The 54,966-nt window shown below is 71.4% G+C and carries 51 protein-coding genes and 6 pseudogenes (1 of these 57 running past the window's edge); 26 read left to right on the top strand and 31 right to left on the bottom strand.

Annotated elements, in window-relative coordinates:
• The 3 genes from ACH45E_RS00905 to ACH45E_RS00895 form a co-directional block, all read left to right on the top strand.
• Nucleotides 1-603, top strand: the end of a protein-coding gene (locus tag ACH45E_RS00905; protein WP_361436658.1) for a LuxR C-terminal-related transcriptional regulator. The gene continues 2,076 nt to the left of window position 1, outside the view; only the last 603 of its 2,679 coding nucleotides appear in the window; its start codon lies off the left edge, out of view; it ends in the stop codon at nt 601-603.
• A gap of 70 nt (nt 604-673) precedes the next feature.
• Nucleotides 674-1,105: a hypothetical protein gene (locus tag ACH45E_RS00900; protein ID WP_361436903.1), complete on the top strand. Its 432-nt coding sequence runs from the start codon at nt 674-676 to the stop codon at nt 1,103-1,105.
• 140 nt (nt 1,106-1,245) lie between these two features.
• The gene (locus ACH45E_RS00895) at nt 1,246-1,443 is read left to right on the top strand and encodes a hypothetical protein (RefSeq protein ID WP_361436661.1); all 198 of its coding nucleotides are present in this window, start codon (nt 1,246-1,248) and stop codon (nt 1,441-1,443) included.
• 30 nt (nt 1,444-1,473) lie between these two features.
• Here the strand turns inward: ACH45E_RS00895 and ACH45E_RS00890 are convergent, their stop codons facing one another.
• On the bottom strand, nt 1,474-2,883 hold the full coding sequence (locus tag ACH45E_RS00890; protein WP_361436664.1) for a DUF2252 domain-containing protein: 1,410 nt from the start codon (nt 2,881-2,883) through the stop codon (nt 1,474-1,476).
• A complete protein-coding gene (locus tag ACH45E_RS00885) occupies nt 2,880-3,512 on the bottom strand; it encodes a potassium channel family protein (protein WP_361436667.1) in 633 nt (210 codons plus the stop codon). The genes ACH45E_RS00890 and ACH45E_RS00885 overlap by 4 nt, the downstream gene beginning before the upstream one ends.
• Nucleotides 3,513-3,880: 368 nt before the next feature.
• On the opposite strand from ACH45E_RS00885, the gene ACH45E_RS00880 reads away from it, so the two are divergent.
• The 4 genes from ACH45E_RS00880 (at nt 3,881) to ACH45E_RS00865 (ending at nt 7,039) form a co-directional block, all read left to right on the top strand.
• Nucleotides 3,881-4,525 (top strand): DUF308 domain-containing protein, encoded by a 645-nt coding sequence (locus tag ACH45E_RS00880; protein WP_361436670.1) that lies wholly within the window; start codon nt 3,881-3,883, stop codon nt 4,523-4,525.
• A 76-nt stretch (nt 4,526-4,601) separates the two neighbouring features.
• Nucleotides 4,602-5,060, top strand: coding sequence for an SHOCT domain-containing protein (locus ACH45E_RS00875; protein WP_361436673.1), 459 nt, complete (start codon nt 4,602-4,604; stop codon nt 5,058-5,060).
• Nucleotides 5,061-5,096: 36 nt separating this feature from the next.
• The gene (locus tag ACH45E_RS00870) at nt 5,097-5,543 is read left to right on the top strand and encodes a hypothetical protein (protein WP_361436676.1); all 447 of its coding nucleotides are present in this window, start codon (nt 5,097-5,099) and stop codon (nt 5,541-5,543) included.
• A gap of 119 nt (nt 5,544-5,662) precedes the next feature.
• A complete protein-coding gene (locus tag ACH45E_RS00865; protein ID WP_361436679.1) occupies nt 5,663-7,039 on the top strand; it encodes a hypothetical protein in 1,377 nt (458 codons plus the stop codon).
• 10 nt (nt 7,040-7,049) lie between these two features.
• Here ACH45E_RS00865 and ACH45E_RS00860 read toward each other — a convergent pair whose 3' ends face one another.
• The gene (locus tag ACH45E_RS00860) at nt 7,050-7,433 is read right to left on the bottom strand and encodes a nuclear transport factor 2 family protein (RefSeq protein ID WP_361436682.1); all 384 of its coding nucleotides are present in this window, start codon (nt 7,431-7,433) and stop codon (nt 7,050-7,052) included.
• A 332-nt stretch (nt 7,434-7,765) separates the two neighbouring features.
• Here ACH45E_RS00860 and ACH45E_RS00855 point away from each other — a divergent pair, with 332 nt between their 5' ends.
• Nucleotides 7,766-8,176: a hypothetical protein gene (locus tag ACH45E_RS00855; protein ID WP_361436685.1), complete on the top strand. Its 411-nt coding sequence runs from the start codon at nt 7,766-7,768 to the stop codon at nt 8,174-8,176.
• A 16-nt stretch (nt 8,177-8,192) separates the two neighbouring features.
• Here the strand turns inward: ACH45E_RS00855 and ACH45E_RS00850 are convergent, their stop codons facing one another.
• Genes ACH45E_RS00850 through ACH45E_RS00840 form a run of 3 tightly spaced genes read right to left on the bottom strand, consistent with a single transcriptional unit; the run spans nt 8,193 to nt 9,390 of the window.
• The gene (locus tag ACH45E_RS00850; RefSeq protein WP_361436688.1) at nt 8,193-8,615 is read right to left on the bottom strand and encodes a PRC-barrel domain-containing protein; all 423 of its coding nucleotides are present in this window, start codon (nt 8,613-8,615) and stop codon (nt 8,193-8,195) included.
• Nucleotides 8,615-9,247: a PRC-barrel domain-containing protein gene (locus ACH45E_RS00845; protein WP_361436691.1), complete on the bottom strand. Its 633-nt coding sequence runs from the start codon at nt 9,245-9,247 to the stop codon at nt 8,615-8,617. The genes ACH45E_RS00850 and ACH45E_RS00845 overlap by 1 nt, the downstream gene beginning before the upstream one ends.
• Nucleotides 9,247-9,390 carry a hypothetical protein gene (locus ACH45E_RS00840; RefSeq protein WP_361436694.1) on the bottom strand — a complete coding sequence of 48 codons (144 nt, stop codon included), beginning with the start codon at nt 9,388-9,390 and terminating at the stop codon, nt 9,247-9,249. The genes ACH45E_RS00845 and ACH45E_RS00840 overlap by 1 nt, the downstream gene beginning before the upstream one ends.
• Nucleotides 9,391-9,578: 188 nt before the next feature.
• Between ACH45E_RS00840 and ACH45E_RS00835 the strand changes: the two genes are divergently transcribed.
• Nucleotides 9,579-10,052, top strand: coding sequence for an ATP-binding protein (locus ACH45E_RS00835; protein WP_361436697.1), 474 nt, complete (start codon nt 9,579-9,581; stop codon nt 10,050-10,052).
• Between the two features lie 7 nt (nt 10,053-10,059).
• Here the strand turns inward: ACH45E_RS00835 and ACH45E_RS00830 are convergent, their stop codons facing one another.
• Nucleotides 10,060-10,947: an RNA polymerase sigma factor SigF gene (locus tag ACH45E_RS00830; RefSeq protein WP_361436700.1), complete on the bottom strand. Its 888-nt coding sequence runs from the start codon at nt 10,945-10,947 to the stop codon at nt 10,060-10,062.
• A gap of 232 nt (nt 10,948-11,179) precedes the next feature.
• On the opposite strand from ACH45E_RS00830, the gene ACH45E_RS00825 reads away from it, so the two are divergent.
• The gene (locus ACH45E_RS00825; RefSeq protein ID WP_361436703.1) at nt 11,180-11,545 is read left to right on the top strand and encodes a helix-turn-helix transcriptional regulator; all 366 of its coding nucleotides are present in this window, start codon (nt 11,180-11,182) and stop codon (nt 11,543-11,545) included.
• A 21-nt stretch (nt 11,546-11,566) separates the two neighbouring features.
• On the opposite strand, the gene ACH45E_RS00820 is transcribed toward ACH45E_RS00825, so the two are convergent.
• Nucleotides 11,567-12,772, bottom strand: a complete 1,206-nt coding sequence (locus ACH45E_RS00820; protein WP_361436706.1) for an epoxide hydrolase family protein — start codon at nt 12,770-12,772, stop codon at nt 11,567-11,569.
• A 122-nt stretch (nt 12,773-12,894) separates the two neighbouring features.
• Here ACH45E_RS00820 and ACH45E_RS00815 point away from each other — a divergent pair, with 122 nt between their 5' ends.
• Nucleotides 12,895-13,383 (top strand): VOC family protein, encoded by a 489-nt coding sequence (locus tag ACH45E_RS00815; protein ID WP_361436709.1) that lies wholly within the window; start codon nt 12,895-12,897, stop codon nt 13,381-13,383.
• 66 nt (nt 13,384-13,449) lie between these two features.
• Here ACH45E_RS00815 and ACH45E_RS00810 read toward each other — a convergent pair whose 3' ends face one another.
• The 4 genes and pseudogenes from ACH45E_RS00810 to ACH45E_RS00795 form a co-directional block, all read right to left on the bottom strand.
• Nucleotides 13,450-14,328, bottom strand: a complete 879-nt coding sequence (locus ACH45E_RS00810; RefSeq protein ID WP_361436711.1) for a geranyl diphosphate 2-C-methyltransferase — start codon at nt 14,326-14,328, stop codon at nt 13,450-13,452.
• Nucleotides 14,329-14,370: 42 nt separating this feature from the next.
• Nucleotides 14,371-15,435, bottom strand: a pseudogene (locus ACH45E_RS00805) (family 2 encapsulin nanocompartment cargo protein terpene cyclase); the annotation flags it as partial.
• Nucleotides 15,428-16,870, bottom strand: coding sequence for a family 2B encapsulin nanocompartment shell protein (locus tag ACH45E_RS00800; protein ID WP_361436713.1), 1,443 nt, complete (start codon nt 16,868-16,870; stop codon nt 15,428-15,430). The gene ACH45E_RS00800 and the pseudogene ACH45E_RS00805, both read right to left, overlap by 8 nt.
• A gap of 427 nt (nt 16,871-17,297) precedes the next feature.
• Nucleotides 17,298-18,305 carry a zinc-binding alcohol dehydrogenase family protein gene (locus ACH45E_RS00795; RefSeq protein WP_361436905.1) on the bottom strand — a complete coding sequence of 336 codons (1,008 nt, stop codon included), beginning with the start codon at nt 18,303-18,305 and terminating at the stop codon, nt 17,298-17,300.
• 168 nt (nt 18,306-18,473) lie between these two features.
• Here ACH45E_RS00795 and ACH45E_RS00790 point away from each other — a divergent pair, with 168 nt between their 5' ends.
• Together ACH45E_RS00790 and ACH45E_RS00785 are read left to right on the top strand one after the other, a co-directional pair.
• Complete coding sequence (locus tag ACH45E_RS00790) at nt 18,474-19,271, top strand: VOC family protein (RefSeq protein WP_361436716.1); 798 nt, start codon at nt 18,474-18,476, stop codon at nt 19,269-19,271.
• A 30-nt stretch (nt 19,272-19,301) separates the two neighbouring features.
• Nucleotides 19,302-19,997, top strand: coding sequence for a ribonuclease H (locus ACH45E_RS00785; RefSeq protein WP_361436719.1), 696 nt, complete (start codon nt 19,302-19,304; stop codon nt 19,995-19,997).
• 31 nt (nt 19,998-20,028) lie between these two features.
• Here ACH45E_RS00785 and ACH45E_RS00780 read toward each other — a convergent pair whose 3' ends face one another.
• Complete coding sequence (locus ACH45E_RS00780) at nt 20,029-20,850, bottom strand: tyrosinase family protein (RefSeq protein ID WP_361436722.1); 822 nt, start codon at nt 20,848-20,850, stop codon at nt 20,029-20,031.
• Nucleotides 20,851-20,918: 68 nt separating this feature from the next.
• Nucleotides 20,919-21,289: pseudogene (locus ACH45E_RS00775) on the bottom strand (tyrosinase cofactor).
• 348 nt (nt 21,290-21,637) lie between these two features.
• Here ACH45E_RS00775 and ACH45E_RS00770 point away from each other — a divergent pair.
• The 5 genes from ACH45E_RS00770 to ACH45E_RS00750 all read left to right on the top strand — a co-directional run bounded on the left by ACH45E_RS00770 (nt 21,638) and on the right by ACH45E_RS00750 (nt 26,638).
• Nucleotides 21,638-22,846, top strand: coding sequence for an FAD-dependent monooxygenase (locus ACH45E_RS00770; RefSeq protein ID WP_361436725.1), 1,209 nt, complete (start codon nt 21,638-21,640; stop codon nt 22,844-22,846).
• Between the two features lie 87 nt (nt 22,847-22,933).
• Nucleotides 22,934-24,403: an MFS transporter gene (locus tag ACH45E_RS00765; RefSeq protein ID WP_361436728.1), complete on the top strand. Its 1,470-nt coding sequence runs from the start codon at nt 22,934-22,936 to the stop codon at nt 24,401-24,403.
• Nucleotides 24,400-25,002 (top strand): TetR family transcriptional regulator, encoded by a 603-nt coding sequence (locus tag ACH45E_RS00760; protein ID WP_361436731.1) that lies wholly within the window; start codon nt 24,400-24,402, stop codon nt 25,000-25,002. The genes ACH45E_RS00765 and ACH45E_RS00760 overlap by 4 nt, the downstream gene beginning before the upstream one ends.
• Before the next feature lie 69 nt (nt 25,003-25,071).
• The gene (locus tag ACH45E_RS00755) at nt 25,072-26,055 is read left to right on the top strand and encodes an aldo/keto reductase (RefSeq protein ID WP_361436734.1); all 984 of its coding nucleotides are present in this window, start codon (nt 25,072-25,074) and stop codon (nt 26,053-26,055) included.
• A 157-nt stretch (nt 26,056-26,212) separates the two neighbouring features.
• Nucleotides 26,213-26,638, top strand: coding sequence for a DUF6328 family protein (locus tag ACH45E_RS00750; protein WP_399039930.1), 426 nt, complete (start codon nt 26,213-26,215; stop codon nt 26,636-26,638).
• On the opposite strand, the gene ACH45E_RS00745 is transcribed toward ACH45E_RS00750, so the two are convergent.
• The 8 genes from ACH45E_RS00745 to ACH45E_RS00710 all read right to left on the bottom strand — a co-directional run bounded on the left by ACH45E_RS00745 (nt 26,623) and on the right by ACH45E_RS00710 (nt 34,994).
• On the bottom strand, nt 26,623-27,276 hold the full coding sequence (locus ACH45E_RS00745) for a DUF2238 domain-containing protein (protein WP_361436740.1): 654 nt from the start codon (nt 27,274-27,276) through the stop codon (nt 26,623-26,625). The two genes, ACH45E_RS00750 and ACH45E_RS00745, sit on opposite strands and share 16 nt — an antisense overlap.
• A gap of 103 nt (nt 27,277-27,379) precedes the next feature.
• The gene (locus tag ACH45E_RS00740; protein ID WP_361436743.1) at nt 27,380-27,808 is read right to left on the bottom strand and encodes an SsgA family sporulation/cell division regulator; all 429 of its coding nucleotides are present in this window, start codon (nt 27,806-27,808) and stop codon (nt 27,380-27,382) included.
• Nucleotides 27,809-27,935: 127 nt separating this feature from the next.
• Complete coding sequence (locus ACH45E_RS00735; protein ID WP_361436746.1) at nt 27,936-28,907, bottom strand: LLM class F420-dependent oxidoreductase; 972 nt, start codon at nt 28,905-28,907, stop codon at nt 27,936-27,938.
• A 57-nt stretch (nt 28,908-28,964) separates the two neighbouring features.
• Nucleotides 28,965-30,635, bottom strand: a complete 1,671-nt coding sequence (locus ACH45E_RS00730) for a serine/threonine-protein kinase (protein WP_361436749.1) — start codon at nt 30,633-30,635, stop codon at nt 28,965-28,967.
• Between the two features lie 189 nt (nt 30,636-30,824).
• Entirely contained in the window at nt 30,825-31,862 is a 1,038-nt protein-coding gene (locus ACH45E_RS00725) for a polyprenyl synthetase family protein (protein WP_361436752.1), read from the bottom strand.
• Nucleotides 31,859-32,899, bottom strand: a complete 1,041-nt coding sequence (locus ACH45E_RS00720) for a tetratricopeptide repeat protein (protein WP_361436755.1) — start codon at nt 32,897-32,899, stop codon at nt 31,859-31,861. The genes ACH45E_RS00725 and ACH45E_RS00720 overlap by 4 nt, the downstream gene beginning before the upstream one ends.
• A gap of 161 nt (nt 32,900-33,060) precedes the next feature.
• The gene (locus tag ACH45E_RS00715) at nt 33,061-33,738 is read right to left on the bottom strand and encodes an AIM24 family protein (RefSeq protein WP_361436758.1); all 678 of its coding nucleotides are present in this window, start codon (nt 33,736-33,738) and stop codon (nt 33,061-33,063) included.
• A 56-nt stretch (nt 33,739-33,794) separates the two neighbouring features.
• Nucleotides 33,795-34,994 carry a serine hydrolase domain-containing protein gene (locus ACH45E_RS00710; protein ID WP_361436761.1) on the bottom strand — a complete coding sequence of 400 codons (1,200 nt, stop codon included), beginning with the start codon at nt 34,992-34,994 and terminating at the stop codon, nt 33,795-33,797.
• 346 nt (nt 34,995-35,340) lie between these two features.
• On the opposite strand from ACH45E_RS00710, the gene ACH45E_RS00705 reads away from it, so the two are divergent.
• The 5 genes from ACH45E_RS00705 (at nt 35,341) to ACH45E_RS00685 (ending at nt 43,943) form a co-directional block, all read left to right on the top strand.
• Nucleotides 35,341-37,104, top strand: a complete 1,764-nt coding sequence (locus ACH45E_RS00705) for a M4 family metallopeptidase (RefSeq protein WP_361436764.1) — start codon at nt 35,341-35,343, stop codon at nt 37,102-37,104.
• A 153-nt stretch (nt 37,105-37,257) separates the two neighbouring features.
• Nucleotides 37,258-38,442 (top strand): ROK family transcriptional regulator, encoded by a 1,185-nt coding sequence (locus ACH45E_RS00700; RefSeq protein WP_361436767.1) that lies wholly within the window; start codon nt 37,258-37,260, stop codon nt 38,440-38,442.
• A 26-nt stretch (nt 38,443-38,468) separates the two neighbouring features.
• Nucleotides 38,469-40,286, top strand: coding sequence for a carbohydrate-binding protein (locus tag ACH45E_RS00695; RefSeq protein WP_361436770.1), 1,818 nt, complete (start codon nt 38,469-38,471; stop codon nt 40,284-40,286).
• 100 nt (nt 40,287-40,386) lie between these two features.
• Entirely contained in the window at nt 40,387-42,735 is a 2,349-nt protein-coding gene (locus ACH45E_RS00690) for a glycosyl hydrolase family 95 catalytic domain-containing protein (protein ID WP_361436773.1), read from the top strand.
• Nucleotides 42,732-43,943 (top strand): SGNH/GDSL hydrolase family protein, encoded by a 1,212-nt coding sequence (locus ACH45E_RS00685; RefSeq protein WP_361436776.1) that lies wholly within the window; start codon nt 42,732-42,734, stop codon nt 43,941-43,943. Before ACH45E_RS00690 ends, ACH45E_RS00685 begins: the two co-directional genes overlap by 4 nt.
• A gap of 4 nt (nt 43,944-43,947) precedes the next feature.
• Here the strand turns inward: ACH45E_RS00685 and ACH45E_RS00680 are convergent, their stop codons facing one another.
• The 5 genes and pseudogenes from ACH45E_RS00680 to ACH45E_RS00660 form a co-directional block, all read right to left on the bottom strand.
• Nucleotides 43,948-44,298, bottom strand: a complete 351-nt coding sequence (locus tag ACH45E_RS00680) for a UBP-type zinc finger domain-containing protein (protein WP_361436779.1) — start codon at nt 44,296-44,298, stop codon at nt 43,948-43,950.
• The gene (locus ACH45E_RS00675; RefSeq protein ID WP_361436782.1) at nt 44,295-45,743 is read right to left on the bottom strand and encodes an ATP-binding protein; all 1,449 of its coding nucleotides are present in this window, start codon (nt 45,741-45,743) and stop codon (nt 44,295-44,297) included. Before ACH45E_RS00675 ends, ACH45E_RS00680 begins: the two co-directional genes overlap by 4 nt.
• On the bottom strand, nt 45,740-47,413 hold the full coding sequence (locus tag ACH45E_RS00670) for an FAD-dependent oxidoreductase (RefSeq protein ID WP_361436785.1): 1,674 nt from the start codon (nt 47,411-47,413) through the stop codon (nt 45,740-45,742). The genes ACH45E_RS00675 and ACH45E_RS00670 overlap by 4 nt, the downstream gene beginning before the upstream one ends.
• Nucleotides 47,389-48,209 (bottom strand): annotated as a pseudogene (locus tag ACH45E_RS00665) (hypothetical protein); the annotation flags it as partial. The gene ACH45E_RS00670 and the pseudogene ACH45E_RS00665, both read right to left, overlap by 25 nt.
• 348 nt (nt 48,210-48,557) lie before the next feature.
• Nucleotides 48,558-48,671: pseudogene (locus ACH45E_RS00660) on the bottom strand (IS3 family transposase); the annotation flags it as partial.
• Between ACH45E_RS00660 and ACH45E_RS00655 the strand changes: the two are divergent.
• Both ACH45E_RS00655 and ACH45E_RS00650 read left to right on the top strand, forming a co-directional pair.
• Complete coding sequence (locus ACH45E_RS00655; protein ID WP_399039690.1) at nt 48,616-49,530, top strand: transposase; 915 nt, start codon at nt 48,616-48,618, stop codon at nt 49,528-49,530. The pseudogene ACH45E_RS00660 and the gene ACH45E_RS00655 sit on opposite strands and share 56 nt — an antisense overlap.
• Nucleotides 49,531-49,705: 175 nt before the next feature.
• A pseudogene (locus ACH45E_RS00650) lies at nt 49,706-49,954 on the top strand (transposase); the annotation flags it as partial.
• Here the strand turns inward: ACH45E_RS00650 and ACH45E_RS00645 are convergent.
• Complete coding sequence (locus tag ACH45E_RS00645; protein ID WP_361436788.1) at nt 49,935-50,771, bottom strand: SDR family NAD(P)-dependent oxidoreductase; 837 nt, start codon at nt 50,769-50,771, stop codon at nt 49,935-49,937. The pseudogene ACH45E_RS00650 and the gene ACH45E_RS00645 sit on opposite strands and share 20 nt — an antisense overlap.
• A gap of 101 nt (nt 50,772-50,872) precedes the next feature.
• Here ACH45E_RS00645 and ACH45E_RS00640 point away from each other — a divergent pair, with 101 nt between their 5' ends.
• Complete coding sequence (locus tag ACH45E_RS00640) at nt 50,873-51,685, top strand: helix-turn-helix transcriptional regulator (protein ID WP_361436791.1); 813 nt, start codon at nt 50,873-50,875, stop codon at nt 51,683-51,685.
• A gap of 75 nt (nt 51,686-51,760) precedes the next feature.
• Here ACH45E_RS00640 and ACH45E_RS00635 read toward each other — a convergent pair.
• The 3 genes and pseudogenes from ACH45E_RS00635 to ACH45E_RS00625 form a co-directional block, all read right to left on the bottom strand.
• Nucleotides 51,761-51,952: pseudogene (locus ACH45E_RS00635) on the bottom strand (IS982 family transposase); the annotation flags it as partial.
• A 219-nt stretch (nt 51,953-52,171) separates the two neighbouring features.
• The gene (locus tag ACH45E_RS00630) at nt 52,172-52,669 is read right to left on the bottom strand and encodes an FBP domain-containing protein (RefSeq protein ID WP_361436795.1); all 498 of its coding nucleotides are present in this window, start codon (nt 52,667-52,669) and stop codon (nt 52,172-52,174) included.
• Nucleotides 52,670-52,723: 54 nt separating this feature from the next.
• On the bottom strand, nt 52,724-54,280 hold the full coding sequence (locus ACH45E_RS00625) for an MFS transporter (protein WP_361436798.1): 1,557 nt from the start codon (nt 54,278-54,280) through the stop codon (nt 52,724-52,726).
• Nucleotides 54,281-54,966: the final 686 nt, after the last annotated feature.

Here is a 54,966-nt window from a genome sequence, read left to right as displayed (position 1 = left end):
AACGCCGCCGAGGTGCTGCGGAACGTGGCCGACGACCAGCCGGCCTGCGCCGTGGAGGCCGCTCGGATCCAGCTCGCCGCGGGTGATCCCCGGGCCGCGATCGACCTGCTCGACAGCGTGCGCGGCGACGGGCGGATCGGTCCCGCGGTCTCCGTGCGGGCCGCACTGGTCCGCGCTCAGGCCGCCCAGCGGGCGGGAGACACCGCCGCCGCCCGCAGGCTGCTCGCGCAGGCGCTCGTCGACGCCCGCCGGGAGCGGCTGCGCCGCCCCTTCCGCGATGCCGGGCCCTGGCTCCGGCCCCTCCTGGTCGTGCCACCGCTGCGGCAGCTGGCCGCGGGCTGGCTCGAGCACGGGCCGGCGGGACCGGGCGAGCCGCTCCGCCCCAAGGCCGAGCCTGCGCCGCTCTTCGTGGAGGACCTGAGCGGGCGCGAGCGCGATGTGCTGGAGCGGGCCGCCCGCATGATGTCCACCGAGGAGATCGCCGCCGACCTGCACGTGTCGGTGAACACGGTGAAGACCCACCTCAAGAGCGCCTACCGGAAGCTGGCGGTGAACCGGCGCAGCGACGCCGTGCGCCGCGCCCGCGACCTCCGGCTGCTGTGACGTCCAGGTGGTGAGGGAGCCGACGTCTTCCCGAGAGCACGCCGACTACACGGGCGGCGTGTACGGCTCCATGCTCGCGGCCTCCGTGGTGGCCGGCGCCGGCGCGCTCGGTTCGTTCCCGCGTGTCGAGCTCGTGCTCCTGTTGCTGCTCACGGGTGTGGTGTTCTGGGTGGCGCACGTGCATGCCCAGCTGTTCGGGGCGCACCTGGCGCAGCGGCGCCTGGACCGGCGGACCGTGGTGCACGTGTGCCGGGACGAGTGGCCGATCGTCAAGGCCGCCGTTCCGCCCGCCCTCGCGGTGGCCGCCAGCCCGCTGCTCGGCCTGGGCTCCCAGGGCGCCGTCTGGCTGGCCCTCTCGGTGGCGGTCGCCGGGCAGGTCGGCTGGTCCGTGGCCGCGGCGCGCCGGTCCGGTGCCTCCTGGCCCCTCGTGACGCTCACCGCTTCGGTCAACCTGCTGCTCGGCCTGGTGATCATCGTGTTCAAGCTCCTTCTGAAGCACTGATACCGGCCCTGACACCGGCCTTTCTCGCGCGGGCCGCCGGATCACCTGTGCCGGGTGAGGCCCGGCCGGGCGCCGAAGCGGAGGATCGCAGGTGAGGGTGCGGTCCGCCGGTGAGCGGATCGCCTGTGGGAGAACTGCCGATGCGCTATGAGATCCGCGTCGACGGCCATTTGTCGGAGACGCTGGCCAAAGCCTTCCCGGAGCTGGACCACGTGGTCATGTCCGGGCAGACCGTCCTGTTCGGCCCCGTCCTCGATGAGGCCCAGCTGTACGGGCTGCTCGCGCGCTGCCAGTCCCTGGGGCTGCGCGTGGTCGAGATGCGACAGCTCCCGGAGTGACCGGGAGCTGGGCGGGCGGGCGGGGGTGGCTCAGAGGCGCTCCGCGCGGAGCCGGCCGGAGCGGACGGCGGCCTCCAGCGCCTCGAAGTCCCGCTCGTTCTGGTCGGCGTAGGCCTGGGCGAAGTCGGTGAGGGCCTGGTCGAAGCGGTCGCTGCCGCCCAGGTAGGCGCCGATGGCGACGGGATCGCCGGAGCGGGCGTGCGCCCGGGCCAGACTGGCCCCGCACAGGCTGCCGAAGAGCGTGAGCAGCGACGGGTCCATGGTCTCGGGCTGCACGATGCCCTTCCAGTCGCGCAGCTGGCGCACGTAGAAGTCCCGGCCGTGCCCGTCGAGGCCCGTCACGTGCGTCCAGCCCAGGAAGATGTCACTGGTCGTCTGGATGAGGCGCTGCCCGGTCACCACCCGGCGGCCCTGGTTGTCGTAGCGCTCGCCGCCGGTGTGGGCGGCCAGCACCGACTCCTGTGCCTCCTTGGCCTGCAGCAGGAGCGGGTCGTCGTCGTCCCGGCCGAGCAGGAGCAGGATCCAGCACCGCGTCCCGACACTGCCGACGCCCACCACCTTCCGCGCGATGTCCACCAGGCGGTAGTGGTGCAGCAGATGGCGGCGTTCGGAGGGCAGGGTCCGCGCGTACGCCTCCAGCAGGTTCTGGAACTCCCTCTCCTGCCCCTCCCCGGCCTGCTCCGGCCGCAGCTCCCCGAGCGGAGTGATCAGCGGCGGGTCGGGTGTGATGCGCCTGCCCTCGGCCGTGCTCCGGGTGAGCTTCTCGAAGGCCTGCATCTGGGTGCGTGTGCGGGCCCGCGCCGTGGCCTCGGCGGTGCGCCGCCGGGCCGCCTTGTCCATCGAGGACGCCAGCAGCTTCCGCATGCCGTCGGCGTCGTCCTGGGCGTACCAGATGTCCAGGGTGCGCAGGCCGGCGAACTCCCGCATCCGCTCCCGGTAGGCCAGCACGCACGCCCGTACGGCACCGTCCTGCTCCCCGCGGGAGAAGCCGTTGGCCCGGCCCGCTATCGCGAAACTGGCCGCCAGTCGCTTGACGTCCCATTCGAACGGGCCGGGCAGGGTCTCGTCGAAGTCGTTGATGTCGAAGACCAGGCGGCGCTCGGGCGAGGCGAGCAGCCGGAAGTTCAGCAGATGGGCGTCACCGCACAGCTGCGCCCGCAGCCCGGTGTCGGGAGCGGTCCCCAGATCCGCCGCCATGATCGCCGCCGCGCCGCGGTAGAACCGGAACGGCGACTCGAGCATGCGGCCGTAGCGGATCGGCACCAGTTCCGGTACCCGGGTGGCCGACTGCCGTTCGATCACCTCGATCGGGTCGGGCCGCTTCGGCCCCGGGTCGAACCGGCCCTGCTCCGAGCGCGGCACGCGCGTCCGGGCCTGCCGGCCGTGGACCGCCCGTTCGGCGGCCGGCAGCCGGGTCGTGCAGGCGCTCGATGTGGTCATGGTCCGGCCTCCCGGTCCAGCGTCGTGGTGTCGTCGGTGTCCGGCTCGGCCGGCTTCTCACGCCGCCGCAGTCCCGCCTCGACGGCGCCGGCGAGTACCCGCGCGGCGCCGCCCACCAGCAGCAGTCCGCCGGTCATCTGCACCATCGTCAGCACGCGTCCCCCCTGGGAGCGGGCGGTGATGTCGCCGAAGCCCACGGTGGTGAACGTGGTGAGTGTGAAGTACAGGGCGTCCGTCCTGGTCAGCTGCTCGCTGAAGGAACCGGGAACGACCCGGTCCATCAGGTAGTAGGCGCCGGCGAAGAGCACCAGGAACAACGCCACCGTGGCGGCGAGTGCCTCGACGGCCTTCAGCCGGGGGTGGGGCGAACGCATGATGGCCCACACCTGCCACAGGAACACCAGCAGGACCGCCAGCAGGCCGCACGCCAGGAGGATCAGGGCCCCGGCCGTGTGGAGGTCGTCCAGGGGCAGCAGGTAGTAGGCGGTGACGAGCGCGGCGACGGTGAGCAGGGAGCGCAGGGCGGCCATGACGGCCGCCCGCCGGCCGGCATGGCGCCTGCGGCCCGGCGGGTGCGCGTCCTGCCCGGACCGGGAGTGCTCCGTCCGGGCGGCCATGGGATCGCTCATCTCGTGTCCCACTGCATCGCGTCGTGGACGGCCGGCGGATCACCCACCGCGGGTGGTACGCCGGCCGCTCACGAGCGGGGCGCGGGCCCGGGGTGGTCCCCCCACACCCCCCCGGCGGCGGTCCACCAGCGCCGCGATCGACCCCGCGGGGTGGGGCCCGCCCCCCCGGCCGGGGCGGGGGCCGGGCGGGGGGGCCCCCCCCCCCCCCGGGGGGGGCCCCCCCCCCCGGGGGGGGGGCGGGGGGGCGCCCCCCCCCCGGGGGGTCCCCCCCCGGCCGCTCACGAGCGGGACGCTGGCCCGGTGAGGTCCCCCCACACCGCCCCGTCGGCGGTCCACGAGCGCCGCGATCGACCGCGCGAGGAGGAGCCATGACCACATCGCGTGATCCGTCGGCGCCCAGTGGACCGGAAGGCATGCCCGGCGGGGCGGCTCCGCCCCCGGAGGGCGCCGAGGACGCCCTGGGCCGGCTGGGCCGTTCCTGGACCTGGATCCTCGCCTCGGCGGTCGCGACGATCGTGCCGGGCCTGCTGGTACTGGTCTGGCCGGACGAGACCCTGCACGTACTGGCGGTCCTCATCGGCCTGTACCTGCTGGTGCTCGGGGTGTTCCGGTTCGTGGCCGTGTTCGGCCGGGAGGGGGCCGGGGAACGGCTCCCGGTGCTGGTGGTGGCCGTGCTGTACGTCCTGGCCGGGGTGCTGTGCCTGCGCAACCCGCTGCAGACGATCGCCGCTCTCTCGGTGATCGTGGGGATCGTCTGGCTCGTCTCCGGCATCCTCACCCTCTACACGGCCCTGGCCGCCAAGGACCTGCCGCACCGCGGCGCCGTCCTGGCGGGCGCCGTCCTCGCCATCGTCGCGGGGATCGTGGTGCTCGCCCTGCCGGCCGAGTCGGCCCGTGCGCTGACCCGGCTGCTCGGCCTGTGGCTCGTACTGCTCGGTCTGGCCGAGGCGGGAGTCGCCTTCGCCTGGCGGTCGGCGCTGCGCAGGTCGGACAAGGTCACCCGCGCCGGGTGAGGCGATCGGTTATCGACGTGGGCACGCTGAGAACGGCATGGAACGGCTGGGCGAACGCCCGGGACGGAGGAGTGACATGAGCGCGCAGATGTACCTCGCGTACGACTATCCGCTGCTGAGTGCCTTCATGACGATGCTCTGGTTCTTCCTGTGGGTCTTGTGGTTCGTCCTGCTGTTCCGGGTCATCGTCGACATCTTCCGTGACGACGAGATGGGCGGCTGGGGCAAGGCCGGCTGGCTGCTGTTCGTCGTCTGCCTGCCCTTCCTGGGCGTGTTCGTCTACCTCATCGCGCGGGGCAAGGACATGGGCCGCAGGGAGATGGCGCAGGCGCGTGCGCAGCAGCAGGCCTTCGACTCCTACGTCCGGGAGACCGCGGGCGGGAGCGGTCGCAGCAGTGCCGACGAACTCGCCCGGCTGTCCGAGATCCGGGCCCGGGGCGACATCACGGACGACGAGTTCCGCCGAGCGAAGGAACTCGTCCTCAGTGGCCACGGGTCGGCACAGAAGCCGGGTACCACCGCGTCCCCCCGCTGACGGACACACCCAACGGCAACGAAACGAGGTAGTGGTATGACCGCGTCACACAGCGCGCCCGAGACGACGGCGAAGCAGCAATGGGCCGGTGGCCTCACGATCTTCGGCGCCGTCATGCTCATGATCGCCGGAGTGCTGGACATCTTCCGGGGCATCATGGGGATCGCCCAGGACGACGTCTTCGTCACCACGCGCAACTACGTGTTCCAGTTCGACCTCACCGGCTGGGGCTGGGTCCATCTGATCCTGGGCGCGGTCGCGGTGATCGTCAGCCTGGGGCTCTTCCAGGCCTCGCTGTGGGCCCGCATCGCCGGCGTGACCATCGCGGCGCTGATCATCATCGCCAACTTCCTCTCGCTGCCGTACTACCCGGTGTGGTCGGTCGTCATGATCGCGATGTCGGGGTTCGTCATCTGGGCCCTGTGCGTGGTCCAGCGCGAGGCCTCACCCGACATGTCCGGCCGCCAGCGCGGCGGGATGTGAGGCGACCGGGGGGCGCGGAGCCAAGGGCCCCCGACCGGACGACACCCGGTCGGGGGCCCTTGGCTGGCCCGCGTCCCGGCGGCCCTGTCTCCTGGTAGGGCCGAGGACGGGAGTGCTCCATGCCGCCACAGGACGCCGAGGACGAGCCGGGCAAGCCGGGTGAGAGCGAGCTGGACGAGCTGCGCCGGCGGGTGGCCCAGCTGGAGACCGGCGGGCCGCCGCCACACCGCCGGCATCCCCTGCGTACCACCGGATCGGTGCTGCTCATCATCCTGGCGTCGATCCTGTCGATCCTGGCCGTCACGGCCGTCTGGGCGCGGGACCAGATCACCGACACCGACCAGTTCGTCGCGACCATGGGGCCGCTCGCGAGCGACCCCGATGTGCAGCAGGCGGTCTCCCGCCGGGTCACCGACGTGGTGGTGCAGAAGATCGACGTGCCGGCTCTGGTCGACCAGCTGTCCAAGGCGGCGTCCCAGCCCGGCGTCCCGCCCCGGGTGTCCCAGCTGATCGGCCCGCTGACCGGGCCCATCGAGAACGGCGTGAAGAGCCTCATCGGCGCCGCCGCGGACCGGGTCGTGACGAGCCAGGCCTTCGCGAAGGCGTGGACCGACGCGATCACGCTGGCGCACAACGCGATGGTCAAGGCCCTGACCGGGGAGGGCGGCGGCGCGGTCCGGCTCTCCGGCGACCAGGTCACCATCGATCTGGCACCGGTCATCGAGCAGGTCAAGACACAGCTCGTGGACGCGGGCCTGGGAGTGGCCGCGAAGATCCCGACGGTGCACACGCAGTTCACGGTGTACTCCTCGCCGAAGCTGCAGTCGCTGCAGCTCTATCTGCGGCTGCTGCAGATCCTCGGCAACTGGCTCCCGGTGGTCACGGTGCTGGTCGCGGCCGGGGGCGTCTACGCCGCCTGGAACCGCAGACACGCGCTGATCGGCGCCGCGCTCGGGATCGCCGCGGCCATGCTGGTGCTCGGCATCGGGCTCACGGTCTTCCGCACGTACTTCCTCAACCAGTTGCCGTCGGGTGTCTCCCCGGGCGCGGCGGGCTCCGTCTACGACGCCCTGGTGTACTTCCTCAGGAAGGCCGCCCGCGCGGTGGGGGTGCTGGCCGTGCTGGTCGCCCTCGGCGCGTTCTTCGCCGGTCCCTCCCGGATCGCGACGACCACCCGTGCCGCGTGCACCACGGGGGTCGGCGGCGTCCGCCAGGTCGCCGAGCACGTGGGCTTCAGGGCCGGGCCGGTGGAGCCGTTCGTCCGGCGGTGGAAGCGGTGGATCGGGATCGTGATCCTCGTCGGCGCCTCGATCGTGTTCGTGTTCTGGGACCATCCGACCGGCATCGTGGTGTTCTGGTTCGCCGTCGTGGTACTGGCCCTGTTCGGCGTACGCGAGTTCCTCGCTCCGGGCCCCGGACTCGCCGGGCTCGAGCGGGGCAGGCCGGGCCCGCCCCGGCCCGGGCCCACCCCCCAGCCCGGAGCGACCGGTCGCTGACCCGCGGGGCTCACGCCCCGGCCGGCACCCGGTCCAGGAAGCCGAGCACCGAGCTGATGCGGCCCTCCGCGTCCAGCGTGACCACGTCGAAGCCCGCCACAGGCGCGGAGCCGTCGGCCTCGTTCACCAGCTCCCAGGCGAAGCGGGCGGTGTCGTGGTGCCCGTCCACGGCGCCCAGCGGACGGAAGACGAAGCCGGGGAACTGCCCGTGCACCCCGGCGATCAGGGCGGCGATCCCCTCGTGCCCGGTCACGTCGGCCAGCGGGTCGGTATAGGAGCCGTCGGCCGTCCACGCCGCGGCGACCGCCTTCGCCAGGGCCTCCGGCTCGGTGGCGTTCCAGGCCTCGAAGTAGCGGGCGGCGGCGGTCTGGTAACGGTCGGTGTTCACGGACATGGTGAATCAGCCTCCATCGAGGTCGTGAGCGCTGGTCGGGAACCGGATCCTCGGTGCGTCGAACCGGTGTGACCACCATGCCCGCGGGCGCCGGGGAGGGTCGATTACCCCACGGGTAATGACGGCGGCGGGGGCGGGAGAGCGGCGGCACGCGCCGCGGCGGATTCCGGCCAAGAACAGCGGCGAATATGCCAACAGACTGGCCGGAAAGTCATGGTGACAGTGTGTCAGTAGTGAAGATACTCGAACGTCAGGGGCACTTCACCGCACAGGAGCCGCACGGGAAGCGAGGGCCAGGCCGGCGGAAGAGCGACGCGACGGGGGAGTGGATCGTGCACGACGAATTCCTGTGCCATGTCACCGCGTACGGCTGGTGCGACGGACGGCGCATCGGCGTACCGCTCGGCACCTACCGGGCGCCCACCCTGGCGCTGGCCCTGTGGTGGCTGCGTGACCGGGCCCTGTGGATCGCCGAGCGGCTCGACCCGCAGCCGGACAGCCCCCACTACCCGCCCAACGCCCTCGCGCCGGTCCCGGACACCGTCACCGACGTGCCCGGCGTGCTGCGCGCCTGGTGCGCCGACGAGGACCGGCAGGAACTGGTCGCCGACGAACTGGCCGACGGCCGGCTGGTGCGGATCGCTGCGAACGACGAGACCACGGAGTACGAACTGCTCGCGGAGTCCGTCGACGCCCTGCGCATGCAGCGCACCATCCCTGCGCTCGTCGTACCCGTCGCCTGACACGTGACACCGTGACTCAGCCGGCGCGGACGACCAGCGCGTAGTCGCCCAGGCCCAGCAGGCGGTCGGCCGGGATCGTGCCGAGTGCCGTGCAGACCGTCTCCACGCGGCCGGTGGCCTGGTCGAACGCGAGGTCCTGAACGGTGCCGCGCTCGTCTCCGGCCTCCGTCAGGATCCGGTGGTGCAGGGCCTCGTGGTGCGGCGCCGGCGGCCCGGTGGTGTCCGCCGCCGGATCCGGGCGGACGAGTACGGCGTCGGGGCCGACCGCGTGCAGCGCCGCCCACGGCAGCACGGTGTCCCCCCGGCCGCGCCGCGCGCCGACCCGGACGTGTGTGACCGCCCTCGCCGCGACATCGACCGTCAGCGCCTTCACGACCCCGATCTCGGCCGCCTCCGCGAGGGTCACCACGGGCAGGCCCCGCACCTGCGAGTACAGCATCACGGCCGGCCCCCCTTCGGGCCGCGGGCGTGGAAGGCCCGCACCTGCCCGACGAAGCCCGGGAGGTCCTGAGCGACGTACAGCGTCGCGTCCGCGGGGACGACCAGCGCCTGGCCGGAGACCGCGAGGGTCTCGCCGCGCGGGACATACACCTTGGGCCGGCGGCGGCCCGAGCCGGACGCCCCGGACGCCAGCGACCTGCTCGCCGCGATACGGAAGCCGACGATCCGGCCGCTGGTGCCGCCCTCCACGACCACGTCGAGCACCCTGCCGACCTCCGCCCCCGCGTCGGTCAGCACCTTCGCGCCCAGCACCCGGCCCTTGAGCGCCTCCCGGCGGACGACCACGGCGGCCGCCTCGGTCAGCGCGCCCGGATCACGGATCATGACCGCGTGATGCCCCAGCGAGTGCACGCCCGACCAGGGCAGGCTCCGCTTGAGCGGGCCGGAGAGCAGACCCCGGCCGCTCAGGGTGAAGCCCGTGATACGGCCGGCCTGGGCGTCGAAGACGGTGTCCTTGATCTGCGCGACCGCGTCACCCGCGAGCGTGACCACCGGCAGCGTCGAAAGACTGCGCGCCGCCATCAGCTCCGAACCCACCCGCCCGGGCCCCGACAGCAGATGCCCGGCCATCACACGCTCCGTCCGCCGTACCGGCGCCCGCGCCGCACCGCGATCACCGTCCTCGACCGCCGGCCGGCCTGGACGCCCAGCGCCACCAGCGACGCGACGGCCACCGCGGCCACCACCAGGACCAGCCACACCCACCAGACCACCGTCGACCTCCGGCCCTCCGTCCCGGCCGCCTCCGGCCGGAGCCACCCTCTCCGGGTGCCCCGGACCGGCGCGCCGATGCCCGCTGTGCGCGCTGGGCGAACGGCCGACTGGACTGCGCGGCGTCTGGTGGGGTACGAGGACTGGTGCAGCAGTGACCGGCCGGGTCCGGAGTCCGAGAGAGAAGCGCATGACCGACCACGTGGACGGGGCAGTGATACCAAGTGGTTTCGACGTGCCCGTGGAACCGCTGCGACGGGCGGCGCACTACACCGGTGAACCCGGCTGCATCGCCGAGGCGCGGTCCTTCGCCGCACAGTTCCTCGACCAGCTGAGGACCGAGTGGTGCGCCCGCATCGACTCCCGCGCCGACGGTGAACTGCTCCTCGTGGTCAGCGAGTTGGTCACCAACGCCGACCGGCACAGCAACGGGCCGTACATCCTGGAGCTGGAGGGCACGGACACGGCCGTCTCCGTGTCCGTCTACGACAGCAGCGTCGCCCTGCCCCGGCGTTTTCCGCGCGACCCCCAGCGGGTGGGCCGCCACGGCCTGGAGATCGTGCACGCGCTGGCCGCGGAGGTCACCGCGGAGCGCGTACCCGTCGGCAAGAAGGTACGCGCCCTGATACAGCTTCCCGCGGTGCGGCTTCCCACCGGCCCGTGAGGGCCGGTCAGGCGCAGCCCAGCTCGCCCAGCATGCCCTTCCTCAGGCGGGTGATGATCCGCTTGATCAGGCGTGAGACGTGCATCTGGGAGCACCCGAGGTGTTCGCCGATCTCCGCCTGGGTGGCCTCCTCCACGAACCTCATGTGGATGATCTGCCGGTCCCGTTCGCTGAGCTCGGCCATCAGCGGGGCCAGGGACTGGAAGTCCTCCACCAGCCGCAGGCCCTCCTCCTCCACGCCGATGAAGTCCGCGAGCACCGCCTCGCCGTCCTCGGGCCCGTCGCCGGTGAGCGCCGCGTCCAGGGACGCGGAGTTGTACCCGTTGGCGGCCAGCTGCGCCTCGACGACCTGGTCCTCGGCGATGTTCATCAGGGTGGCGAGCTCGCCGACCGTCGGATCGCGGTCCAGCCGGCTGGAGAGTTCCTCGCGCGCCTTGGCCAGCTCGACCCGCAGCTCCTGGAGCCGCCGGGGCACGTGCACCGCCCAGGTGGTGTCCCGGAAGAACCGCTTGATCTCGCCCACGATGTACGGCAGCGCGAACGAGGTGAACTCCACCTCACGTGCCAGTTCGAACCGGTCGATGGCCTTGATCAGGCCGATCATCCCGGTCTGGACGATGTCCTCCATGTCGTCACCGCGGTTGCGGAACCGCCCCGCCGCGAACCGCACCAGCGACATGTTCATCTCGATGAGCGTGTTGCGGGCGTACTGGTACTCGTGTGTGCCCTCCTCCAGCTCGGTCAGACGCTGGAAGAACTGGCGGGACAGTTCGCGTGCGTCACGCGGAGCGATCGTGCGCGGGTCCTCGATCCCAGGCAGTGATCCCTCGCCCGTCCTGTCCTCGGCGGTCCTCTCGGCGACCACTGCTTCCGACCGGCTCCCGGCGGTATTCATTGCCTCTCCCACGAAAGTCACGGTTCGACGTCTGCCTCTTCGGCCAGGCGCTCCGGATGCCTGCCCCAGGACTGTGTGGTGCGCGGGTACCCGGAAAACGTTCATCCATGCGTCTCCCACGATGCGGGTACCCCGAGTGACGCAACGCATGCGGGCGGTGCGCCCAGGTGGCGGAAACCATGCTCTTCGGAAACTGTGCGCCCCCGAAGCCGGTGACGTCTAGGCTGACGGCGTGACCGATCGAGCGCCGCACCAGACCAAAGTCGCCCCACTGCAGCCCGCGGACCCGTCCCCGGCGCCCAGGGAACCCCTCTGGCGCGATCTGGTCGGCGACGTGCTCCGCCGGGAGCGCCTGGCGCAGGAGCGCACCCTCAAGGACGTCGCGGACGCCGCGCGGATCTCCATGCCGTACCTCTCGGAGGTCGAGCGCGGCCGCAAGGAGGCCTCCTCGGAGGTCCTCGCGGCCGCCGCCCACGCCCTCGGCCTGGGCCTCGGCGACCTGCTGTCGCTGACCCAGGGGGAGCTCACCAGGCAGCAGGCGAACCGGAGCCGTCAGCTGTCCCGCGCGCCGCACCGAGGGCTGTGCCTGGCCGCCTGACGCGCCGGAACCGGAACGGCCTCAGCCGGCGCCCTTCTCGCGCAGCTGCCGGAAGAACGCCCGCACGTCGTCGACGAGCAGGTCCGGCTCCTCCATGGCCGCGAAGTGCCCGCCCCGGTCGAACTCCGTCCAGCGCACGATGTTCTCGGTCCGGTCCGCCTTGTGTCTGAGCGGCAGCTGGGGCTCGGCAGGGAACAGCGCGAGCGCGGTCGGCACCGTCGACGGCTGAGCCGGGGCGGCGGCCCGGCCGGTGGCGTGCGCCCGCTCGTAGTAGATGCGGGCGGACGAACCCGCGGTGCCGGTCAGCCAGTAGAGCATCGCATTTGTCAGCAGCAGGTCCCGGTCGACGGCCTCCTCCGGCAGCTGCTCGGAATCCGTCCATTCCCGGAACTTCTCGACGATCCAGGCGAGTTGCCCGACGGGCGAGTCCGTCAGCGCGTACGCCAGGGTCTGCGGCCGGGTCGACTGCAACATCGCGTACCCCGTCCCCTCGCGCGACCACCGGGCCCACCGCCGCCACGAGGCGAGCGTGCGCTCCCGCTCCTCGGGGCCGAGCTCCGCCAGCTCCCCGTCCGTCGGCTCCTCGGCCGCCTGTGCGCCGGGCAGCAGGTTCAGGTGGACGCCGATGACCCGGTCGGGGTGCGCGCGGCCCAGCTCGCGGGAGATCGCCGCGCCCCAGTCGCCGCCCTGCGCCCCGAACCGTGCGTAGCCGAGCCGCCGCATCAGCTCCGCCCAGGCGTCGGCGACCCGGCCCGCCTCCCAGCCCGGCTCCGTGGTCGGCCCCGACAGCCCGAAACCGGGGATGCCCGGCACCACCACGTGGAAGGCGTCCGCCGGGTCCCCGCCGTGCGCGGCCGGATCGGTGAGCGGCCCGACGGCGTCCAGGAACTCGACGACGGAACCCGGCCAGCCGTGGGTGAGGATCAGCGGGGTGGCGTCCGGCTCCGGGGAGCGTACGTGCGCGAAGTGGACGTGCGCCCCGTCGATCGTGGTGGTGAACTGCGGCCACTCGTTCAGCCGCGCCTCGGCCGCTCGCCAGTCGTACTCGTGCCGCCAGTACCGCACGAGGTCCCGCAGGTAGTCGGCGGGGACTCCGTACGCCCAGCCCGTGCCCGGCAGCTGGTCCGGCCACCGGGTGCGGTCGAGCCGCTCGTACAGGTCGTCGAGGTCGCTCTGGGGGATCGCGAGACGGAAGGGGCGGACGCGGTCGGCAGGGGATGACGTCATGGCCGCGATGCTAGTTGCGGGCGCCGCTTGAGCCGTTTGGATTAATCGGCGTCCGGCCGATGAGTTTCGCGGCGCCGGCCGGTCGATACAGATGACAGCGTTCCACGCCCCTGGAGGTGCACATGACCACCGACGGATTCACGACGTGTCTCTGGTTCGACGGCCAGGCCGAGGAGGCCGCCCATTTCTACGTCTCCGTCTTCAAGAACTCCGGCATCGGGCGGATCACCCGGGGCAACGAGGCCGTTCCGGGCCCGGGCCCGGCCGGCTCCGTGCTGACCGTCGAGTTCACGGCCAACGGCCAGAAGTTCGTCGCCCTCAACGGCGGCCCCCAGTTCACCTTCGACGAGGCCATCTCCTTCCAGATCATGTGCTCGGACCAGGAGGAGATCGACCACTACTGGAACGCTCTCACCGAGAACGGCGGCGAGGGCGGCCCCTGCGGCTGGCTCAAGGACAGGTACGGCGTCTCCTGGCAGGTCGTCTACGACCGGCTGATCCACATGATCGGCGACCCCGACCAGGAGAGGGCGACCCGCACGACCCGGGCCATGATGTCCATGGGCAAGCTCGACGTCGCCGAACTGGACAGGGCTTACGCGGGGGAGTGACCGACGCGCCGGCCGACGGGCGTGCTGCCGAAGGGGTCTGACAGCACGCCCGCCCCACCGCCCGGCTCAGACCCGGTCGGCCGCGATCAGCAGGTACTGGAAGCTGCCGTTGCGGTAGGCCTTCAGGAACGTGTCCTCGATGCCCGTGACCAGGTGGTCGGCCTGCTTGCGCAGCTCCCAGTACGGGATCGCCGCCGCCGTCAGGTCCTGCACATGGACCGGCACCAGGCGGTTCTTCGCCAGGGCCCGGAAGTACGCCGACCGGGGATGGATGTCGCAGATGTAGTGCGCGTTGATCAGGGACACCTCGCGCGAGGCCTGCCCGTAGGTGTCGTTGTAGCAGCCGGTGATCACCACATAGCGTCCGCCGCGCCCGAGCAGCCGGGCGTGCTCGGCGAACAGCAGGTCCAGCTCCACGTACATGGTGGACTCGTTGTTCCAGGAAGCCGCGTACGCGCCGGAGGCGAAGCCGGTGTCGAGCATGTTGCGGTGGTGGTAGCGCACCTTGCCGTCGATGCCCCGCTTGCGGGCCTGCTCGTTCGCGAACCCGGCCTGCTTGGCGGAGATGGTGACGCCGTCGGCGTGGCAGCCGTACCGCAGGTTCGCCACCACGCTGCCCCCGCCCCGGCCGCACCCGGCGTCGAAGACCCGGTCGGTGGCCGAGAGCGGGCCGAGGTGGGAGGCGAGCAGCTCGGCCTGGGCGTGTTCCAGGCGGTGGAGTTCGGCGGTGGTCCGCTCCCGGCGCAGGGCGGCGTCGGGCTCGTCGAGCACCGACCAGTCGGCCTCACCGACGCCGTAGTGGTGGTGGTAGAGGTCGTCGATCTTCCCGAGTTCGAGATTGACCGGGTTCTCCTCGGCGTTCCAGTAGTCCGCGACGCGGTTCTGGTACGTGGACTGGGTCGGCACCGGGGCCGGCGTGGTGCCGGCGACGGGGGCGGTGGTCAACGGTGACTCCTCTGGTGTGTCTGACGCGTGGTCGGCGCGGGGTTACCAGTAGTTGGGCAGGTGGTAGCGGTGGCTGTTGGTGGCGTGCCATTCGTGGTTGCCGGACACCCAGGCGGCCAGGCCCTGGGCGTAGCGCTCGACGAGCGGCGAGGTGGCGGACAGCAGGGCGGACTCCTCCTCGAAGGCCGCCATGATCCGGTTGTGGATCTCGACGGACTTCAGGTAGGCGGCCTTCAGCCCGCACCGCTCGTTCGCGGCGACCACCTGGGGCAGGTTGAGGTGCGTGGGGTCGTTCGCCAGCTCCTTGGTGAAGGAGTACAGGTCGTTGACGATGGTGGTGGCGTTGCAGGCCAGGGCGGTGATCCGCTGGATCTCCGGGCGGGCGTAGACCTGTTCGGGCAGTTCGTAGCCGTCCACGGCGTCCACGATCGACAGACACGGACGGAAGTTGTTGAACTGCCGCATCACCAGGTACTCCCAGACCCGGGGCACGTACCGGGTCTCCGCCCAGGCGGCCTCACCGAGATAGCCCAGGTGCAGCCGGGCGATGTCGTGGGTGAAGCGGGTGGTCTGGCTGGGCGTGGCGAGGACGGCGAAGTCCTTGAGGGCGAAGTGGTACGAGCGCAGCGGACCGTCGGCCCGCATGCCGCGGTGCCACTCCTCCTGAAGTTCGGGGGTGCCGTGGTACGGGTCGATCGCCGACTGGGCCATGACCAGCCGGCCGCCGAGCCCGCGCGGGGAGCCGCCCCGGTCCTCGCAGTAGCAGTCGTCGACGATGTTCTCGGCGAGCAGCAGCTTGCCGGCGACGGTGAGGCGTTCCAGGTCGGCCGCGCCCGGGTGCTGGAGCACCACGGCCCGGCCGAACTGGAACCCGGCGAAGTCCCCCGTCCAGGACTCGGGGAACAGGTCGAGACTCCGGGCCCAGGCCTCCAGCCTGCGGTCGATCTCCGCCGCCTGCTCCGGGTCGGCGGGCGCGGCGGGCCGGTACAGCAGCCCGGGGATCGCTCCGGTGCGCCGGGTCCGCACGGACCGGGCGAGGTTGGGCGGGCCGGGCAGCGGCAGGGAGGTGGGAGGTGCGTTCATGAGGTGCTCCGGGCCGTCACTCGGCCGTCCGGCCGATCTGGACGTTCTCGAGGATCCCCGCGGCGTCGGGGACCAGGATGGCCATCGAGTAGTAGGCGGTGACGAGGTAGTTGATGATCGCGGCGGTGTCGATGCCCATGAAGCGGACGTTGAGGCCGGGCTGGTGCTCCTCGGGGATGCCGGTCTGATAGAGGCCGACGACTCCCTGGTCGGCCTCTCCGGTGCGCAGGGCGAGGATGCTGGTGGTGTGCTGCTCGGTGATGGGGATCTTGCCGCACGGGTAGATCGGCACCCCGCGCCAGGCGGGGACCTCGTGTCCGTCGACGGTCGCGGTGCCGGGTACCAGGCCGCGCCGGTTGCACTGCCGGAAGAAGGCCGCGATCGCCTTGGGGTGGGCGAGGAACAGCTTGGTCTTGCGCCGCATGGAGAGCAACTCGTCCATGTCGTCCGGGGTGGGCGGGCCGGTGAAGGTGCTGATGCGCTGGCCGTAGTCGATGTTGTGCAGCAGCCCGAACTCCCGGTTGTTGACCAGCTCCCACTCCTGGCGTTCGCGGATCTCCTCGATGGTGAGCCGGAGTTGCTGCTCGGTCTGGTTCATCGGGTCGTTGTAGAGGTCGGCGACCCGGGTGTGGACCCGCAGCACGGTCTGGGTGAGGGACAACTCGTATTCGCGGGGGCTGAGTTCGTAGTCGACGAACCCGCCCGGCAAGGTCGGCTCGCCCACGTGGCCGGCCTGCACCGGGACGTCCGCCTCGCCCTTGCGGTTCATCGGCCTGCGGTTCCGCTCGACGTACGCCTCGAGATGCGCGGCGAGGGAGGGCGCCCGCTCGGTGAGCTCGGTGACCACGGCCCACGGCAGCGCCAGCACCACGCCGGAGGTCTCCGCCCGCACCGAGGCCAGCCACAGGGGGTCGGACTGGCCGACGGCCTCGTCCCCCATCTGGGACCCGTCGGAGACCACCCCGAGGATCTCCTCGTCGCCGTACTTCCCGTTCGTGTAGCGGGTGAACCGGCCGTGGGCGACGAGGTACGTCTCGGTGACCGGCTGCCCGGCCTCGAACAGGACCTGGCCGGCCCGCACCTCCCGGGGCTGGAACCGGCCGGCGATCTCCCGCAGCACGTCGAGGTCCCCGTAGCCGCGCAGGACCGGCAGTTCGGTCAGCGTCTCGGGGATGACCCTGATGTCGTCGGCGCCGTTCTGCTCGAAGTGCACCCGGCCGCGGCCGGTGCTCACCTGCAGACGGCGGTTGACCCGGTAGGTGCCGCCCCTGACGTCCACCCACGGCAGCGATTTCAGCAGCCACCGCGAGGTGATGGCCTGCATCTGCGGCTCGGACTTGGTGGTGGTGGCGAGCTGGCGTGCCGCCCGGGTGCTCAGACTGGTGAACTGCCCGTCGGCCGCGGGGTCGGGGGCGGGTTCGTCGACGGCGGAGCCGGTGGCGCTGTCCGGTGTGGACACTTTCCCTCCCGGGAGTGAACAAGGGTGACCGGATCGGTCGGTGGTGAGCGAGGGGATGGTGAGCGAGGTGGTGGCGTGCGGGGACAAGCCAAACAGCAGTGGTGAGGTGCCGGGTACGGCGTGAAAGGGGCGGTTTCATTCCCTGGTGGTGCAAACCTGTCGTTCGGGGTGAATGATCCGGCGCGCTGTGATCACGCGCCGGGCACACGCGCCCGTGTCCGGGCGTGCGCGAGTGCGGCGATGGGCCGGGGCCCGGAGGCCGGCCGATCGGCGGGGGTGGGGCCGGAACCACGATGGTCCGGGGCACCGCCCCCGAACGCAGGGGCGCGTCGTCGTGGTTCCGGGGCGGTCATGCCCCTGCCGCGTGTTTCCGAGGCCGCCGTGCGGCCAGTGGTTCGGCGTGCGGCCGGGCGCGGGCCCGGTGGCTTCAGGAGAGGTCGTTCACCAGTACCGCCGCCCCGTCGAAGCGCCCGGCCTTGAGGTCCCTCAGGGCCTCGGGGGCCCGGGACAGGGGATAGGTGTGCGTCCGCGCCCGGACCCCGTGCAGCGCGGCCAGCCTCAGGAACTCGCGGGCGTCCGCGCGGGTGTTGGAGGTGACGCTGCGCAGCTCCTTCTCGTAGAACAACTCGGTCTCGTAGTGCAGCGGCGGCACATCGCTCAGATGGATCCCGGCCACCGCCAGGACCCCGCCCCGGTCGAGGGCGCGCAGCGCCACCGGGACCAGGTCGCCGGCCGGCGCGAACAGGATCGCGGCGTCCAGGGGCTCGGGCGGCGAGTCGTAGGCGTCGCGCGCCGAGGCTGCGCCGAGCTCGCGCGCCAGCCGCCGGGCGGCCTCGCCCCGGGTCAGGACGTGCACGGTGGCACCCTCCGCCAGCGCCACCTGCGCGCACAGGTGGGCGCTGCCCCCGAAGCCGTACAGCCCGAGCCGGCCCCCCGGCGGCAGCCCGGTGCGCCGCAGCGCGCGGTGACCGATGATCCCGGCGCACAGCAGTGGCGCCGCGGCCGCGTCGTCCAGACCGCCGGGCAGCCGGTGGGCGAAACCGGCCGGGACGGTCGTGTACTCGGCATAACCGCCGTCGGCGTCCCAGCCGGTGTACTCCGAGCCGGGGCACAGGTTCTCGGCTCCGCGCAGACAGTGGACGCAGGTACCGTCGGTCCGCCGCAGCCAGGCCACGCCCACCCGCTCGCCCACCGTGAAGTCCCGGACCGCCGCCCCGGTGCCCGCCACCACCCCGACCACTTCATGTCCCGGGGTCACGCCGGGCCGCCGCACCGGCAGATCGCCCTCGGTGACGTGCAGATCGGTGCGGCACACCCCGCACGCGAGCACCCGGACCAGCAGCTCGTCGTCCCCGGGCACCGGAACCGGCCGCTCCACGAGCCGGAGGGGATCGCCCTCGACCGGCCCCGGGCGGATCACCGCCCACGCCCGCATCGTCGCCGAACCCGCCCCCGTCGCGTCCGTCATCCCGTGCCCCGTCCTGCCGAAGGCCGCCGTCCCCTCCCAGTCTCCGGCGGCCGGGCGGGTTCGGCGCGCGGGCCGCCCCGAGGGTGACTAGCGTGAGGTTCCGGACAGTCCGCCGAACGGGAGAGGGTCAGGACCATGGCCGTACGACCTGAGGGAGCCCCCTGCTGGGCCGATGCGATGTTCGGTGACGTCGAGCGGGCCAAGAGCTTCTACGGAGACGTCCTCGGCTGGACCTTCGGCGAATCGTCGCCGGAGTACGGCAACTACACGCAGGCCTACGCGGACGGCAAGGCGGTGGCGGCCGTCGTGCCGCCGATGTCCGGACAGGAGGGGCACTCGCAGTGGTGCCTGTACCTTGCCTCGGCGGACGCCGCCGCGACCGCGGGGAAGATCCGCGAGAACGGCGGCGAGGTGCTGATGGAGCCGATGCAGGTCGGCGAGTTCGGCACGATGTGCCTGGCCCGCGAGCCCGCCGGCGCCGTGTTCGGGCTCTGGCAGGGCGGCACCCACGAGGGCTTCGAGGCGACGGCGGTGCCCGGTGCCTACTGCTGGGCCGAGTTCTTCACCCGGGACCCGGAGCGGACGGACGCCTTCCTGTCGGGGGTCTTCCCCTACGGCATGCAGCAGATCGACGACGCAGGCGTCGACTTCCGGCTGTTCAAGGTGGGCGACGACACCGTCCTGGGCCGGATGAGAATGGGGGAGGAGTTCCCGCCCGAGGTGCCCTCGTACGTCAACGTCTACTTCACGGTCGGCGACTGCGACGCCGCCGTCGCCCGCGCCACCGAGCTCGGCGGCGTCCTGCGGTTCGGCCCGATGGACAGCCCCTTCGGCCGCTTCGCGGCACTCAGCGATCCGCAGGGCGCGAACTTCTCGGTGATCGACATCACGACCACACAGGGCGAGATGCCGAAGACCACGGACGTCTCCTAGAGCGGTCCGGGCAGCCGGTGCGGGCGTGGCATGATCGGGGCCATGCGTGAACGAGTGGTGGCCGCGTGCGACGGGGCTTCTAAGGGAAACCCCGGTCCGGCGGGCTGGGCGTGGGTGGTCTCCGACGATGCCGAGAGCCCGGCCCGCTGGGAGGCCGGACCGCTGGGCACCGCCACCAACAACGTCGCCGAACTCACCGCGCTGGAACGCCTGCTGGCGGCCACCGACCCGGTTGTGCCGCTGGAGATCCGGATGGACTCCCAGTACGCGATGAAGGCCGTCACCACCTGGCTGCCCGGCTGGAAGCGCAAGGGCTGGAAGACGGCCGCCGGCAAGCCCGTCGCCAACCAGGAACTGGTGGTCCGCATCGACGAACTGCTCGACGGCCGCTCGGTCGAGTTCCGTTACGTGCCCGCCCACCAGGTCGACGGCGACCCGCTGAACGACTTCGCCGACCGCGCCGCCAGCCAGGCGGCGACCGCGCAGAGCGCGGCGGGCAGCGACCTCGGCTCCCCGGAGCCGCCGCCCTCGCCCGACGTCCCGGCGGCCAGGGCGCCGCGCAAGAAGGCGCCCCGAAGCGCGGGCGGCGGCTCGTCCTCCCGCACGATCAAGGCGAAGTTCCCGGGCCGCTGCGTGTGCGGCCGGTCCTACGCGGCGGGCGAGTCCATCGCCAAGAACGCGCAGGGCTGGGGTCATCCGGACTGCCGTACGGCCGTCGAAGCCTGATCGCGGCCGGCTCCGTTCGGACGGGGTCCGCTCAGCTGTCGAAGGTGTAGAACGCCGTGTGGTCCAGCAGGTCCGCCGGACGCACGTCGTTCCACGGCTTCATCGTCTCGTTCAGGTCCACCACGTCCGGCGTCCCGCCGCCCGGCACGTACCCGGCGTCCGGGTGCCGGCGCTGCCACTCGGCCCAGAGCTTGTCGATATAGGCGTGGTGCAGCCAGAACACCGGGTCGTTGGGGGAGACCCCGGTGGCCATCTGCCCGCCGACCCAGACGTGGACCCGGTTGTGCAGGTTGACCCCGCGCCAGCCCTCGAGGTGGTTGCGGAAGCCGTCCGAGGCGCTGTTGAAGGGCGCCATGTCGTACGTCCCCATCGCCAGCACCGACTCGACCTCGGCCGGCGTCGGCAGGTCGCGCACCGCGGCGCCGAGCGAGCGGCGCAGGTACGTACGGCCGTCCACGCGGACGTTGACCGGCCAGTTGCCGGCCGACGCGGCGAACGGCCCGTCCGTCACCCGGCCGTCCAGGCTCCGCCCGGTGCCGCCGAGGAAGTCCGGCGCCCACAGCGAGGCCCGGGCCGTGCGGTCCGTGCTCCAGTCCCAGTAGGGCAGCGCGACCGACGCGTCCACCCGCTGCAGCGCTCCCTCGAAGTCGAGCAGGAATCTGCGGTGCCAGGGCAGGAAGGACGGTGAACGATGGCCGGTGCGCTCGCCGGTGTCGGTGTCGGACATGATGAAGGCGTTGTGCGTCCTGACGAACTCGTCGTAGCGTCCACTGCGCTTGAGTTCCAGGACGGCGGCGACGAACCGCCGCTTCTCGTCGGCGGTCAGGGCGGCCTGGTTCTTGCGTACGGTCATGTGCGCGGTGCTCCGGATGTCCTTGCGGTAGCGGTCGGTCGGCAGGTCGGTCGGCCGGTGGGGGCCGGTCAGTTGGCGGGGAAGGGCAGCAGCGGGGCGCCCTGCAGCTCGTCCACCGCGGCACGGGCCGCGGCGCGCGGCGTGGGCACCGGGGCGTAGTGGCTGACGACGCTGATCCAGCTGCCGTCGGCGTTGCGCATTGCAGTTCCACCCCGTCGACGAACACCGCGTATCCGCCGCCGTGGTCGTGGTGATGGCCGCCGCCGCTCGCCGGACGGCCCTGTATCCGGCGGCCTCGGTAGACCTCGTCGAAGGCATCGGGGGAGCCGTGGTGGTGCTCGGCCGCGGACGCGCCGGGCGCGTCGACGGCCCGGACTCCCGCCGCGGCGGTGAGGGCGGCCGCGGCGGTGAGCGCGCGGCGTCGGGTGAGTTCCGGCATGCGGGACCTCCTGGTGCGTTCGGGTGATGACACCGCATGCCTATCGGCCCGCCCGAGAGCGGGAGAAATCCCCCGGAACGGGTTGGCTACGATCCGGACAATTGCCAACATGCAGTACAGAGTTGAACGAAGTTGATCTTGCTGTGCGAGTGACCGCCGCGGCCCGGAAGGGGGAATTCCTCCCCCCTGGGGCGGCATTTCCGGTGATCTTTCGCGGCGGCCCTCCGTCCGAGTGGCACGGCTCACCGTCGCAAGCTGACGCGATCCGCAAGTCCGGCCGCGCCATCCGGTCTTTGTTACTCTGCGGTGCCAGTCGACCGCTTTGGGTAATTTTCAGGGGGTTTGTAGGTGAAAGTCGCATGTGTCGGAGGCGGGCCCGCCGGCCTGTACATCGCGATCCTGCTCAAGCTGCAGAACCCGTCCCACGACATCACCGTCCACGAGCGCGATCCGGAGGGCTCGACCTACGGCTGGGGCGTGATGTACTGGCGCGGGCTCCTCGACGAACTGCACGCGCACGACCCCGTGTCGGCGCTCGCCATCGAGGAGCACTCGGTGCGCTGGCACGACGGCGTCGCCCACGTCCGGGACCTGACGACCCGGCACCGCGGTGACGAGGGCTTCGGCATCGGCCGCCACCGGCTCCTCGAACTCCTCGCCCACCGCGCCCGCGCCCTGGGCGTACGGCTGGCGTACGAGAGCGAGGTCACCGCCGTGCCCCCGGGCACCGACCTGGTCGTGGTGGCCGACGGCGAGCACAGCGCGCTGCGCGACCGCTACCGCGACCACTTCGGCACGCGCGTCACCTCCGGCCGCAACCGCTACCTCTGGCTCGGCACCACCCAGGTCTTCGACGCCTTCACCTTCGCCTTCGCCGAGACCGAGCACGGCTGGATCTGGTGCTACGGCCACGGTTACAGCGACACCCACAGCACCTGCGTCGTCGAGTGTTCCCCCGAGACCTTCACCGGCCTCGGCCTGGACCGGGCGAACGAGGCCGACGGACTGGCGCTGCTGGAGGAACTCTTCGCCGGCATCCTCGACGGCCACCCCCTGATCGGACGCTCCGCCGCCGACGGCAGCGCCCAGTGGCTGACCTTCCGCACCCTGACCAACCGCACCTGGTACCGCCGCAACCTCGTCCTGCTCGGCGACGCCGCCCACACCACCCACTACTCCGTCGGCGCGGGCACCACCCTCGCCCTTCAGGACGCGATCTGCCTGGCGGACGTCCTGCGCGAGTACGGCAGACGCCCCGAGGCCCTCGCCGTCTACGAGCGGCAACGCCGGACGGAGCTGCTGTCCGTGCAGAGCGCCGCCCGCTACAGCGCCCAGTGGTACGAGAACCTGACCCGCTACATCGACCTGCCCCCGCACCAGATGTTCGCCCTGCTCGGCCAGCGCCACTCGCCCCTGCTGCCGTACGTGCCGCCGCAGCTCTACTACAACCTCGACGCGGCGGTCGGGCAGCTGGAAGCGCTGCGCCGGTTCAAGAGGTGGCTCGGCACGAGGGCCGCCCGGGCGCTGCACGCACGCTCCTCGAGTGCCCCGGGATAGCGGCGGAAAAGGTTGGTGAATGGTCATTCACCCGCTAAAGTGAATGGAAATTCACCTCGCAGTCCGCGCCGCCCCGCAGGAGCACCGATGGACCAGCCCGGCCCGATAGCCCGCCCCCTCCGGGACCGTCTCACCATCCCGGTGCTGGCCTCGGGCGGCATCCTCATGGCGGTCATGCAGACCGTCGTCGTACCCCTGCTGCCCGACCTGCCCCGGCTGACCGGCGCGTCGGCGTCCACCGTCTCCTGGATGGTCACGGCGACCCTGCTCGCGGGCGCGGTCCTCACCCCGGTGCTCGGCCGGGCCGGTGACATGTACGGCAAGCGCCGGGTGCTGACGGCGTCCCTCGCGCTGATGACCGTCGGCTCCGTGATGTGCGCCCTCTCCTCCGACATCGGGGTCCTCATCGCCGCCCGCGCGCTGCAGGGCGCCGCCGCCTCCGTCGTACCGCTGTCGATCAGCATCCTGCGGGACGAACTGCCGCCCGAGCGGCGGGGTTCCGCGGTCGCCCTGATGAGCTCCACCGTCGGCATCGGCGCCGCCCTGGGGCTGCCGCTCGCCGCGCTGGTCGTGCAGTACGCCGACTGGCACACCATGTTCTGGCTGACCAGTGCCCTCGGCGCGCTCGGCGTCGCGGCCGTGTGGTGGGCGGTGCGGGAGTCGCCGGTGCGGGAGCCGGGCCGGTTCGACGTCCTCGGCGCGCTCGGACTGGCCGCCGGGCTGATCTGCCTGCTCCTTGCGGTGTCCCAGGGCGGGCAGTGGGGCTGGGGCAGTCCACGGATCATCGGCCTGTTCGCCGCCACCGTGGTCGTCCTGGCGCTGTGGTGGTGGCAGCAGCTGCGCATCGATCGGCCGCTGGTCGACCTGCGGCTGGTGACCAGGCCGCGCGTCGGCCTCTCCCATGTCGCCGCCCTGCTGACCGGCTTCGCCTTCTACGCCAACTCCCTGGTCACGGCCCAGCTGGTGCAGGCACCGAAGGCCACCGGATACGGCCTTCAGCTGTCGATCGTCGCCACCGGCCTGTGCCTGCTGCCCGGCGGTGTCACCATGCTGCTGTTCTCGCCGCTGTCCGCCCGTATCTCGGCGGCGCGCGGGCCGCGGATCACGCTCGCCCTGGGGGCCGCCGTCATCGCCTGCGGCTACGCCGTACGCATCGCCGACAGCCGGGACCTGTGGATGATCATCCTGGGGGCCACGGTCGTGGCCACCGGCACCACTCTCGCCTACTCCGCGCTGCCCACCCTCATCCTGCGCGCCGTCCCCGCCGGGCAGACCGCCTCCGCCAACGGCGTCAACGTCCTGATGCGCACCATCGGCCAGGCCGTCTCCAGCGCGGCCGTCGCCGCCGTCCTCGTGCACCACAGCAGCCCGCTCGGCGGAGTCCCGGTGCCCACGCTGCACGGCTACCTCCTGGCGTTCGCCATGGCCGGCGCCGTCGCCCTGGCGGCCTGCGCAGCGGCGCTGACCATCCCCGGCGACGAACCCGCCGCCGGCCGCACCCCGTTCGAAGCGGGCGAGGCCCGGGGCACCCGCGACGAGGCGATGGAGGAAGCATGACCGCCGCGAGCGGCCCGTCCGGCCACGCCTCCGACGCGGCCGCCCCCGCCCGCCGGGACGCGGAGTCGACCAAGGCTGCCATCCTCCGCGCCGCCCGCTACCTCCTCACCCGGCACGCGCACGCCGACATCACCCTCAAGGCCGTCGCCGAACGTGCCGGTGTCAGCCCGCCGCTGATCGTGAAGTACTTCGGCAACAAGGACGCCCTCTTCGCCCGCGTCATGTCCTTCGAGACCGACGCCGCGGCTCTGCTGGACGCCCCCCTGGAGCGGCTCGGCCGGCACATGGTCCGGCACCTCCTGGACAGCCAGCGCGAACGCGGCACCGACCCGCTGCTGCGCATCGCCTTCGCGCCCCTGCACGGTGACCGTGGGGACGTCCTGCGCGCCAACTTCCGCACCCAGGTGACCGAACGCCTCGCCGAACGCCTCCCCGGTCCCGACGCACCTCTGCGCGCCGAGCTGGCCGTCTCCTGCCTCCTCGGGCTCGGCGTGATGTACGGCATCGCCCGCGGCGCCCATGTGCGCACCGCCGACGTCGACGACCTCACGGAGCGGTACGGGGCCGTGGTGCAGGCACAGTTGACGCCGGACAGGTGAGTCAGGCACGGGTGCGGGCCCGGAGCGGTCCGTTCCGCACGGCATGGCGCCGGATGACAGACTGGCGGCATGGACGAACGCGTGATGGGCAGGTCGGGGCAGTGGGCATCGGTCGTGGGCCTCGGCACATGGCAGCTGGGCGCCGACTGGGGCGACGTGGACGACAAGGAGGCCCTCGCGGTGCTGGAGGCGGCGGCCGAGGCGGGGGTGACCTTCTTCGACACGGCCGACGTGTACGGCGACGGGCGCAGCGAGCAGACCATCGCCGCCTTCCTTAGCGGCAGGCCCGACCTGCACGTGCTGGTGGCCACGAAGATGGGCCGCCGGGTCGAGCAGATCCCGCAGAACTACGTCCTGGACAACTTCCGCGCCTGGAACGACCGCTCCCGCCGGAACCTCGGCGTCGACCGCGTCGACCTGGTCCAGCTGCACTGCCCGCCCACCCCGGTGTACTCCTCCGACGAGGTGTTCGACGCGCTGGACACCATGGTGGCGGAGGAGCGGATCGCCGCGTACGGCGTGAGCGTGGAGACCTGCGCCGAGGCGCTGACCGCGATCGCCCGCCCGAACGTGGCGAGCGTCCAGATCATCCTCAACCCGTTCCGCATGAAGCCCCTGCGCGAGGTGCTCCCGGCCGCGCGGGAGGCGGGCGTCGGCATCATCGCCCGGGTGCCGCTGGCCTCCGGGCTGCTGTCCGGCAAGTACACCAAGGACACGGTCTTCGCGGCCAACGACCACCGCACCTTCAACCGGCACGGCGAGGCCTTCGACCAGGGCGAGACCTTCTCCGGCGTCGACTACGGCACCGGCGTCGAGGCGGCCGCCGAGTTCGCCGCGCTGGCCCCCGAGGCCTACACCCCGGCCCAGCTGGCCCTGCGCTGGATCATCGAACAGCCCGGCGTCACCACGGTCATCCCCGGCGCCCGCACCCCGGAACAGGCCCGGGCCAACGCGGCCGCCGCCAAGCTCCCCGCGCCGCCCCCGGAGACCCTCACCGCGATCCGGGACCTGTACGAACGCCGGATCGAGGACCAGGTCGAGGGCCGCTGGTGAGCCGTGCCCTGAACAGGAACGATTCCGCCGTTTCGGGGAACTCGCGGGGCAGGAGGACCCGCAGTCCCGAAAGACAGGAGGAAACGTGGCGGCCACCCAGGAGGGCGACGGCCGGCGGCGGGGGCGTAACGAGACCGAGGAGGAGCGGGCCGACCGGATGTGGGTCGAGCTGATCCAGGAGGTCCGCGTCGCCCAGACCGGTGTGCAGATCCTCTTCGGCTTCCTGCTCACCGTCGTCTTCACGCCCAAGTACGCCCATCTGAGCCATACCGACCAGGTCATCTACATCGTGACCGTGTGCCTCGGCTCGTGTGCCACCGGCGCCCTGATCGGCCCGGTTTCCCTGCACCGGCTGGTCGCGGGGCGCCGGGTGAAGCCGCAGGCGGTGCGGCTGGCGTCCCGGCTGACCTTCATCGGACTGGTCCTGCTGCTGGCCACCATGACCGCCTCGCTGCTGCTGATCCTTCGGGTGGCCACGCACGACGAGTACGTGCCGTACCTGGTCGTGCCGGTCGTCGTCTGGTACCTGGTGTGCTGGTACGGGCTGCCGCTGTGGGCGAGGCGCCGTCACACCTCCCGCTGAGCCGCGAGGGCCGCCACCTGCCGGTCGTGCACCCTGCTGAGCAGCAGCACCGACAGGGTCGCGCCGACCAGGGCGCAGAACATGTCCCACTGGGTGTCCCACACGTCGCCCTGGGTGGCGAGGAAGGCGTCCGCGCCGTGCCCGCCGATCTCGGCCGCCAGCCATTCCAGCAGCTCGAACACCGCGCTGAAGGCGAGGCAGGCGCACACGGTCAGCGGCGCCAGCCACCGGCTGCCGCGCAGCGGTGAGGTGCGGCTGAGCAGCTCTCGCACCAGCACCGCCGGGACGAAGCCCTGCATGAGGTGGCCGAACCGGTCGTACGGATTGCGGTCCAGGCCGAAGGAGTCGCGCACCCAGTCGCCCACGGGCACCTGCGCGTAGGTGTAGTGCCCGCCCACCGCCAGCACCAGCGCGTGCGCGGCCAGCAGCCCGCACAGCAGGCCGGTCAGCGGGAAGCGCCGCCAGGTCAGCATCACCAGCGGCAGCCCGATCAGCACCCACACCGTCTCCAGGAACCAGGTCCCGCGGTCGCGCGCGCCCCAGGCGGACAGGGCCATGCCCGCGACCACCACGACGGCGCACAGTCCCGGAGACATCAGGCGCGGGGCGCGGCGGGGCACGGGCTGCACTGCGGTCATGGCGGGCTCCTTGTCGTGGGAGCCCTCATCGTGGCCGGTCCGTTCGGCAGCGGGCATGAGTACGGCTACTCAACCGCCGTCGCGTACTCGGCCGCCGCCGCGCTCACGCCCATCCCGTGGCGAGGCCCGCCAGGAAGTCGTCGACCCGGACCTCCTCCTTGCCCGGCGGCACGGCCTCCCAGGTATCCCGCAGGAAGGCGGCGACGGCGGGCGCCCAGGCGTACACCACGGCCCGGTGGCGGCCGCCGTCGGTCCGCGCGTCCCCGAAGAAGTCCATCCGCAGCTCGTGCCACGGCCCGGTGGCCACCGGCCGGAACCGCACGTCTCCCATGCCGACCGGCTTGTCCAGCCCGTCGGCGAGCATCTCCCGGTCCAGCCGCCACCGCGCGAGCACTCTCCCGTCGTGGGCGAACACCGCGGTGACCGCGAACGGGTCGTCGGCGTCGTAGGTCAGGTGGGCGAGCACCGGACAGCGTTCCGTACCGCCCGCCTGGAGCTGTACGACGAGGGTCTTGTGCACGAAGGGAGTCACGCGGGGGCCTCCGGGACGATCGACGTAGGACCCTCTAGTACCCCTCAGGCGCGCAAGATGCTCAGTCGTTCGGGTGATTGCCCGGTGTTTGCCGCGGCATCGCCTTCGCCGGGTCGTTCGCCGGCGGTCAGCCGAGCGCGTCGCGCAGTGCCGGCAGCAGCGTCTTCGCGGACCAGTCCAGGTACGCCGGCTGGGAGTCGCCGCCGATCTGCACCAGGGCGATCTCGGTGAATCCGGCCTCGGCGTACGGCCGTACGGCTTGCACGAAGTCGTCCGGGTCGTCGCCGCACGGGATCGACGCGGCGACGTCGTCGGGCGTCACGAACTGGGTGGCGGCCTCGAAGGAGTCCGGGTGCGGCAGTTCTGCGTTGACCTTCCAGCCGCTGCCGAACCAGCGGAACTGGTCGTGGGCGCGCTTGATCGCGGCGTCCCGGTCGGGGTCGTAGCAGACCGGCAGCTGGCCCACCCGCGGCTTGCCGGTGCCGCCGTGCCGGTCGAAGGCCTCGAGGAGGTTCGGCTTCGGCTCGGTGGCGATGACCAGGTCGGCGTGGTGGCCCGCGAGCTTGCAGGACTGCTCGCCGGAGACGGCGATGCCGATCTGCGGCGGCTGTTCCGGCAGGTCCCACAGCCGGGCCGACTCCACGTCGAAATGCTGTCCGTGGTGGGTGACGTGACCGCCGCCGAAGAGCTCGCGGATGATCTCCACGGCCTCCTCGAGCATCTCGTGCCGTACGTCCACCGGCGGCCAGCCGCCGCCCACGACGTGCTCGTTGAGGTTCTCCCCGGAGCCGAGTCCGAGCCGGAAGCGGCCCTCGGACAGCAGCTGCACCGTCGCCGCCTTCTGCGCCACGATCGCCGGGTGGTAGCGGAAGGTCGGGCACGTCACGTAGGTCATCAGCGGGATGCGCGACGTGGCCTGGGCGGCGGCGCCGAGCACACTCCACGCGTAGGAGGAGTGTCCCTGGGAGCGCAGCCACGGGAAGTAGTGGTCCGAGGTCACCGAGAAGTCGAAACCGGCCTCCTCGGCGCGGACCAGATGGTCGACGAGGTCACGCGGTCCGGCCTGCTCGGTCATCATCGTGTATCCGATTTGCACCATGGGTCTCGGGTCCCCGGCCTGCGCGGCTGAAAACGGCCCGGCCGGGCGAGCGGGCGCTCAGTTCGCCGGCGGCCGGAAGGTCCGCAGGAAGGTGCTCTGTGCCTCCCGGTTGGCGGTGGTCTCCCAGTCGGCGGCCGGGGTGGTGAAGCGCAGGGAGAAGCCCTGCTGGTCGCCGACGAGGAAACCCCGGCCGAAGGTGTGCACGGCGTCGTCGCCCGTTCCGGAGACCCACTCCATGTCGGCCGCCTTGTGGCCCTGGTAGGTGGTCGCCCGGATCTCGCCGATCCGCCGGTAGCCGGTCAGCTTCTCCAGATCGGGCTCCACGTCGTCCCGCCAGATGACGACCGGGTCCGGCTTCACGCGTGCGCCTTCGCTGTAGGTGACCGCCAGGGTGGTGGAGCCGTCGGCCGTGCCGAAGGTGACGCGGTAGGCGTCGGACTCGCGTGCGGTCTCCAGCCGCTTCCAGCCGTCGGGCAGCGCGACGGAGAAGCCCTCCGGGGCGGTGTAGCGGTGGTAGCCGTCGGGCAGGGCGTTGGCGTTGGCGGTGCTGCTGGGCGAAGGCGAGGGGGACGCCGAGGAATCCGAGGTCCGCGTGGCGGAGGGGGAAGGGGAGGGGGTCCGCTTGTTGCCGGTGCGGTCGCTCCCGGAGGGGATTGCGGAGGAGGCGGGGGCGGAGGCGCCGGCGGACGGCCGGCGCGTGGCGCTGGAGGCCGCGCTGTCGGTGTCCGCGTCCGTGCCGGTGCCGGGCAGCCCGTGCGTCGCGGCGAGCACGGCGACCGCGACCGTGACCACGGCCAGCGCGGTCCCGGCGACCATGGTCCGTCGGCTCCACGCCCCGCCGGGGCGCAGGGCCGCGGCGTAGGCGCCCCGCAGCCGGGGCGCGGGGGCGGCCTGCTGGTCCGCGTCGGGTTCCTCGCTCAGCACCCGGGTGAGTGCCTCGCGGGCCACCGGGCGGGTCAGCCGTTCCCGCGAGTCCTTGCGCAGCAGGCCCTGCACGACCTGGCTCAGCGGACCGGCGCGCAGCGGGGTGCGCAGGGGCAGCCGGTCCACGCCCTTCAGGGTGGCCTCGAACCTGCCCCGGTCCCGGAACGGCGGCCGGCCCTCCACCATCGTGTAGAGGATCGCGCCCAGTGCCCACAGGTCGGCGGCCGGGCCGATGCGCTCGTCGCGGGCCTGCTCGGGGGAGGCGTACGCCGGTGCGGTCACCCGCGGGACGAGGGTCGCGCCCGCCAGTCCGAAGCCCGTGACGACGACCGGGCCCCGGTCGCGCACGAACACCTGGCCGGGGCTGAGCTCGCCGTGCGTGAAACCCTCGTCGTGCGCGGCCTCCAGCACGTCGAGCAGTTCCAGCCCGATCCGCGCCGCCCGCACGTAGTTGAACGTGCCCTCCTGGGAGAGGACTTCACCCAGTGGCCGGCCGCCGATCACATCGGTGACCGTCCACAGCGTGCCGGACTCCTCGACCGCGTCGATCACCGTCGGCACCTGGTCCGGGCGGAGTACGCTCATGACCTCCGAGGTGCGCAGGATGCGCGCGCGGGCCCGGCGGGGGGTCTCCTGAGGAGAACCCGCCGGGAGCGCTGTCTGCGTGACCAGCCGGGGCCGCTCCGCCTCCAGGTCCTCGGCGTACCAGCAGATGCGGTTCGTCTCGCGGCCGACGACCTCGAGGAGCCGGTACCTTTCCGCGACCAGTTCTTGTGCGGAGACGTGCGCCTTGACCATGGTCATCCCTCGCTGAAACCCCTGCCTCGTCTTTCCCAGAGGTACGCGGGGCGCGACACGATGCGTTCAAAGAATCCGCAACTCCGAGGCGCTTTTCGCCTTTTATTCAAGCGGCGGGCACCGCCCGGGACTTGGGGAAACGGGCGATGTCCGGGCCTCGACCTGTGGGTAACCGACGGTAAAGGGACGGGTGTCTCACAGGTCGCGGCGCACCAGGAAGTCCAGCAGGCGGTCCAGTTCCCCGGCCGCCCCGGTCGCCCGCGGAACGGCGGCGAAGGCCTCCCGAGCCGTGGCGGTGTGCCGCCGGGCCTCGGACAGTGCCGCGGCACGGCCGCCCAGTTCCTCGATGAGCGCGGCCGCCGCGTCCGGTTCCCGGCCGGAGTCGAGGAGAACGGCCAGGCGCCGTGCCGCGGGGCCGGGGGAGGAGAGCGCGGCCAGTACCGGGAACGTCTTCTTCCGCTCCCGCAGATCACCGTGCGCCGGCTTGCCGGTCACCGCCGGGTCGCCCCAGATGCCCAGCACGTCGTCCACCAGCTGGAAGGCGACCCCCAGAGCTCGCCCGGCCTCGTCCAGCGCGGCGACCGTGGCGGCGGGCGCGCCGCCGAGCGTGGCGCCCAGAGCCGCGGCGCAGCCCAGCAGCGCACCCGTCTTGTGCTCGGCCATCGTCCGGTACTCCGCGGGCGAGACCCGCTCCGGCCCGGTCCACGGCCGGTCGGTGAAGAGCAGGTCGTCGGCCTGCCCGCGCACCAGGTCGGCGAGCGCCGCCGACAGCAGCCGCAGCGCGCCCGCGCCGCCCGGCTCGGCGGCCAGGGTCTCGACGGCCAGCGCGAACAGGGCGTCACCCGCGAGCACCGCGGGGCCGGTGCCGTACGCCCGCCAGACGGTGGGGCGACGCCGCCGGGTCGTATCGCCGTCCATGATGTCGTCGTGCAGCAGCGAGAAGGCGTGCACCAGCTCCACCGCGACCGCCCCGGCGACCCCGGCCCGCCCAGGCGCGCCGGCCGCCTCCGCCCCGAGCACGGCCAGCGCCTGCCGTACGCCCTTGCCGCCGGGTGCGACGGCCGGCGCACCGCCGACCTCGCACCAGCCGAAGGAGTACGCCGCCATCTCGCCCACCCACGGATGCAGCCGCGCCACGGCCTCGGTCAGCGCGGGCCGCACCAACTCCCGGCAGCGGCCGAGGATCTCGGGCGCGGAGGGCGGTGCCTGAACCGGCGAGGGAAGCGCGCTCACCGTACGACCTCCGCCTCGGCGCCGAGCTCCTCCTGCGCGCGGGCCACCATCCGCCCCACGTGCCGCAGGCCGGCGTGCCGCACCGTGCGGGCCAGGTCCGCCAGTTCGGCCGCCGTCTCGGCCCGGTCGCGGCCTAGCCCCGCGAGGGACTTGGCGAGGCCCAGACGGGCCAGTGCCTCGCCGCGCGGCTCGCTCATCGCCCGGAACTCCCCGAGTGCGGTCTCGTACATCGCGCGCGCCTCGGCGTACCGGCCGGCGCGCTGGAGCACGTTGCCGCGCATCTTGTGGTTGTAGGCGAGGGCGCTGGAGAGGTTCATCGCGCGGCAGGCGGTCTCCGCCTCCGAGAGCAGCGCGAGTGCCCGCTCGGTGTCGCCGTCGCGCACCGAGACGATGTCGGCGAGCCCGCGCAGCGCCCAGGCGTGTCCGCGCCGGTCGTTCGCCCGGTCGGCTATCTCCGCAGCCTCCTCGAACATGGCGTACGCCGTGTCGTAGGAGCCGGTGTTGCGGTGCATCTGCGCGATGCCCTCCAGCGCCCACACCGTGTGCCGGGCCTCGCCGCGCTTGCGGGCCTCGGCGAGCAGCTGCTCGTGGAGCCGGCCGACGGCCTCGTAGTCGCCCTGGATGCGGCCCGTCTCCGCGAGCCCGGCCAGCGAGTAGCCGCGCACCACGATGTCACCGCCGCGCTCGCCGAGTTCGGCCGCGAGCCCCAGCAGCCGCCAGGCCAGCGGGAACGCGCCGCGCTGCCGGGCGAGCGTGCCGCCGCTCCACAGCGCCCACGCCATCGCCGCCGTGTCACCGGCCTCCCGGGCCGCGCGGTAACTCGCCTTCCACGCCCGGTCGGCGTCCCGTATCTGGCCGAGCCGCCGGTGTGCCTCGGCGACCGCGAGCCCGCAGCGGGCGACCTCGTCACGCCGCCCGGCGCGCTCGGCCGCGCGCAGCCGTTCGGTGCCCTCGGCCAGCACGTCGACCAGCGAGGAGTTCACGGACAGGGTGGTGAGGGAGCCCTGGTATTCCGGGGCGAATGCCTTGCCGTACATTACTGCCTTTCTATACACTCTGTGTATACAAATAGTGTATAGTGCGTCGGGGTTTCGCCCTGGCCCTCAGGGGCCAGGGCTGTCTCGGTCTGTTGTCGATCAAGACGCCGGTACGGCCGGCCGGGTTGCCTTTGCGGAGCAGATCATTCCCCTGAGGGCCGTCAGTGCTGCTCCGCCTTCTGCGGCGTCACCTCGCTCGGGCGCACCACGACGTACCCCTCACCCTGGAGCATCAGCTGCACGGCCTCGCCGGAACCGCCGCGCAGCATCGAGCCGATGGACTGCGAGCGGTGCAGCGAGGTCTGCAGATGGGCGGTCCAGCCCACCACCGCGTCCGTGTCCACGTACACCGGCTGCTGCGCGGAGACCGGTATGACCAGCGGGTTGCCCTCGCACATCAGGCCGAGCCGGCCCTGTCCGGTGAAGACGCTGTTGAACAGGCCGCCCCCGGCGATGCCCGAGCCCTTCACCGTCTTGATCTCGTACGACAGCGACGAGTCGAAGCACAGCACATTGCGGCCGTTGACGGTGAACTGGTCGCCGGGCTCGACATCGACGATGAAGCAGTTCTGCGCCTCGTGCGCGAACCACGCCTCGCCCTGACCGCGCACCGCCATGAGGGGCAGGCCCTCGCCGGTGAACGCGCGCTTGAGCATGCCGCCGACGCCCTGCCCCTTGCGCTCGAACTGGAGGTTGCCGCGGTAGGCGACCATCGCGCCCTGGCGGGCGAGCATCTCGCCGTTCACCGTGTATCTGAGGCACTTGGCGTTCTCGACGGACATTCCCGGCTCGACGGCCGGCTGCACCATGTGCTGACTGGAAAAGAGATCACCCTTCATGCGCGCATGGTGGCCCGGACGAAGTCATTCCGCCAAGATCGCGGAGCGTGGACGTATCACAACGACTCGTCCTTCAGGTCGATGTTCCACTCGGCGGCCGTGACATCCCGCCGGACCTTCGCCTGCTTGCCGCAGAACGCCGACTCAAGGGTGCCCGCCATCGTGCCGAGCACATCCGCGTTGTTGGACGTGTTGGCGACCGCGGTCAGGCTGCGCCGGCCGTCCTTGGAGGCGAAGGCGTACGTGTAGTAGCCCTGCACGGCGCCCGTGTGGCCGTAGACCGACACCCCGCAGGACAGGGTGCGGCGGCGCAGCCCGAGCCCGTACGCCGTGGTGCCGTCGATCGCGGTGAACCGCTCCATCTCCGCCAGCCGCGCGGCCGAGGTCAGCTTCCCGCCGAGCAGGGCGGAGTAGAAGGTGTTCAGATCGTGCGTGCTGGAGATGACGGCGCCCGCGCTCTGCGCCCAGGAGACCGTCTGCCGCGTGGCGTCGACCAGCGCGGCCCCCGCCGTGTCGGGCGTGAGGTAGCCCTTGGTGTAGCGGCCCGGGATCCGGGTGTCCGGGTGGACGTAGAAGGTGTCCTTCAGCTTCAGCGGCTTGAAGATCCGGTTCTCGTACTCGGTCCGCACGGGGTGCCCCGTCAGCTTCTCGATGAGCATCCCGGCGACGACGAAGTTGGTGTTGGAGTACGAGTAGGCGGCGCCGGGGGAGTTGGTGCGCGCCTTCTTCAGCGAGAGGTCGACCAGTTGGCGGTAGGTGAAGACCTTGTCGCGCACCGCCTCGAAGCCGGACACGCTCTTGGCGAACATGTCGTTGGAGTAGTCGTACAGGCCGCTGCGGTGGCTGAGCACGTGCCGCACCGTGATCCGGTCGTCCGGCAGCAGACCGGGCAGGTAGCGGTTGACCGGCGCGTCGAGGCTGAGCTTGTGCTCGTCGGCCAGTTGTAGCAGGACGACGGCCGAGAAGGACTTGGTGACGCTGCCGACGCGGAAGTGGTCCGCGGTGTCGATGGCCCGCAGGGTGCCGCGGTCGGCGACGCCCCGCACCGCCTTGTAGACGGTGCCGTCGTCGTCGATCCGGGCCATGGCGCCGGGTGCGCCCTTGGCGACCGTCGAACGCAGCACCGCGCGCAGCCCGGCGGTGTCGGGCGCCGGCAGACCCGCCGTCCGTGGCCGGGCCTGCTGGGGTGCGGCCTGCGCGGGGACCGCGAGGAGCGAGAGCGTGACCGCTCCGAGGACCAGACCTTTGCCAGCCATTGTGGTGACCATTCACTGCCATCCCGTCTGCACCTTTCGCGGTGCGAGATCTGTCACATTCAGGCGTCGGAACCTACTCGCATCCCGTCACATCTCCACAGGTGACACACAGTTGGTCATACACTGATCACTCTGCGGCGCGCATTCGTAAAGGATTGTCATAGAAGACCGCGAAAGCGATCATTCCGGCTTTACGCGGACATGACTCATCCGTAAGGGTTCGTTCGGGGGCCCGACCAGCCCCCGTGGCGCGGGTCCAACCCCGCCATGCCTCAAGGCGGTTGGTGATCCCGGCTGCCTTCGAACGAAGGAACCCCACATAGTGCGTAGACCGCACATACGCAGCGTGGCTGTCGCCGTCGCGGTGGCGACCGCTGCTACGGGCCTGGCCGGGACGGCCTTCGCCGGCCCCGCCACGGGGGCGGCGCACGGCGTGGCGTCCTCGGCGACGAAGACCGCCTCGGTCGTGAAGGCGGCGCAGGCCGCCGCGTTCGCCCATGCTTCCGCGACCGGCGTGTCGCAGGGCGACGAGCTCCACGCCCAGGACGTCATGGTCGACCCGGAGGGCGCCCGCCACGTCCGGTTCGTCCGTACCCACAACGGAATGCCGGTGCTCGGCGGCGACCTCGTCGTCCACCTGTCCCGGCAACTGGCCTACACCGGTGTCACCCGGGCGGCCGACCACGCGGTGAAGCCGGCCACTCAGAAGGCCAAGCTGACGGCCGAGCAGGCCGAGCAGAAGGCCGCCGCGGCCGCCAAGGGCGACGCGGGCACCGCCGAACTCGTGGTGGACGCCCGGGACGGCGCCTCGGCCCTCGCCTACCAGGTGACGGTCACCGACAAGGGCAGCTCGCAGACGGTCGTCGTCGACGCCGTCACCGGCAAGGTGCGCAGCAAGACGCCCGACAGTGACGAGTTCCTGTCGCCGAAGCTGCTCGACACCCTGCGCGAGCGGGGCGAGACGATCGACCCGGCCACCGGTATCGGCACCGACACCAACACCGCCGGCCTGCTGGGCTCCGGCGTGTCCGGTGTCACCCACTACCCGGCGACCGCGCACGGCACCGGCAAGACCCTCTTCGTGGGCAATGTCGGCCTGACCACCACGGCGACCTCGCGCGGCCACTACCAGCTCAAGGACCCGAGCCGGTACGGCACCGAGACCCGGGACGCCAAGAACTCGGAAACCGAGAAGTTCAGCGCCGGTACGAAGTTCACCAACACCACCGACGTGTGGGGCAACGGCAAGACCACCAGCCGGGTCAGCGCCGCCGCCGACGCCCAGTACGGCGTCACCAAGACCCTGGACTTCTACAAGAAGACCTTCGGGCGCAAGGGCATCGCCAACAACAGCAAGGCAGCCCAGGCGATGGTCCACTGGGGCAAGAAGGTCGCCAACGCCTTCTGGGACCCCACCTGCAACTGCATGCTGTACGGCGACGGCGACGGCGACATGTTCAAGAAGCCGCTCGTCGTCCTCGACGTCACCGGTCACGAGCTGACCCACGGCGTGGTGGAGGCGACGGCGAAGCTCGAGCCGACCTACGTCGACGCGGACGGCAACCAGTACGGCGAGCCCGGCTCGCTGAACGAGTCGCTCGCGGACATCTTCGGCTCGAACGTGGAGTTCTACGCCAACAACGCGAAGGACACCCCGGACTACCTGGTCGGCGAGAAGCTGGGCCTCGCGCAGAAGTTCCTGCGCCGCCTGGACCACCCCTCGCTCGACCGGCTCGAGGGCACGATCGACTACTGGTCGGCGGACACGTACTACACCGAGGTGCACGCCGGTTCCGGTGTCTCCTCGCACGCCTACTACCTCCTCGCGGAGGGCAGCGGCAAGAAGAAGATCAACGGCGTGAACTACGACTCGCCGACCTACAACGGGTCCACGGTCAAGGGCATCGGCCGCACCAAGGCCACCGCCATCTTCTACCGTGCGCTGACTCGCTACATGGTCTCCACCACCGACTTCCACGACGCGCGTGTCGCGACGCTGAAGGCGGCCAAGGACCTGTACGGCGCGAGCAGCACCGAGTACAAGACGGTGGACAAGGCGTGGGCCGCGGTCAACGTCACCGCCGCCAACACGCCGGCCGCCCGCCACTGAGGCGGACGGACCACGGTTGACCCGAGTGCCCCGCGCCCCGGCGCGGGGCACTCGCGTGTCCGCCCCAACTGCCTTTCCACCGGCTCCTGTTTCTTTTGCCGACTCCTGTTTCTTTCATTGACAGCGGAAAATAATGGCCCTAGGTTCCCGGCCATGCCCACGACCTCCCGCACCGAGACGTTCCCGGCGCACACCCCGGCCGTCTCGCAGGTCTTCACCACGTTGCTGTCCCACGGGCCCCTGACCCGGCTGGAGGCGGCCCGCCGGACCGGACTGTCGGCGGCGGCCGTCACCAAGGCGGTCCGGCCCCTGCTCGAGGCCGGCTACCTGGTGGAGGACGCCGACCAGGAGGCCCGCCCCGCCCTCGGGCGCCCCGCGAACCTGGTGCGCGTCGACGGGGAACGGGCGCTGTTCATCGGCGTCAAGATGACCGGCGACGAGGCCATCGGCGTGCTGACCGATCTGTGCTGCCGGATCCGCCTCGCCCGGCGTGTCCCGCTGCCGGACCGGGAGACCCGGGCGGTGCTGACCTCGGTGGCGGAGCTGACGCACGAACTGAGATCGGCGGCCGATGACCTGGGACTGCCCGTGCTCGGCCTCGGCATCGCCGTCTCCGGGGACGTCGACCGCGCCGAGGGTGTGGTGCGCTACTCGCCCTTCCTGGAGTGGCGGGACGTGCCGCTGGCCGAACTCGCGGCACTCACCTGCGGGTTGCCGGCCATCGTCGACAACGACGTCCGGGCCCTGACCGTAGCCGAGCAGTGGTTCGGGGCCGGTGCCGGGCTGTCGGACTTCGCGGTGGTGACCGTGGGCGCGGGCATCGGCTGCGGTCTCGTGGTGCACGGGAAGGTGGTCGCCGGCGCGCACGGCGTGGCCGGTGAGATAGGGCATGTGGTCGTCGACCCGGCCGGACCGCCCTGCCACTGCGGCAACCGCGGGTGCGTGGAGGCGATCGCCGCGGAGGCGGCGATCGTGGCCCGCGTCCGGGAGGTGACGGGCCGCCCGGTCACCTGCGGCGCCGACGCGGTGGCGCTCGCCCACCAGGACGTCGCCGGTGTCCGCGAGGTGTACGCCACGGCGGGGGAGGCCATCGGCCGTGGCATCGCGACCGTGGCCAATCTGCTCGGCCCCGAGCGGGTGATCATCTCCGGTGAGGGGCTGGCCGCCTACGACCTCTTCGCCGAGCACATCCGTGACGCGTTCGCAGCGGCCGCCTTCGGCTCGGCCGCGCAGTGCGACGTGCGGACCCGCCCGCTCCCCTTCGAGGAGTGGGCCCGCGGGGCCGCGGCCGCCGCGATCCAGTCGTTCATAGCCCCCGACCCACGACCGAGCCGCTGATCCGACATCCCCTGGAGGTACGACCCATGCGGTCATCCTCGTACTCCGTCATGCCCGCACGCGCCCTGAGAGCCACGGTGGTCCTGGCCCTCGCCCTCGGCGTCGTCACCGTCGCCCCCGCGGTACACGCGGCCCACGCCGGGACCACCGCACCGGCCCCCGCCGCCAAGCCCTACATGGGCTGGTCGAGTTGGAGCATGCAGTCGTCCAAGTACCCCGGACTCAACCCGGACGGCGACTACAGCTACCTGACCGAGGCCAACGTCACCAAGCAGACCGACGCCCTCGCCGCCAAGCTGAAGAAGTACGGCTACGAGTACGTCAACATCGACGCCGGCTGGTGGCGCGACACCACCTGGAAACCCGAGTACGACCAGTACGGCCGGCAGAAGGCCGACCCGAAGCGCTTCCCCAGCGGAATGAAGGCCGTCGCCGACCGCATCCACGCCAAGGGACTCAAGGCCGGCATCTACCTGCCCGCCGGCCTGGAGAAGGAGGCGTACGGCGACGGGAAGACGCCGATCCTGAACGCCGACGGCTGCACCACCGCCGACATCGTCTACGGCGACCTGCGCACCACCAACGGCTGGGACAGCTCGTACAAGCTCGACTTCTCCCGCCCCTGCGCACAGAAGTACATAGACTCCCAGGCCCAGTTGATCGCCGGCTGGGGCTACGACTTCCTCAAGCTGGACGGCGTCGGACCCGGCTCGGGCAAGAGCGGCGACCAGTACGACAACGTTGCCGACGTGGCCGCCTGGAACAAGGCCATCGCCGCCGCCGGCCGCCCCGTCCACCTCGAGCTGTCCTGGTCCCTGGACATCGGACACGCCGCCGACTGGAAGAAGTACGCGAACGGCTGGCGCATCGACACCGACGTCGAGTGCTACTGCAACACCCTCGTCAGCTGGGAGAACTCCGTCGACGACCGCTGGGACGACGCCCCCGGCTGGACCGGGCACGCCGGTCCCGGCGGCTGGAACGACCTGGACTCCCTGGACGTCGGCAACGGCGCCATGGACGGCCTGACCAAGGCCGAGCGGCAGAGCTACGCCACCCTGTGGGCCATCGCCAAGTCCCCCCTCTACACCGGCGACGACCTCACCCGCCTGGACGACTACGGCCTGAAGCTCCTGACCAACCGCGAGGTCATCGCCGTCGACCAGGCCGACGCCCCGCCCGCCCGGCCGGTCACCCCCTCCGACGCCCAGCAGGTGTGGGCCGCGAAGAACCCCGACGGCACGTACACGGTCGCCCTGTTCAACCTGGCGGATTCGCCCGCGGCGGTGACGGCCGACTGGACGGCGCTGGGCTTCACCGGGAAGGCCTCGGTGCGTGACCTCTGGAACCACGAGGACCTCGGCGGCTTCCAGAACAAGATCACCGAGGCGCTGCCCGCACACGGCTCGCGTCTGTTCACCGTGACCCCGAAGGGGAGTGCCCTGACCTCGACCGGCTATGAGGCCGAGGCGAGCACCAACACCCTGAGCGGCAACGCCTCCGTCGCCGGCTGCGACGCCTGCTCCGGTCGGAAGAAGGTCGGAAACCTCTACCTCGGCGGCAAGCTGACCTTCAACGACGTCGTCGTGGACAGGGCGGGCACGTACCTGGTCATGGTCGCCTACATCAGCGGTGACTCGCGCTCGGCCACGGTGTCCGCGAGCACCGGGGGCTCCGGGAGCGGTACGAGCCACAAGTTCCCCTCGACCGGTGACTGGGGGACGGTTGCGGCGGTGAGCGTGCCGGTGGCCCTGAAGGCCGGTGCGAACACGATCACCTTCGACAGCGGCTCCTCGTACGCGCCGGACATCGATCGCATCGACGTACCCAAGTCTGCTCGCTGAACACTCCGTCGGGCCAGGCCGTAGGGGAACTGCGAGCCCGCTGTGGCCGGTCGCGCAGTTCCCCGCGCCCCTGACGGGGCGTTTCACCGAAGGGCACGCCATGGACAACCACCCCAGCAGACGCGGCCTTCTCGCTCTCGCCGCCGCCACCGGAGCCCTCGCCGGACTTCCCTCCTTCACCGCGAGTGCCGTCCCGCCGCGGTCCTCCGAGCCGCTCACGGCGTCTCGTCACCGGCTCTGGTGGCGGGCGCCCGCCGACGACGGCTCGATGATCGAGCAGGGTCTGCCCGTCGGCAACGGCCGTCTCGGCGCACTCGCGAGCAACGACCCCGGCCGCGAGCTCCTCCTGATCACCGACGCCACGATGTGGACCGGCGGGCTCAACGACACCCTCGACTCCGACGGCCAGTTCCCCTACGGCCGCGCCGACTTCGGCTCCCTCACCCTGCTCGCCCGGCTCACCGTCGAGATCCCCGACCACGACCTGGGCGCCGTCTCCGGCTACCACCGTGCCCTCGACCTCGACAACGGCGTGGTGACGACGTCGTACGTCCGCTCCGGGGTGACCTACCGGCGGCAGATGTTCGCCAGCCGCCCCGACGACGTGATCGTCCTGTACTTCGGCCAGGACGGCGGCGGGCGATACACCGGGACCATCACCCTCGAAGGCACGCACGGGGAGACCGGCGGCCAGGCCGACTCGTTCGCCGGGTCCTTCGCCAACGGGCTGACGTACGGGGCCGCCGTCCGCGCCCACGGCAGCGGCGGCAGCGTGCGCGTGAGCGGCTCGCACATCACCTTCACCGGCTGCCGGGAACTGACCGTCGTCCTCAGCGGCGGCACCGACTACGCCCCCGACGCCGCCGCCCACTACCGTGACCCGTCGCTCGATCCGCCGGCGCTGGCCCGCAGCAAGGCCAAGGCGGCCGCCCGGCATTCGGCGGACTCGCTGCTGCGCACCCACGCGGCCGACCACCGGACGCTGTCCGGGCGGTTCGACCTGTCGCTCGGCACCTCCACGGCGCGGCAGCGCGAGCTGGACACCTGGGAACGGATCCAGGCCCGCTTCGACACCGGACATCCCGACCCCGAACTCGAGGCCGCCTACCTGCAGTTCGGCCGCTACCTGATGATCGCCGGCTCCCGCGGCAGCCTCCCGACGGGCCTTCAGGGACTGTGGCTCGACGGGAACGACCCGGACTGGATGGGCGACTACCACACCGACATCAACATCCAGATGAACTACTGGATGGCGGACCGTGTGGGCCTGCCGTCCTGCTTCGACGCGTTCACCGACTACTGCGTGGCCCAGCTCCCCTCCTGGACGGACCTCACCAGGAGACTCTTCAACGACTCCCGCAACCGCTACCGCAACTCCAGCGGGAAGAACGCCGGCTGGACGGTGGCCATCTCCACCAACCCGTACGGCGGTGGCGGCTGGTGGTGGCACCCGGCGGGCAACGCCTGGCTGTGCAACTCCCTCTGGGAACACTACGAGTTCACCGCGTCGCGGGCCCATCTGAAGAAGATCTACCCGCTCCTCAAGGGCGCCTGCGAGTTCTGGGAAGCCCGGCTGATCACCCACACCCTGCCGGACACCGGCCGGGAGGTCCTCATCGCCGACAGCGACTGGTCACCGGAACAGGGCCCGCTCGACGCCAAGGGCATCACCTACGCCCAGGAACTCGTCTGGGCGCTCTTCGGCAACTACCGCACCGCCGCGGCCGAACTGGGCAGGGACGCCGACTACGCCCGCACCGTCGGCGCGCTACGCGAGCGCCTCTACCTCCCCGTCGTGAGCCCGAAGACGGGCTGGCTGGAGGAGTGGATGTCGCCCGACAACCTGGGCGAGACCACCCACCGGCACCTGTCCCCGCTCATCGGCCTCTTCCCCGGCGACCGCATCCGCCCCGACGGCTCCACCCCCGACGGCATCGTCAAGGGCGCCACCGCACTGCTCACCGCCCGCGGCATGAACAGCTTCGGCTGGGCCAACGCCTGGCGCGCCCTGTGCTGGGCCCGGCTGAAGGACGCCGGCAGGGCCTACCAGCTGGTCGCCACCAACCTGCGCCCCTCCACCGGCGGCGGCAACGGAACCGCACCGAACCTCTTCGACATCTACGAGGTCGCGCGGGGCCGCGGCATCTTCCAGATCGACGCGAATATGGGTACACCGACAGCGATGACCGAAATGCTGCTGTACTCCCGACCCGGCCGGCTGGAGCTGCTGCCGGCCCTTCCGGACGCCTGGGCCGCGTCCGGGTCGCTCACCGGGGCGGGGGCGCGGGGCGGTTTCGTCGTCGACCTGCGCTGGAAGGACGGCAAGCCGACCGAGGCCCGGATCCGGAGCGTCGGGGGCCACAGGACCGAGGTGGCGTACGGCGGCACCGCCCGGACGGTCACCCTGCGCCCCGGCGAGTCCGTCACGCTGAAGGACTTCGCCCGATGAGCCGCCGCGGCACGCGGTTCTGCCGCCTCGCGGCCGTCCTGCTGACCGTCCTCGCCTGCCAGACGGCCCCCGCCCGGGCGTCGGGCACGGTCGTCCCGCACGGCGTCGTCGTCACCTGGGCGGCGAGCGCCGACCGGCTGGGCGACGGCGTCGCCGACCGCTCCTACCGGCTGGTCGTGCACACCAGTGCCGCCGGGAGCGGCCTGCGGGTCCGGCTCTCCAACGCCTTCGGCGACCGGCCGCTGACCCTCGACAGCGTCTATGCCGGGGTCCAGGACCAGGGTGCCGCGCTGCGGCGGGGCAGCAACCGGCGGCTCACCTTCGACGGCGCCCGCACGGTCACCGTACCGGCGGGGGCCACCGTCTGGAGCGATCCGCTGTCCGGCGCCCTGCCCGCCGCGACCGACCTCGTGGTGAGCCTGCACAGTGCGGACGCGGCGGGCCCCGCCACCGGTCACGGCATGGCCATGCAGACGTCGTACCTCACCCAGGGCGATCACACCGGTGAGGAGAGCGCGGACCACTTCAGCGGCACGACCGGCTCCTGGTTCTACCTCGACGCCGTCTCCGTACGGCCGCCGAACAGGGCCACCGGCGCCGTCGTCGCCCTCGGTGACTCCATCACCGACGGCTGGCAGTCCACCACCGATCTCGACCGCCGCTGGCCCGACTACCTCGCCCGGCGCCTGAACACGGCCGGCAGCCCGCTCCGGGGGGTGGCCAACGAGGGGATCTCCGGCAACATGGTCCTGGCCGACGGTGCCGGGCAGAGCGCCCGGCACCGGCTGGAGCGGGACGTCCTGTCCCAGCCCGGTGCGCGGACCGTCTTCCTCTTCGAGGGCGTCAACGACATCAAGGCCCACAGCGGCGTCACCGCCCAGGACCTGATCGCCGGCTACCGGGAGATCGCCGACCGGGCGCACGCGGCCGGGAAGTGCGTGGTCGGGGCGACCGTCGGCCCGTTCAAGGGCTGGCCCGAATGGGACCCGGCGGCGGAGGCCGTACGGCAGGAAGTGAACGAATTCGTCCGCAACAGCGGGGAGTTCGACGCGGTCACCGACTTCGACCGCGTCCTGCGCAGCCCCTACGACCCCGAGCGCATCCTGCCGTTCCTCGACGGCGGCGACCACCTGCACCCCAACGACAAGGGAATGCAGGCGATGGCCGACGCGGTCGATCTGCACACCCTCGACTGCGCCGGCCCGTAGGAACTCAGCGCAGCGTTTCCGCCCAGTTGGCCGGGACCCGCCCCGCGGGACCCGGTGTGGGCTGGTCCGCCGGGTGGGCGGCCGGCGGGGCCAGTTCGGGGCCGGAGTCGTACACCTCGCTGGTGTCGTAGTTCCAGAACCAGGCCTCACCCGGCTCGAAGCTGCGGATCACCGGGTGGCCGGTGGCCTTGTGGTGGGCGGTGGCGTGCTTGGCGGGGGAGTCGTCGCAGCAGCCGATGTGCCCGCACGTCGCGCAGCGCCGCAGGTGGAACCACCAGCCGCCCGCCTCGTCGCACTCCACACAGCCGGTGCCGCTCGGCGGCACACTCGGGTCGATCGCGGACTCGCCGCTCATGCTGCCTCCTCGGGCGTCTCGGCGGTCAGGGGCAGCAGGACCTGGAAGCGGGTGTCGCCCGGCACCGACTCCACCTGGAGGGTGCCGTGGTGCTTGTTGACGACGATCCGCCAGGAGATGTCCAGACCCAGCCCGGTGCCCTGGCCCACCGGCTTGGTGGTGAAGAAGGGATCGAAGATGCGGCCGCGGATCTCCGGCGGGATCCCGGGACCGGTGTCCCGGAACTCCACCAGGAGCCGCTCGTGGTCCAGCGCGGTCCGCACGGTCAGGGTGCCGTCCCCGCCCGCGCCGTTGATGGCCGAGACCGCGTTGTCGATGAGGTTCGTCCATACCTGGTTGAGCTCCGCCGGGTAGGCGGGGATCTCCGGGAGCGTGCGGTCGTACTCCTTGACGACCCCGATGCGCGGGCCGATCTTGCCCGACAGCATCAGCAGGGTACTGTCCAGGAGTTCGTGCACGTCCACGACCCGGTAGGGCGCGCGGTCCAGCTGCGAGTACTGCTTGGCGGCATCGACGAGGTGCGAGATGCGGTTGGTCGAGTCGTCGATCTCGTTCATCAACAGCTCGGTCTCGATGGTGTAGTTGAGCCAGCCGACGGCCCCGGGCAGGATCTCCTCGCCTACGGCCGCCGCGACCTGCTCCAGCCAGTCGATGTCGAGCCCGGCCTGCACGAACGTCGGCGCGAGCTGCCAGCCGTAGTCGATGCCGTGGTCGTCCAGCCAGTCGGAGAGGGCGTCCTCGCGGTCCGAGGCCTCCAGCGGGCTGAGCGCCGGGGCCTTGGCGACCCGCTCGGCCGTGCGCTCCTGGATCTCGATCAGCTCCGCCAGCTGATCGCGGGAGAAGGGCCCTTCGGCGATCACGGCGAGCTTGTGCCGCATCTTGGCCACCCGCTCCCGCAGCGTCGCCGTGGCGCGCACGGCCGCCGCCGCCGGGTTGTTGAGCTCGTGCGTGAGACCGGCCGACAACGAGCCGAGCGCCAGCAGCCGTTCGCGCTGCCCGATCGCGGCCTGCGTGCTCTTCGTACCGAAGAACAACCCCTCCAGCAGGTGGACGGCCATCGGGAACCACTCGCTCATGATCTCGGCGAAGGTGTCGGCGGGCAGCACGAAGAACCGCGTCGGCTCCGTGACCCGCATCGAGTTGTTGTACACCTTCCGTACCCGGTCCCCGAGGTAGGCCTGCATGGCGCCCGAGTACGCCCCGCGCTGCGAGGTCCGCACGACCTCCACGTCGTCGCCGCCGACCCGGCGGGAGAGCACCACCGTGCCCTCGATCATCACGTAGAAGCAGGTCGCCGGATCACCCTCGGTGTACACCGGGCCGGGCTGGTACAGCTCCACCCGGCCCGCGGCGCAGAGGCGCCCGAGCTGCTCGGGGGCGAGCTTCTCGAACAGGAAGAGCGAGGCGACCTCCTGCGGGCTGCACGGCATCGGCTGCCCGCTCACGACTGCTCCAGGTACCGGTGGACGAGCATCACGGCCATGGCTCCCTCTCCGACGGCGGACGCGACCCGCTTGGCGGACTCGGCGCGGGCGTCGCCCGCCACGAACACGCCGGGCACGCTGGTCTCCAGGTGGTACGGCGACCGGTCCAGTTCCCAGCTCGCCGGCGGCCGGCCGTCGGCGCTCAGATCGGGTCCGGCCAGGATGAAGCCCCGCTCGTCCCGCAGCACCGTCTCGCCCAGCCAGCCGGTGAGCGGAGCTGCCCCGATGAACACGAACATCCACTGGGCGTCGACCTGTTCGCTGTCCCCGGTCGCCACATGACGCAGCGTCAGCCGCTCCAGGCGGTCGGAGCCGTGCGCGGAGTCGACCACGGTGTGACTGCGCACCGAGATGTTCGGGGCCTCGTTGATCTGCTGGATCAGGTAGTGCGACATCGACGCCGCCAGGTCGGGGCCGCGCACCAGCAGCGTCACCGACTTGGCGAACCTGGACAGGTACATCGCCGCCTGCCCCGCCGAGTTGGCGCCGCCGACGATGTACACGTCGTGTCCCTGGCAGGCGGCCGCCTCGGTCAGCGCGGAGCCGTAGAACACCCCGCACCCGGTCAGGTCGGTGCAGCCGGCAGCCTCCAGCTGCCGGTACTGCACGCCCGTCGCCAGGATGACGCTGTGCGCCGCGATCGCCGAGCCGTCCGAGAACCGCACGACCCGGGCCGCCCCGCTGATCTCGAGTCCCGTCACCTCGCGCGCGCTGAGGATCTCGGCGCCGAACTTGGCCGCCTGCCGCCGTGCCCGGTCGGTGAGCTGGGCGCCGGAGACGCCGTCAGGGAAGCCGAGGTAGTTCTCGATCCGCGAGCTCTGCCCGGCCTGCCCGCCGGTCGCCGACCGCTCCACGAGCACGGTCCGCAGGCCCTCGGAGGCCCCGTACACGGCCGCGCCCAGCCCGGCCGGGCCGCCGCCGATGACCACGAGGTCGTAGAAGTCGGCCGTCGGGGTCGTCGCCAGCCCCACCCGCGCGGCCAGTTCGGGCGCCTCCGGCTCGACCAGGGCCGTGCCGTCCGGGGTGATCACCAGCGGCAGCCGCTGCCCGTCCTGCCCGGCCACGGCCAGCAGCCGCTGTCCCTCCGGCTCCTCGGCCGAGTACCAGCGGTACGGCACCTGGTTGCGGGCCAGGAACTCGCGCACGTCCGAGGACCGCGCCGACCACCGGTGCCCGACGACCTTGGTGCTGGCGACGGCCCGGTAGTCGCTGTGCCGCCACGCCTGAAGCAGATCGTCCAGCACCGGATAGAGCTTCTCCTCCGGCGGGTCCCAGGGTTTGAGCAGGTAGTGGTCGAGGTCGACGACGTTGATCGCGTCGATCGCCGCGTTGGTGTCCGCGTACGCCGTCAGCAGCACGCGGCGAGCGCCCGGATACACGTCCAGGGCCCGTTCCAGGAACTCGATGCCGTTCATCTGCGGCATGCGGTAGTCGGCCAGGATCACCGCGACCAGGTCGCCGCGCAGCTTCAGTTCGCGCAGCGCGTCCAGCGCGGACTGGCCGGACTCCGCGCGCACGATCCGGTACGACTCCCCGTAGCGCCGCCTGAGGTCACGGGCGACGGCGCGGGAGACCCCCGGGTCGTCGTCCACGGTCATAATTACACCTACGGTAGACCTCTCAGGTGCCATAGAACGACCGTACGTGACGGGGAGGGCCATGGCGACGGCAACGGCGATCCGGGCAGCACGTGAGTACCTGCGGGTAGGCGACCACCAGAGCTCGTACGCGCCCTCGCCGAGCACGGCATCGACTGCGGGGTCCTGATGGCCCCGGTGATCCCGTTCCTCAGCGACGACCCGGCCCCGCTGCGCGCCGCCACCGTGCGCGCGATCGCCGCCTCCGGGGCCGCTCCCGTCACACCGCTGGTGCTGCATCTGCGACCGGGCGCCCGCGAGGCGTACAGCCGCTCGTAGCGGCGCACCAGATACGGGTGGTGCTGCGCCAGCCAGGCCATGAACCATTCAGGCGGCGCTCGGGGGCGGGCGTGCCCGGCTCCACCGTGCGCCACAGTGCGGGGTCGGTGAAGCCGACCGAGACGGAGATGCCGACGTCGGTGACCTTGGAGGCCTGCACCAGGAGGTCCAGGTCGCGCAGGATGAGCGTGCCCTTCGTCAGGATCGAGAAGGGGTTGGCGTGGTCGCGCAGGGCGGAGATGATCCCCGGCATCAGGCCGTAGTGGCCCTCGGCGCGCTGGTAGCAGTCGACGTTGGTGCCCATCGCTATGTGGTCGCCCTGCCAGCGGCGCGAGCCGAGCTGGCGGCGCAGCAGGTCCGGCGCGTTCACCTTGACCACGATCTGCGAGTCGAAGCCGAGGCCGGTGTCGGGGTCCAGATAGCTGTGCGACTTGCGGGCGAAGCAGTACACGCAAGTACTGCTTCTCCCTCGGTATCTTCTCGTGTCCGAGGCGGGAGGCATGAGGCAGGCTCGTTAAGTCCTGTTTGCGGGTGATCGTGCAGGTCAGGCGATGTCGAGTAGGTCGAGCGGCCTGTTGAAGGGGTCGTGGCCGCCGCGGTCCGGGCTCTGGGCCTGAGCCGGGGGTGCTTCAGTCGAGCTGCGGCTGACGGCGAGCGGTCCCCGCGTGATCGAGGTCAACGGTCGGCCGGCGGGGGACCTCGTACCACTCCTCGTCGAGCGGACCACCGGCATTGAGCTGTACCGAGATTTGTGGAGTCTCCGGACTGTCCCGAGTTGGGTGAAGTCGAGTTGCTTGGTTTTCAGGCTACTGGTGGGGTGCGGAGTTCGTACTCCACCGGGCTGAGCATGCCGAGTGCCGAGTGCCGAGTGCCGACGCTGTCGGTTGTGGAAGATTTCCAGGTACTCGAAGAGCGCGGTGGACAGTTCCAGCCGGGTCCGCCACCGTCTGCGGTTGAGCAGTTCGACCTGGACCCGACCCCGGCGCAGTAATGTGCTGGGGCTACCCGACAACACGGTGGCCGACCATCTGCGGGTGTTGAAGGAGGCGCTCGCGCAGATACCGGACTCCTCCCACGCCAAGATCCTCGTCCGGGTCGACGGCGTCGGGGCCACCCGCGGCCTCGTCGATCACCTCGAATCGCTGAACACCGCCCGGCGCACCGTGCGTTACAGCGTGGGATGGAAGATGACCGACACCGGCGAACAGGCGATCGCCCAACTTCCCGAGACGGCGTGGGAGGCCTCGCTGCAACAGGACGGCACACTGCAGGAGGGCTACTTCCTGGCAGAGCTCACCGAGGTGAACACCCGGGAAGGCTGGCCGGAGGGAATGCGCCTGATCGTCCGGCGGGTTCGCCCCTCGGGACGGCAGCTTGCGAGACTCACAGACTTCGAGAAGAAGACCGGCTGGCGCTACAGCATCACCGCGACCAACATCCGGCACATGTGGGGCATCGCCGGCTCCCGCCGGCCGCAGTTCCTGGACGCCCTGCACCGCGACCACGCCGAGGTCGAGGGCCGCGTCCGCACGAACAAGACGATGGGACTGCACAACCTCCCGTCGAAATCGTGGGAGATCAACCGGGGTTGGATGCCGGCCGCCAACCTCGCCTGCGATCTGGACGCCTGGGTCCGCCTTCTGGCCCTGCACGACATCGAGGACCTGCCCCACGCCGAGCCGGACACCATGCGCTTCCGGCTCTACCACCTGCCCGCCCGTCTGGCGAGACACGCCCGCAGCCGGACCCTGCGGATCGACGCCTCCTGGCCGTGGGCCGCGGCGTTCACCACCGCCTGGGCCCGTCTGACCGATCTCCCGGCCGCCACCTGACGGCCGCCCTTCGCCCCGACGACGACCAGGAAGGAGCAGAACCAGCATTCTCCCGGGCCCGTGGAACCCGGCGCGCCCGCGGCGTCACGCGACGGCCCGTCCTCGAACGGCAGAGGACATTACGGGCAGCCAGCCGAGCCGACCGCTGTCACGCCACAGCTGAAGAATCGAGGTCAAGAATGCCGTCGTCGAGCACGGCGCCACCCTCGGAATCGACGTCGAAGTCGTCAACCGGAATCCGGAGAGCCGCGGCTTTCAGGTCGTGAAAAGGCGCTGGGTGGTGGAGCGGAGTATCGGTTGGATCATGATGCACCGCCGCCTCGCCCGCGACTACGAGACCCTCACCGCCAGCTCCGAGGCCGTGATCCACATCGCCTCGATCGACAATCTCGCCAGGGGGACTGTCATGTCGATGCGTGGGTGACCTCGTGGGCCCGCTCCCACAGCCGGGCACCGAGATCCGGGTCCGCGGCGGGGGCACGCAGCGGCTCCGGCTCAAGCCGGTTGTAGAAGACGTTTCTCAGTCTGCTGCGGTCGGTGGTGGCGATCTGGACGATCGGCTCCGCGCCCTCCTCCGGTGACTGCGTCAGGCGCCGACCGATCCAGCTTGCCTTTACTGCCGTGACCAGTGCGGAGTTGCGGTCGAAGCCGGAGCGGACGGTGCCTGGGTGGAACGCAACAGCAGTCATTGTGTCCGGTGCCCGGCGGTTGATCTCGGCGGCGTGTATGACACTTGCCAGCTTCGATGCGTTGTACGAGCGCATCTGTCCGTAGCGGCTCCGATTCAGGTCCAGATCGTCCGGGTCGAGCCTGCCGAACCGGTAGAGACTGGAGCTCGTGTTGATGACAAGAGCAGAGGGAGCCTGCAAGAGCTTCTCCCAGAGAAGCGATGTCAGCAGGAAAGATGACAGAAAGTTGACCTGCACAGTCAATTCATGACCGTCCGGAGTCGTTTCCCGTTTAGGTGAAACGACTCCGGCGTTGTTGACCAGGATGTCTATGCGCGGTAGGCGGGAGTTCAGGTGCTGAGCGAGTTCGCGCACCTCACTGAAGCGTGCGAAGTCCGCGGGAAGGGCGGTGCCGCCGACTTCGTCGGCGACAGCGCGGGTTCTGGTCACCGCACGGCCCACGACTACGACTGACGCACCCATCGCGGCCATCCGCCGTGCCGCGGCTGCGCCGACGCCGGAACTGGCACCGGTGACGACGGCGGTCAGGCCGTCAAGTGTTTCTGCTGCCATGGACCCGACGCTAGGTCCCGGGGCGAAGCCGAGGAAGTGAGCCATGGCCCTGGTGCTGTCGGCACCAGGGTCCGGAGCTCGTTCCGGCTTATCCTTGCCCCATGGATGACCGCACCGTGAATCTGCTGGGCGATTACTTGCGGGCTCGTCGCGAGCTGGTCCGTCCCACAGATGTCGGTCTTCCTGAGACCCCACGTCGGCGCGTGCCTGGCCTGCGCCGCGAAGAAGTTGCGACGCTCTCCGGTATCAGCGTGGACTACTACCTCGGGCTGGAACAGGGACGTGACCGGCGGCCGTCCGCGGAGATCCTCCGGGCGCTCGCTCAGGCTCTACGGCTCGACGAGTCCGCAACCACACACTTGTTCGCGCTCGCCAATTCTGTCCCGCGTTCGCGCGGGAGTGCTCACAGCAATCGGGTGTCTCCAACCTTGGCTCGGTTGATCAACTCCTGGCCGGCGACGCCCGCGTACGTGCAGACCCATACGTTCATGGTGTTGGCGGCGAATCCGCTGGCCCAGGCTCTCTCGCCCGCGCACACACCGGGGACCAACCTCGTCCGAACCGTGTTTTTGGAGCCGAGTAACTTCCTGGTCGAACCGGATCCGCGTGAGGACTTCGTGGCGTGCCTGCGCGGGCTGGCCGGCACGGAGATGGACGATCCGGACCTGGAGACGCTGGTAGAGGAATTGTCCATGCGTAGCGAGAGCTTCCGACGTCTCTGGGCCAGGCATGATGTCCGGGGCCGAACCAATGGCAGGGCAACGATCGTTCACCCGCGGGCCGGTACCCTCACCCTCGATCTCGAACGGTTTCTCGTGCCCTCCGCGCCGGGCCAGCAGTTGGTGGTCTATTCCGCAGAGTCGGGCAGCAGGTCCTATGAGGCGCTGCGTCTGCTCGCGGAACCAGCCGTCTGACAAGCCGTCGTCATCGCGTCGGCCGCTCGTGGTGCGGGTGCCTTGCCTCCCCTACCCCTCAATGTACGTCGCGGCGAGGTTCTTGCGGGCGAACCGCAGCCACCGGGCCTCGGAGCGGAAGCCGAGCAGTGCCTGCGCGACCGCGAGCGTGACCAGCTCGGCATCGCTCAACTGCGGTGGGCAGCCCATCCATCGCTCCGCCTCCAACTCGTCGTCGATCTTCACGTGCAGTGCGGTCAGCAGGGCGTCCAGGTCTTCGGTCTTCACTCAATGATCCACTTTGCTTCGGTCGACAACCCCACCAGGCGCATAGGGGACGAGACCGCCCCCACCAGGCCAGGAACGCACTAGGGCATCAAGGGCAATCTGCCTACTTCAAACGCCCTCTGAGGTCCGGCGCGTAAGACCGGAGGAGCCGCGAGGAGACGGCGCTGCAAGGAGTGGACAGGGGGCTCGGCGACGATGGCCGTCGAGCCCCTGCCGGCCTCAGTGGAAGACCCGCTCCACGAACGCGTCGAGGTTGCCGCGCAGGCGCTCGATCTGCTGCTCGATAGTGAGGGACTCCTCCATGCGCCCGCCCGGTGCCGCCTTCTTCCTGCCCCGTACGTACAACGAGCAGTCCAGGTCGGCGCAGATGTAGAGGCCCACCGAGTTGCCTTCGCGGCCGGCCGGGCCTGCCTTGGGGGCGGTCATGAGGGAGACACCGCTGCCGGGATGCGTGGTCAGGCACAGCGAGCACAGGCTGCGGCGCAGGAAGCCGCGGTTGCCGGAAGCGGAGCGCAGGGACAGGCCGACGAGTGCATCGGCGCGTTCGACGACGAGATACCTGCGATCGGGTGCGGACAGATCGAACCAGCCCAGGAAGTCCAGGTCGTCCCAGTGGTCGAGGTCCGCCAGGTTCTTGGGCAGGGGGAGGCGTTTGGCCTCGCCCTTCGAGCAGTTGACGAACGAGGTACGGATGTCGTGCTCGGTCAGGCGTTTCATGGAGGATCCCTTCGAGAGGTGAGGTGGACGGTGGCGGGACACGACCCCGGCTCGCTAGGCCGGTGCGTCGTTTCCGGCGTGCTTCGGCGTCTTGTGCCGTACGGTGAGGCCCGCTACCAGGGCGGCGAGCAGCAGGACGCTCGCCGAGCACCAGTAGGCGACGGAGAAGCCGTGCACCATGCCTTCGTCGAGGGTCGCGCCGTAGTGGGCCGGATCGTGCACGTGCGAGTGGACGTAACGGCTGGTGGCGCCGGTGGCGATGGTGTTGAGCAGTACGGTGCCCAGCGAAGCGCCCATCTGCTGAACGGTGTTAAGGACAGCCGAGGCCACGCCGGCGTCCTGCGCGGGCACGCCGGCGGTGGCCGTCGCGTAGACCGGCATGAAGGTCAGGCCCATGCCCAGACCGAGCAGCAGCAGGGCGGGCAGCACGTGCGGGACGTACTGCGCATGCACGGTCAGGCTGCTGAGCAGCACCATGCCGGCGGCGGCCAGCACCATGCCGGACGACATCAAGGTGCGCGGCGCCGTGCGTGGCAGCAGGCGGGCCGCGATCTGGGTCGCGCCGATGACGATACCGGCCGAAATCGGCACGAAGGCCAGGCCCGTCCGCACCGGCGGGTAGCCGAGGACGACCTGCAGGTAGTACGTCAGGAACAGGAAGACGCCGAACATGCCGATGGTGGCCAAGCCCATCGTCGCGAGCGATCCGGCCCGGACACGGTCCTTGACGATGCGCAGCGGCAGCAGCGGGCTCGCCGCGCGGCTCTGCCACCACACGAAGGCAGCGAGCAAGATCACGCCGGCCACGAGCAGCGTGAGCACCGACGGGCTGGTCCAGCCGCGAGGTTCGGCTTCGCTGAAGCCGTACACGAGGGCGACGAGCCCGCCGCAGCCCAGCAGCGCGCCCGGCACGTCCAGGTGCCCGCCCCGGCGGCCGGAGCGGTCGCGCAGGAAGGCCGGTGCGCCGAGCAGGGCGGCCAGCGCGATGGGCACGTTGACGTACAGGGACCAGCGCCAGTTCAGGTACTCGGTCAGCAGACCGCCCACGATCAGCCCGACCGCGCTGCCGCCGCCGGCCAGCGCACCGTAGACCCCGAACGCCCTGGCCCGCTCCTTGGGGTCGGTGAACGTCGTCGTCAGCAGCGACAGGGCCGAGGGCGCCAGGACCGCCGCGAACGCACCTTGCAGGGCCCGCGCCGCGAACAGCATCCCGGGACCGGCCGCCGCGCCGCCCAGCGCGGAGGCCGCGGCGAACCCGGCCAGGCCGATGACGAAGGTGCGCTTGCGGCCTACCAGATCGGCGATCCGGCCGCCGAGCAGCAGCAGCCCGCCGAAGGCCAGCGTGTAGGCGGTGATCACCCACTGCCGGTCGGCGTCCGACATGCCGAGAGCGCGCTGGGCGGAGGGCAGCGCGATGTTCACGATGGTGCCGTCAAGGATCACCATCAGCTGGGCGAGGGCGATGACGGCCAGCGCCCACCAGCGCTTCGGATCCGGTGCCGGTGCCGGAGTCGCGGCGGGAACCTCGCGGTCCGGGGAACGGTCGGTGGCCGTGGAAGGGGCGGACGGGAGGGATTCCCCTCCGGGACGTTCGGGACGTTTCTTGCTCATGGCGATCACGCACGTTTCGTGTCGAAGTGCTGTCGAGACAGCCGGCCAGGGACGGTCGCAGTGGTGACGACGGGCCGGTGTACGCAGCACGGGGACACGGCATGGCGGTGGGGCAGCGGGAACCGCGGACAGCACCCGGGGCCTGCCTCACCAGCTGCGTGTCACTCACGCCGGCGCTCTTGCTGGTCGTGAGGCGGAGAGTGCCGAGATCACGGTGACCAGCAAAAGAAGGGCCCGTCTTCGGGCACGCGCCCCCGCGGCCCGCGTGGCGACGAACCGCGCTGGCCAGGACATCTCGTGACGCGGCATCTCAGGAAGATGCCGAAGACAAGAAACAGGAAGGGGGAAGAGTTACCGCGCGCCGCAGAGGAGGGAGGGCACACGGCCGGAGGCAACTATGGCCGCAACGCATTCGGCACGGTCCATGTCTCTCGCCTCCTTCCGGGCAGGGCACGCGGTGCGTGTCGACGCCGAGCGCGCCGAGTGGGGCGGCAGAGAACCTGCCGCGCGAAATCCCGGACAGGGTATCCCATCGACGCCACCGCGCGACCGGAATTGCCGACCGCCCGCACACACGGAAGGGGGTTGTGGGGCGGGCGGGGGCAAACCCCCCCCCGGGGGGGGCCCCCCGGGGGGGGTGGGTGGGGGGGGGGGTCCCCGGGGGAGGGCGGGGGGGGGGGCCCCGC

The organism is Streptomyces sp. NPDC020299 (assembly GCF_044387825.1).
In the GTDB taxonomy this organism is placed as follows: Bacteria; Actinomycetota; Actinomycetes; order Streptomycetales; family Streptomycetaceae; genus Streptomyces.
Note: the sequence above shows the minus strand (reverse complement) of the source record. Positions and strands in the feature narration are given on the sequence as shown.

Excerpts from the sequence above, each read along its gene's own strand:
- ACH45E_RS00900 (WP_361436903.1), top strand. The coding sequence starts at position 674 with ATGCTCGCGGCCTCCGTGGTGGCCGGCGCCGGCGCGCTCGGTTCGTTC.
- ACH45E_RS00895 (WP_361436661.1), top strand. The coding sequence starts at position 1,246 with ATGCGCTATGAGATCCGCGTCGACGGCCATTTGTCGGAGACGCTGGCC.
- ACH45E_RS00890 (WP_361436664.1), bottom strand. The coding sequence starts at position 2,883 with ATGACCACATCGAGCGCCTGCACGACCCGGCTGCCGGCCGCCGAACGG.
- ACH45E_RS00885 (WP_361436667.1), bottom strand. The coding sequence starts at position 3,512 with ATGAGCGATCCCATGGCCGCCCGGACGGAGCACTCCCGGTCCGGGCAG.
- ACH45E_RS00880 (WP_361436670.1), top strand. The coding sequence starts at position 3,881 with ATGACCACATCGCGTGATCCGTCGGCGCCCAGTGGACCGGAAGGCATG.
- ACH45E_RS00875 (WP_361436673.1), top strand. The coding sequence starts at position 4,602 with ATGAGCGCGCAGATGTACCTCGCGTACGACTATCCGCTGCTGAGTGCC.
- ACH45E_RS00870 (WP_361436676.1), top strand. The coding sequence starts at position 5,097 with ATGACCGCGTCACACAGCGCGCCCGAGACGACGGCGAAGCAGCAATGG.
- ACH45E_RS00865 (WP_361436679.1), top strand. The coding sequence starts at position 5,663 with ATGCCGCCACAGGACGCCGAGGACGAGCCGGGCAAGCCGGGTGAGAGC.
- ACH45E_RS00860 (WP_361436682.1), bottom strand. The coding sequence starts at position 7,433 with ATGTCCGTGAACACCGACCGTTACCAGACCGCCGCCGCCCGCTACTTC.
- ACH45E_RS00850 (WP_361436688.1), bottom strand. The coding sequence starts at position 8,615 with ATGCTGTACTCGCAGGTGCGGGGCCTGCCCGTGGTGACCCTCGCGGAG.
- ACH45E_RS00845 (WP_361436691.1), bottom strand. The coding sequence starts at position 9,247 with ATGGCCGGGCATCTGCTGTCGGGGCCCGGGCGGGTGGGTTCGGAGCTG.
- ACH45E_RS00835 (WP_361436697.1), top strand. The coding sequence starts at position 9,579 with ATGACCGACCACGTGGACGGGGCAGTGATACCAAGTGGTTTCGACGTG.
- ACH45E_RS00830 (WP_361436700.1), bottom strand. The coding sequence starts at position 10,947 with ATGAATACCGCCGGGAGCCGGTCGGAAGCAGTGGTCGCCGAGAGGACC.
- ACH45E_RS00820 (WP_361436706.1), bottom strand. The coding sequence starts at position 12,772 with ATGACGTCATCCCCTGCCGACCGCGTCCGCCCCTTCCGTCTCGCGATC.
- ACH45E_RS00815 (WP_361436709.1), top strand. The coding sequence starts at position 12,895 with ATGACCACCGACGGATTCACGACGTGTCTCTGGTTCGACGGCCAGGCC.
- ACH45E_RS00795 (WP_361436905.1), bottom strand. The coding sequence starts at position 18,305 with ATGCGGGCGTGGGCGGTGATCCGCCCGGGGCCGGTCGAGGGCGATCCC.
- ACH45E_RS00790 (WP_361436716.1), top strand. The coding sequence starts at position 18,474 with ATGGCCGTACGACCTGAGGGAGCCCCCTGCTGGGCCGATGCGATGTTC.
- ACH45E_RS00785 (WP_361436719.1), top strand. The coding sequence starts at position 19,302 with ATGATCGGGGCCATGCGTGAACGAGTGGTGGCCGCGTGCGACGGGGCT.
- ACH45E_RS00780 (WP_361436722.1), bottom strand. The coding sequence starts at position 20,850 with ATGACCGTACGCAAGAACCAGGCCGCCCTGACCGCCGACGAGAAGCGG.
- ACH45E_RS00765 (WP_361436728.1), top strand. The coding sequence starts at position 22,934 with ATGGACCAGCCCGGCCCGATAGCCCGCCCCCTCCGGGACCGTCTCACC.
- ACH45E_RS00760 (WP_361436731.1), top strand. The coding sequence starts at position 24,400 with ATGACCGCCGCGAGCGGCCCGTCCGGCCACGCCTCCGACGCGGCCGCC.
- ACH45E_RS00755 (WP_361436734.1), top strand. The coding sequence starts at position 25,072 with ATGGACGAACGCGTGATGGGCAGGTCGGGGCAGTGGGCATCGGTCGTG.
- ACH45E_RS00750 (WP_399039930.1), top strand. The coding sequence starts at position 26,213 with ATGTGGGTCGAGCTGATCCAGGAGGTCCGCGTCGCCCAGACCGGTGTG.
- ACH45E_RS00745 (WP_361436740.1), bottom strand. The coding sequence starts at position 27,276 with ATGACCGCAGTGCAGCCCGTGCCCCGCCGCGCCCCGCGCCTGATGTCT.
- ACH45E_RS00735 (WP_361436746.1), bottom strand. The coding sequence starts at position 28,907 with ATGGTGCAAATCGGATACACGATGATGACCGAGCAGGCCGGACCGCGT.
- ACH45E_RS00730 (WP_361436749.1), bottom strand. The coding sequence starts at position 30,635 with ATGACCATGGTCAAGGCGCACGTCTCCGCACAAGAACTGGTCGCGGAA.
- ACH45E_RS00720 (WP_361436755.1), bottom strand. The coding sequence starts at position 32,899 with ATGTACGGCAAGGCATTCGCCCCGGAATACCAGGGCTCCCTCACCACC.
- ACH45E_RS00715 (WP_361436758.1), bottom strand. The coding sequence starts at position 33,738 with ATGAAGGGTGATCTCTTTTCCAGTCAGCACATGGTGCAGCCGGCCGTC.
- ACH45E_RS00710 (WP_361436761.1), bottom strand. The coding sequence starts at position 34,994 with ATGGCTGGCAAAGGTCTGGTCCTCGGAGCGGTCACGCTCTCGCTCCTC.
- ACH45E_RS00700 (WP_361436767.1), top strand. The coding sequence starts at position 37,258 with ATGCCCACGACCTCCCGCACCGAGACGTTCCCGGCGCACACCCCGGCC.
- ACH45E_RS00695 (WP_361436770.1), top strand. The coding sequence starts at position 38,469 with ATGCGGTCATCCTCGTACTCCGTCATGCCCGCACGCGCCCTGAGAGCC.
- ACH45E_RS00690 (WP_361436773.1), top strand. The coding sequence starts at position 40,387 with ATGGACAACCACCCCAGCAGACGCGGCCTTCTCGCTCTCGCCGCCGCC.
- ACH45E_RS00685 (WP_361436776.1), top strand. The coding sequence starts at position 42,732 with ATGAGCCGCCGCGGCACGCGGTTCTGCCGCCTCGCGGCCGTCCTGCTG.
- ACH45E_RS00680 (WP_361436779.1), bottom strand. The coding sequence starts at position 44,298 with ATGAGCGGCGAGTCCGCGATCGACCCGAGTGTGCCGCCGAGCGGCACC.
- ACH45E_RS00670 (WP_361436785.1), bottom strand. The coding sequence starts at position 47,413 with ATGGCACCTGAGAGGTCTACCGTAGGTGTAATTATGACCGTGGACGAC.
- ACH45E_RS00645 (WP_361436788.1), bottom strand. The coding sequence starts at position 50,771 with ATGGCAGCAGAAACACTTGACGGCCTGACCGCCGTCGTCACCGGTGCC.
- ACH45E_RS00640 (WP_361436791.1), top strand. The coding sequence starts at position 50,873 with ATGGATGACCGCACCGTGAATCTGCTGGGCGATTACTTGCGGGCTCGT.
- ACH45E_RS00630 (WP_361436795.1), bottom strand. The coding sequence starts at position 52,669 with ATGAAACGCCTGACCGAGCACGACATCCGTACCTCGTTCGTCAACTGC.
- ACH45E_RS00625 (WP_361436798.1), bottom strand. The coding sequence starts at position 54,280 with ATGAGCAAGAAACGTCCCGAACGTCCCGGAGGGGAATCCCTCCCGTCC.